The 54,525-nt window shown below is 73.7% G+C and carries 55 protein-coding genes and 1 riboswitch (1 of these 56 only partly in view); of the genes, 29 read left to right on the top strand and 26 right to left on the bottom strand.

Features of this window, described 5'->3' with window-relative positions:
- On the top strand, positions 1–144 hold the 3' portion of the coding sequence (locus ABZ716_RS18680; RefSeq protein WP_358960117.1) for a M1 family metallopeptidase. Its footprint begins 1,275 nt before the window's first position; only the last 144 of its 1,419 coding nucleotides appear in the window; its start codon lies beyond the left edge, outside the window; its stop codon occupies positions 142–144.
- Positions 145–198: 54 nt separating this feature from the next.
- On the opposite strand, the gene ABZ716_RS18675 is transcribed toward ABZ716_RS18680, so the two are convergent.
- Positions 199–774, bottom strand: a complete 576-nt coding sequence (locus ABZ716_RS18675; RefSeq protein WP_351891012.1) for a TerD family protein — start codon at positions 772–774, stop codon at positions 199–201.
- Between the two features lie 175 nt (positions 775–949).
- Here ABZ716_RS18675 and arfB point away from each other — a divergent pair, with 175 nt between their 5' ends.
- Entirely contained in the window at positions 950–1,375 is a 426-nt protein-coding gene (arfB, locus tag ABZ716_RS18670) for an alternative ribosome rescue aminoacyl-tRNA hydrolase ArfB (RefSeq protein ID WP_358813110.1), read from the top strand.
- A gap of 25 nt (positions 1,376–1,400) precedes the next feature.
- Here the strand turns inward: arfB and ABZ716_RS18665 are convergent, their stop codons facing one another.
- Positions 1,401–1,982, bottom strand: coding sequence for a flavin reductase family protein (locus tag ABZ716_RS18665; protein WP_358813111.1), 582 nt, complete (start codon positions 1,980–1,982; stop codon positions 1,401–1,403).
- Between the two features lie 303 nt (positions 1,983–2,285).
- Here ABZ716_RS18665 and cdgB point away from each other — a divergent pair, with 303 nt between their 5' ends.
- Together cdgB and ABZ716_RS18655 are read left to right on the top strand one after the other, a co-directional pair.
- Positions 2,286–4,007, top strand: a complete 1,722-nt coding sequence (cdgB, locus tag ABZ716_RS18660) for a diguanylate cyclase CdgB (protein ID WP_358960115.1) — start codon at positions 2,286–2,288, stop codon at positions 4,005–4,007.
- Positions 4,008–4,075: 68 nt separating this feature from the next.
- Positions 4,076–5,086, top strand: a complete 1,011-nt coding sequence (locus ABZ716_RS18655) for a CBM35 domain-containing protein (protein ID WP_358960113.1) — start codon at positions 4,076–4,078, stop codon at positions 5,084–5,086.
- 12 nt (positions 5,087–5,098) lie between these two features.
- On the opposite strand, the gene ABZ716_RS18650 is transcribed toward ABZ716_RS18655, so the two are convergent.
- The 3 genes from ABZ716_RS18650 to ABZ716_RS18640 all read right to left on the bottom strand — a co-directional run bounded on the left by ABZ716_RS18650 (position 5,099) and on the right by ABZ716_RS18640 (position 8,219).
- On the bottom strand, positions 5,099–6,031 hold the full coding sequence (locus tag ABZ716_RS18650) for a 1-phosphofructokinase family hexose kinase (RefSeq protein ID WP_358960111.1): 933 nt from the start codon (positions 6,029–6,031) through the stop codon (positions 5,099–5,101).
- Between the two features lie 104 nt (positions 6,032–6,135).
- On the bottom strand, positions 6,136–7,287 hold the full coding sequence (nagA, locus tag ABZ716_RS18645) for an N-acetylglucosamine-6-phosphate deacetylase (protein WP_358960108.1): 1,152 nt from the start codon (positions 7,285–7,287) through the stop codon (positions 6,136–6,138).
- Entirely contained in the window at positions 7,287–8,219 is a 933-nt protein-coding gene (locus tag ABZ716_RS18640; RefSeq protein ID WP_358960242.1) for an ROK family protein, read from the bottom strand. Before ABZ716_RS18640 ends, nagA begins: the two co-directional genes overlap by 1 nt.
- A gap of 222 nt (positions 8,220–8,441) precedes the next feature.
- Between ABZ716_RS18640 and ABZ716_RS18635 the strand changes: the two genes are divergently transcribed.
- Genes ABZ716_RS18635 through otsB form a run of 3 tightly spaced genes read left to right on the top strand, consistent with a single transcriptional unit; the run spans position 8,442 to position 11,012 of the window.
- Positions 8,442–9,746, top strand: a complete 1,305-nt coding sequence (locus ABZ716_RS18635; protein ID WP_358960106.1) for an extracellular solute-binding protein — start codon at positions 8,442–8,444, stop codon at positions 9,744–9,746.
- 47 nt (positions 9,747–9,793) lie between these two features.
- Positions 9,794–10,099 (top strand): DUF3263 domain-containing protein, encoded by a 306-nt coding sequence (locus ABZ716_RS18630; protein ID WP_358813117.1) that lies wholly within the window; start codon positions 9,794–9,796, stop codon positions 10,097–10,099.
- A gap of 58 nt (positions 10,100–10,157) precedes the next feature.
- Positions 10,158–11,012, top strand: a complete 855-nt coding sequence (gene otsB, locus ABZ716_RS18625; protein ID WP_351891032.1) for a trehalose-phosphatase — start codon at positions 10,158–10,160, stop codon at positions 11,010–11,012.
- A 625-nt stretch (positions 11,013–11,637) separates the two neighbouring features.
- Here otsB and ABZ716_RS18620 read toward each other — a convergent pair.
- Positions 11,638–12,216 (bottom strand): HD domain-containing protein, encoded by a 579-nt coding sequence (locus ABZ716_RS18620; protein ID WP_358960104.1) that lies wholly within the window; start codon positions 12,214–12,216, stop codon positions 11,638–11,640.
- A gap of 13 nt (positions 12,217–12,229) precedes the next feature.
- Positions 12,230–13,312 carry a helix-turn-helix transcriptional regulator gene (locus ABZ716_RS18615; protein ID WP_358960240.1) on the bottom strand — a complete coding sequence of 361 codons (1,083 nt, stop codon included), beginning with the start codon at positions 13,310–13,312 and terminating at the stop codon, positions 12,230–12,232.
- A 156-nt stretch (positions 13,313–13,468) separates the two neighbouring features.
- Between ABZ716_RS18615 and ABZ716_RS18610 the strand changes: the two genes are divergently transcribed.
- Together ABZ716_RS18610 and ABZ716_RS18605 are read left to right on the top strand one after the other, a co-directional pair.
- Positions 13,469–13,609 carry a hypothetical protein gene (locus tag ABZ716_RS18610; RefSeq protein WP_358813119.1) on the top strand — a complete coding sequence of 47 codons (141 nt, stop codon included), beginning with the start codon at positions 13,469–13,471 and terminating at the stop codon, positions 13,607–13,609.
- Positions 13,602–13,856 (top strand): hypothetical protein, encoded by a 255-nt coding sequence (locus tag ABZ716_RS18605; RefSeq protein WP_358813118.1) that lies wholly within the window; start codon positions 13,602–13,604, stop codon positions 13,854–13,856. Before ABZ716_RS18610 ends, ABZ716_RS18605 begins: the two co-directional genes overlap by 8 nt.
- 521 nt (positions 13,857–14,377) lie before the next feature.
- On the opposite strand, the gene ABZ716_RS18600 is transcribed toward ABZ716_RS18605, so the two are convergent.
- Positions 14,378–15,838, bottom strand: a complete 1,461-nt coding sequence (locus tag ABZ716_RS18600) for a trehalose-6-phosphate synthase (RefSeq protein WP_358960102.1) — start codon at positions 15,836–15,838, stop codon at positions 14,378–14,380.
- 61 nt (positions 15,839–15,899) lie between these two features.
- Positions 15,900–16,850: a glucosyl-3-phosphoglycerate synthase gene (locus tag ABZ716_RS18595; protein ID WP_358813123.1), complete on the bottom strand. Its 951-nt coding sequence runs from the start codon at positions 16,848–16,850 to the stop codon at positions 15,900–15,902.
- 205 nt (positions 16,851–17,055) lie between these two features.
- Positions 17,056–17,194, top strand: a riboswitch (SAM riboswitch).
- A 17-nt stretch (positions 17,195–17,211) separates the two neighbouring features.
- Between ABZ716_RS18595 and thrC the strand changes: the two genes are divergently transcribed.
- The 4 genes from thrC to groL all read left to right on the top strand — a co-directional run bounded on the left by thrC (position 17,212) and on the right by groL (position 21,397).
- The gene (gene thrC, locus ABZ716_RS18590) at positions 17,212–18,513 is read left to right on the top strand and encodes a threonine synthase (RefSeq protein ID WP_351891049.1); all 1,302 of its coding nucleotides are present in this window, start codon (positions 17,212–17,214) and stop codon (positions 18,511–18,513) included.
- A 36-nt stretch (positions 18,514–18,549) separates the two neighbouring features.
- On the top strand, positions 18,550–18,828 hold the full coding sequence (locus tag ABZ716_RS18585; protein WP_042816999.1) for a MoaD/ThiS family protein: 279 nt from the start codon (positions 18,550–18,552) through the stop codon (positions 18,826–18,828).
- A gap of 396 nt (positions 18,829–19,224) precedes the next feature.
- Complete coding sequence (locus ABZ716_RS18580) at positions 19,225–19,431, top strand: cold-shock protein (RefSeq protein WP_008743607.1); 207 nt, start codon at positions 19,225–19,227, stop codon at positions 19,429–19,431.
- A 343-nt stretch (positions 19,432–19,774) separates the two neighbouring features.
- Positions 19,775–21,397 (top strand): chaperonin GroEL, encoded by a 1,623-nt coding sequence (gene groL / locus ABZ716_RS18575; protein WP_190187179.1) that lies wholly within the window; start codon positions 19,775–19,777, stop codon positions 21,395–21,397.
- A gap of 76 nt (positions 21,398–21,473) precedes the next feature.
- Here the strand turns inward: groL and ABZ716_RS18570 are convergent, their stop codons facing one another.
- Positions 21,474–22,139: a hypothetical protein gene (locus ABZ716_RS18570; RefSeq protein ID WP_358960099.1), complete on the bottom strand. Its 666-nt coding sequence runs from the start codon at positions 22,137–22,139 to the stop codon at positions 21,474–21,476.
- Between the two features lie 125 nt (positions 22,140–22,264).
- Here ABZ716_RS18570 and ABZ716_RS18565 point away from each other — a divergent pair, with 125 nt between their 5' ends.
- Both ABZ716_RS18565 and ABZ716_RS18560 read left to right on the top strand, forming a co-directional pair.
- Positions 22,265–22,891, top strand: a complete 627-nt coding sequence (locus ABZ716_RS18565) for a phosphoribosylanthranilate isomerase (protein WP_358813125.1) — start codon at positions 22,265–22,267, stop codon at positions 22,889–22,891.
- Positions 22,892–22,933: 42 nt separating this feature from the next.
- A complete protein-coding gene (locus ABZ716_RS18560; protein WP_358960096.1) occupies positions 22,934–23,674 on the top strand; it encodes a beta-glucanase in 741 nt (246 codons plus the stop codon).
- Positions 23,675–23,770: 96 nt separating this feature from the next.
- On the opposite strand, the gene ABZ716_RS18555 is transcribed toward ABZ716_RS18560, so the two are convergent.
- Together ABZ716_RS18555 and murQ are read right to left on the bottom strand one after the other, a co-directional pair.
- On the bottom strand, positions 23,771–25,252 hold the full coding sequence (locus ABZ716_RS18555; RefSeq protein WP_358960093.1) for a PTS transporter subunit EIIC: 1,482 nt from the start codon (positions 25,250–25,252) through the stop codon (positions 23,771–23,773).
- Positions 25,253–25,281: 29 nt separating this feature from the next.
- Positions 25,282–26,205, bottom strand: coding sequence for an N-acetylmuramic acid 6-phosphate etherase (gene murQ / locus ABZ716_RS18550; protein ID WP_358960091.1), 924 nt, complete (start codon positions 26,203–26,205; stop codon positions 25,282–25,284).
- 149 nt (positions 26,206–26,354) lie between these two features.
- On the opposite strand from murQ, the gene ABZ716_RS18545 reads away from it, so the two are divergent.
- Both ABZ716_RS18545 and ABZ716_RS18540 read left to right on the top strand, forming a co-directional pair.
- Positions 26,355–26,732 (top strand): hypothetical protein, encoded by a 378-nt coding sequence (locus ABZ716_RS18545; protein WP_351891066.1) that lies wholly within the window; start codon positions 26,355–26,357, stop codon positions 26,730–26,732.
- 7 nt (positions 26,733–26,739) lie between these two features.
- A complete protein-coding gene (locus ABZ716_RS18540; protein WP_351891069.1) occupies positions 26,740–27,009 on the top strand; it encodes a DUF4031 domain-containing protein in 270 nt (89 codons plus the stop codon).
- Positions 27,010–27,026: 17 nt separating this feature from the next.
- On the opposite strand, the gene ABZ716_RS18535 is transcribed toward ABZ716_RS18540, so the two are convergent.
- Both ABZ716_RS18535 and ABZ716_RS18530 read right to left on the bottom strand, forming a co-directional pair.
- Positions 27,027–28,238: a Cmx/CmrA family chloramphenicol efflux MFS transporter gene (locus ABZ716_RS18535; RefSeq protein WP_358813145.1), complete on the bottom strand. Its 1,212-nt coding sequence runs from the start codon at positions 28,236–28,238 to the stop codon at positions 27,027–27,029.
- 88 nt (positions 28,239–28,326) lie between these two features.
- On the bottom strand, positions 28,327–29,067 hold the full coding sequence (locus tag ABZ716_RS18530) for a hypothetical protein (RefSeq protein WP_358960089.1): 741 nt from the start codon (positions 29,065–29,067) through the stop codon (positions 28,327–28,329).
- Between the two features lie 109 nt (positions 29,068–29,176).
- On the opposite strand from ABZ716_RS18530, the gene ABZ716_RS18525 reads away from it, so the two are divergent.
- Complete coding sequence (locus tag ABZ716_RS18525; protein WP_358813130.1) at positions 29,177–29,863, top strand: copper homeostasis protein CutC; 687 nt, start codon at positions 29,177–29,179, stop codon at positions 29,861–29,863.
- 407 nt (positions 29,864–30,270) lie between these two features.
- On the opposite strand, the gene ABZ716_RS18520 is transcribed toward ABZ716_RS18525, so the two are convergent.
- A complete protein-coding gene (locus ABZ716_RS18520) occupies positions 30,271–32,250 on the bottom strand; it encodes an AAA family ATPase (protein WP_358960237.1) in 1,980 nt (659 codons plus the stop codon).
- A 462-nt stretch (positions 32,251–32,712) separates the two neighbouring features.
- On the opposite strand from ABZ716_RS18520, the gene ABZ716_RS18515 reads away from it, so the two are divergent.
- A complete protein-coding gene (locus ABZ716_RS18515; protein WP_358960086.1) occupies positions 32,713–32,922 on the top strand; it encodes a hypothetical protein in 210 nt (69 codons plus the stop codon).
- A 143-nt stretch (positions 32,923–33,065) separates the two neighbouring features.
- Positions 33,066–34,058 (top strand): glycosyltransferase 87 family protein, encoded by a 993-nt coding sequence (locus ABZ716_RS18510; protein ID WP_358960083.1) that lies wholly within the window; start codon positions 33,066–33,068, stop codon positions 34,056–34,058.
- Here ABZ716_RS18510 and ABZ716_RS18505 read toward each other — a convergent pair.
- The 3 genes from ABZ716_RS18505 to ABZ716_RS18495 form a co-directional block, all read right to left on the bottom strand.
- Positions 34,016–35,659, bottom strand: a complete 1,644-nt coding sequence (locus ABZ716_RS18505; RefSeq protein WP_351891080.1) for a DNA repair helicase XPB — start codon at positions 35,657–35,659, stop codon at positions 34,016–34,018. The two genes, ABZ716_RS18510 and ABZ716_RS18505, sit on opposite strands and share 43 nt — an antisense overlap.
- 119 nt (positions 35,660–35,778) lie before the next feature.
- Positions 35,779–36,384 (bottom strand): DUF4291 domain-containing protein, encoded by a 606-nt coding sequence (locus ABZ716_RS18500; protein ID WP_358813133.1) that lies wholly within the window; start codon positions 36,382–36,384, stop codon positions 35,779–35,781.
- A gap of 42 nt (positions 36,385–36,426) precedes the next feature.
- Positions 36,427–38,919: a helicase C-terminal domain-containing protein gene (locus tag ABZ716_RS18495; RefSeq protein WP_358960081.1), complete on the bottom strand. Its 2,493-nt coding sequence runs from the start codon at positions 38,917–38,919 to the stop codon at positions 36,427–36,429.
- A 109-nt stretch (positions 38,920–39,028) separates the two neighbouring features.
- On the opposite strand from ABZ716_RS18495, the gene ABZ716_RS18490 reads away from it, so the two are divergent.
- Entirely contained in the window at positions 39,029–40,012 is a 984-nt protein-coding gene (locus tag ABZ716_RS18490; RefSeq protein WP_358960078.1) for a hypothetical protein, read from the top strand.
- A 149-nt stretch (positions 40,013–40,161) separates the two neighbouring features.
- Positions 40,162–40,800 carry an HAD family hydrolase gene (locus ABZ716_RS18485; RefSeq protein ID WP_358813136.1) on the top strand — a complete coding sequence of 213 codons (639 nt, stop codon included), beginning with the start codon at positions 40,162–40,164 and terminating at the stop codon, positions 40,798–40,800.
- A 21-nt stretch (positions 40,801–40,821) separates the two neighbouring features.
- On the opposite strand, the gene ABZ716_RS18480 is transcribed toward ABZ716_RS18485, so the two are convergent.
- Complete coding sequence (locus tag ABZ716_RS18480) at positions 40,822–41,103, bottom strand: hypothetical protein (RefSeq protein WP_358960076.1); 282 nt, start codon at positions 41,101–41,103, stop codon at positions 40,822–40,824.
- 177 nt (positions 41,104–41,280) lie between these two features.
- Here ABZ716_RS18480 and ABZ716_RS18475 point away from each other — a divergent pair, with 177 nt between their 5' ends.
- Complete coding sequence (locus tag ABZ716_RS18475; RefSeq protein ID WP_351891093.1) at positions 41,281–41,664, top strand: cold-shock protein; 384 nt, start codon at positions 41,281–41,283, stop codon at positions 41,662–41,664.
- 84 nt (positions 41,665–41,748) lie between these two features.
- On the opposite strand, the gene ABZ716_RS18470 is transcribed toward ABZ716_RS18475, so the two are convergent.
- From ABZ716_RS18470 to ABZ716_RS18455, 4 genes are all read right to left on the bottom strand, one after another.
- Complete coding sequence (locus ABZ716_RS18470; protein WP_358813138.1) at positions 41,749–42,624, bottom strand: 1,4-dihydroxy-6-naphthoate synthase; 876 nt, start codon at positions 42,622–42,624, stop codon at positions 41,749–41,751.
- Entirely contained in the window at positions 42,608–43,336 is a 729-nt protein-coding gene (locus ABZ716_RS18465; protein ID WP_358813139.1) for a futalosine hydrolase, read from the bottom strand. Before ABZ716_RS18465 ends, ABZ716_RS18470 begins: the two co-directional genes overlap by 17 nt.
- Positions 43,337–43,352: 16 nt before the next feature.
- Complete coding sequence (locus ABZ716_RS18460) at positions 43,353–43,856, bottom strand: DUF2771 domain-containing protein (protein WP_351891099.1); 504 nt, start codon at positions 43,854–43,856, stop codon at positions 43,353–43,355.
- A 149-nt stretch (positions 43,857–44,005) separates the two neighbouring features.
- A complete protein-coding gene (locus ABZ716_RS18455; RefSeq protein ID WP_358960073.1) occupies positions 44,006–45,364 on the bottom strand; it encodes an MFS transporter in 1,359 nt (452 codons plus the stop codon).
- Positions 45,365–45,729: 365 nt separating this feature from the next.
- On the opposite strand from ABZ716_RS18455, the gene ABZ716_RS18450 reads away from it, so the two are divergent.
- The 3 genes from ABZ716_RS18450 to ABZ716_RS18440 all read left to right on the top strand — a co-directional run bounded on the left by ABZ716_RS18450 (position 45,730) and on the right by ABZ716_RS18440 (position 48,559).
- Positions 45,730–46,656, top strand: a complete 927-nt coding sequence (locus tag ABZ716_RS18450; protein ID WP_358813141.1) for a DUF3027 domain-containing protein — start codon at positions 45,730–45,732, stop codon at positions 46,654–46,656.
- Positions 46,657–46,699: 43 nt separating this feature from the next.
- On the top strand, positions 46,700–46,912 hold the full coding sequence (locus tag ABZ716_RS18445; RefSeq protein WP_351891106.1) for a hypothetical protein: 213 nt from the start codon (positions 46,700–46,702) through the stop codon (positions 46,910–46,912).
- Between the two features lie 120 nt (positions 46,913–47,032).
- Positions 47,033–48,559, top strand: a complete 1,527-nt coding sequence (locus ABZ716_RS18440; protein WP_358960070.1) for an SPFH domain-containing protein — start codon at positions 47,033–47,035, stop codon at positions 48,557–48,559.
- A 208-nt stretch (positions 48,560–48,767) separates the two neighbouring features.
- Here the strand turns inward: ABZ716_RS18440 and ABZ716_RS18435 are convergent, their stop codons facing one another.
- Positions 48,768–49,805 (bottom strand): WD40 repeat domain-containing protein, encoded by a 1,038-nt coding sequence (locus ABZ716_RS18435; protein WP_358814796.1) that lies wholly within the window; start codon positions 49,803–49,805, stop codon positions 48,768–48,770.
- Between the two features lie 107 nt (positions 49,806–49,912).
- On the opposite strand from ABZ716_RS18435, the gene ABZ716_RS18430 reads away from it, so the two are divergent.
- From ABZ716_RS18430 to ABZ716_RS18420, 3 genes are all read left to right on the top strand, one after another.
- On the top strand, positions 49,913–50,620 hold the full coding sequence (locus ABZ716_RS18430; RefSeq protein ID WP_351892517.1) for a GDSL-type esterase/lipase family protein: 708 nt from the start codon (positions 49,913–49,915) through the stop codon (positions 50,618–50,620).
- Between the two features lie 59 nt (positions 50,621–50,679).
- Positions 50,680–51,678, top strand: a complete 999-nt coding sequence (locus tag ABZ716_RS18425) for an aldo/keto reductase (protein ID WP_358814798.1) — start codon at positions 50,680–50,682, stop codon at positions 51,676–51,678.
- 190 nt (positions 51,679–51,868) lie between these two features.
- Positions 51,869–52,840: an MmcQ/YjbR family DNA-binding protein gene (locus tag ABZ716_RS18420; protein ID WP_358960067.1), complete on the top strand. Its 972-nt coding sequence runs from the start codon at positions 51,869–51,871 to the stop codon at positions 52,838–52,840.
- Positions 52,841–52,862: 22 nt separating this feature from the next.
- On the opposite strand, the gene ABZ716_RS18415 is transcribed toward ABZ716_RS18420, so the two are convergent.
- Together ABZ716_RS18415 and thpR are read right to left on the bottom strand one after the other, a co-directional pair.
- On the bottom strand, positions 52,863–53,633 hold the full coding sequence (locus ABZ716_RS18415) for a hypothetical protein (protein WP_358960065.1): 771 nt from the start codon (positions 53,631–53,633) through the stop codon (positions 52,863–52,865).
- 179 nt (positions 53,634–53,812) lie between these two features.
- Positions 53,813–54,382 carry an RNA 2',3'-cyclic phosphodiesterase gene (gene thpR / locus ABZ716_RS18410; protein ID WP_358960063.1) on the bottom strand — a complete coding sequence of 190 codons (570 nt, stop codon included), beginning with the start codon at positions 54,380–54,382 and terminating at the stop codon, positions 53,813–53,815.
- Positions 54,383–54,525 lie beyond the last annotated feature (143 nt).

Here is a 54,525-nt window from a genome sequence, read left to right as displayed (position 1 = left end):
CTGCGGGGCTGGGCCGCCGACCACCGGTACGGGAACGCGAGCACCGCGGAGTTCACGGCGTACGCGCAGCGGCGTACGGGCGCGGACCTGAAGAACGTGTGGGACGTGTGGCTGTACGGGCAGGGCCGCCCGAAGGCGGGGTAGCCGGGGCGGCCCCTTCCCCGGGGTGCCGGGGAGGGGCCTGGCCGCGGGCGGGGCTCAGACGTTGACGCCGAAGTCCTGGGCGATGCCGGTGAGGCCGGAGGCGTAGCCCTGGCCGACGGCGCGGAACTTCCACTCGGCGCCGTTGCGGTAGAGCTCGCCGAAGACCATCGCGGTCTCGGTGGCGGCGTCCTCGGAGAGGTCGTAGCGGGCGATCTCGGCGCCGCCGGCCTGGTTGACGACGCGGATGTACGCGTTGCGGACCTGGCCGAAGTTCTGGCTGCGAGAGTCGGCGTCGTAGATGGAGACCGGGAAGACGATCTTGTCCACGCTGGCGGGCAGACCGGCCAGGTTCACCTTGATGGACTCGTCGTCGCCGGAGCCCTCGCCGGTGCGGTTGTCGCCGGTGTGGACGATGGTCTGGTCCGGGGTGGACTTGTTGTTGAAGAAGACGAAGTGGCCCTCGGAGACGACCTTGCCCGTCGCGTCGACCGCGATGGCCGAGGCGTCGAGGTCGAAGTCGACACCGGTCGTCGTACGGACGTCCCAGCCGAGGCCGACCGTGACGGCGCTGAGGCCGGGGGCCTCCTTCGAGAGCGAGATGTTTCCGCCCTTGGACAGGCTTACTGCCATGTGACTGGTGTCCTTCCTCGACATTCCGGGTGCCATGACCCCCGATACGGGGTCAAGCTACCGCTGCCCTTCATAACGCGGCGAGGGGGCGCGGAGGTTCCAGGGAGGTTCCGCGAAGGAGCCCGGGCGGGAAATGAGGGTGACGGGGGCGGCGCGCGGGCGGATCATAGGGGGCATGCCTGGTCCCTATGTCATCCGCGGTGCGGTCGTGCTCCCCGAGGCGGAGCTCGCCTGGCGGTTCTCGCGTTCCTCCGGGCCGGGCGGGCAGCACGTCAACACCTCGGACTCGCGGGTGGAGCTGCTGTTCGACGTCGCCGCGACGAAGGCGCTGCCGGAGGTGTGGAAGGAGCGGGCGCTGGAGCGGCTCGCCGGGCGGCTGGTGGACGGGGTGCTGACCGTGCGGGCGTCCGAGCACCGGTCGCAGTACCGCAACCGGGAGATGGCGCTGGTCCGGATGGCCTCGGTGCTGGCGGAGGCGACGGCGGCCCCGCCGAAGACCCGCAGGCCGACGAGGATCCCGCGCGGGATCAACGAGCGGCGGCTGCGGGAGAAGAAGGCGCGGGGCGAGACGAAGCGGGGGCGCAGCGCGCGGGACTGGTAGGTCCCCGTGGCCGCGTCCACGGCCCTTACGGCAGCAGGTGGCGGTAGCGGCCGCGGAAGTACGTCAGGGGCTGGGCGTCGGGGGAGGGGAACGCGGTCGTCAGGACCTCTCCGATCACCAGCGTGTGGTCGCCCGCCGCCACCCGGTCCCGGGTGCGGCACTCCAGGGTGGCCAGGGCCCCCGAGAGCAGCGGGGCCCCCGAGGCGGCGCCCCGCTCGTAGGCGAGGTCGGCGAAGAGGAGCCGGTCGCTGATGCGGCCCTTCATCGAGAAGCGGCCCGCCACCTGGAGCTGGTTCTCCGCGAGCAGGGACACCGCCCACAGCGGCTGCTCCGCCAGCAGGTCGTCCATCCGGGACCCCTCGCGGACGCTGACCAGCACCAGCGGCGGGTCCAGGGAGACCGACATGAAGGCGGTGGCCGTCATGCCCACGTCCTCCCCGCGCGGCCCGTCGGCGGTCAGGGGCGGCTCGTGGGCGGTGATCAGGCACACGCCCGCCGCCAGCCGGGACATGGCGGCGCGGAACTCCTCGTTGCTCACCCCCTCAGGATGGGGGGAGAGGGGGGCGTCGGGGGCGTAGGGCTGGGCTACGGGGGTCGTCTTCGGCACGTACCGCACGCTAGTACGGTCGCCGTGCGCCGCACATCGGGCGCTGGTCCGAGCCGCGTCCCCGCCGCAGGGACTAGGGCCGGGCGTATCGTTTGCGCGTGGGAAGGCGGGGGAGGGCCCCTCGTCCTCAACGGGCCCATGGCGTAGCGCTCTTCATCTCATGTGACTTGAGTCACAGAGGGCAAGATTTGTTGACCCTGTGTACCTGCCGCACAGCTCACTGTGATTCAGTGGACGGGACACCGCAACGAAACGCCGATGACAAACCTGGAGTTGCTGTCGAGGTCTCGGGGAGAGCGAGCAATGGAGACCGAGTCGGAGCCGTACGTCCGTCTTGCGACCCTGCGGCAGCTGCACCAGGTGGTGGCCGAGCTCAACACGGCCCGGAGCCTGGCGGACACTCTGCAGACCGTCGTGGACGGCATCGTGCGCGGCCTCGGCTACGAACTCGCCTGCGTCAACCTCGTACGCCCTGACGGGGACCTCGTCGTCGCCGCTTTCGCAGGTGACCCGGCCGCCGAAGCCCTCATCACCGGCCGCGTCGGCTCCCGCGCCGCCTGGGAGCGCCGCCTCACCATGGGCGAGGAGTGGGACGGTCTGCGGTTCATCCCGCACACCGAGGGCTGGGTCCTGCTGGAGGACGACGTACCCCAGTGGCACACCGACGGGCCCGATCCGCGCTTCGAGGACGAGTGGCACCCCGAGGACCGGCTCTACGCCCCGATGTATGCGACGGGCGGGGAACTCCTGGGTGTCATCTCGGTGGACAGACCGCGCAACGGCCGCCGCCCCGGCGCCTGGGGGCGCGAGGCCCTCCAGATGTACGCCTTCCAGGCGGCCATTGCGATCAGCAACGCGCGCCTGCGCGCGAACATGCAGCGCGCCCTGGTGCGGCTGGAGCGCGAGCAGCAGGCGCTGCGGGCCAGCGAGGAGTCCTTCCGGCAGGCGTTCGAGTACGCGCCGAGCGGCATGGCCATCGCCGAGATGGGCGGCGACCAGCACGGCCGGCTGCTGCGGACCAACGACGCCCTGTGCCGGCTGCTCGGCCGGCCCGCCTCCGTGCTGCGCCGGTACTCCTTCTCCGACCTCGTCCACCCCGAGGACATCGGGACGCTGCTGCGCACCTCCGCCGAGGGCGGCCGGGCCGAGCTGCGGCTGGGGCGGCGGGACGGGACGTACGTCTGGGTGAGCCTGCGCAACTCCGTCGTCGCGGACGCCGCCGACGGGCCGCGGTTCCTGCTCACGCACGTCGAGGACATCGAGGAGCGCAAGCGGCACGAGCTCCAGCTGGCGCACCGGGCCAGCCACGACTCCCTCACCGGCCTGCCCAACAGCGCCGAGCTGCGCGCCCGGCTCGGGGCGCGGCTGTGCCGGCGGCCGCAGTCGGTGCGGGCGGGCGCGGTGGAGGCGCTGGACGCGGCCTACGAGGGCCGGCCGGAGGGGAGCGTGCAGGGCGCCGCCGGGGAGCACGGCTACGACAGCGGGTACGCCGCCGCCGGTGCGGGGCAGGCGGGAGACGGGTTCGACTTCCCCGGAGAGTTCCCCGCCGGCTTCCCGGGGCAGCCCGAGGGGCCGTACGACCACCACGTGCACACGGTGGCGCCCGACTCCGACCTCGACGACGGCACCAAGGGCCTCGCGGTGCTCTTCTGCGACCTCGACGGCTTCAAGTCGATCAACGACCGGTTCGGGCACCACACCGGCGACGCCGTCCTCATCGAGGTGGCCCGGCGGCTGACGACCGGCGTCCGCGACGGGGACACGGTGGCCCGGCTCGGCGGTGACGAGTTCGTCGTCCTCGCCGACGGCCTCGGCGCGGCCGACGCCGCCGATCTGGCCGTACGGCTGCGCAACGCGATCATCCCGCCGATCCGGGTGGACGGGCGGGCCGTGCGGGTCGGCGCCAGTTTCGGCATCGGCTGGGCCAGCTGCGGGATGTCGGCGGACGAGGTGCTGCGCTCGGCCGACCAGCGGATGTACATCGAGAAGCGGTCCCGCTCCAAGGCCCACCGCCGGGCCGGCTGAGCGGAACGGCAGCCCGTGGGCGCACATGTTCGGGGTAGGCTCCCGTGGGTCGAAAGGAGTGACCTGCGATGACGACGCCCGCGAACAACGGCCCGCACGGTGGGGCGAACCAGCCCGAGGACGACGATCCGTTCGGCTACCTCTACGCGGACGGCCAGGCCGCCGGAGCCACCCCGCCCGGTCAGGGCGGCGGATACGGCTACCCCGGCCCCGCGGTCGGAGGGCAGCCCGGCGCGCAGCCCGGGGTCCCCCGCACCTCGTACAACCAGGTGCGCACGGTCGGCGAGCGGACGTACGGCGGCCAGCGCGGCGCCGTCCCCCAGCAGCCCCCGCAGGGCTACCAGGCCCAGTACCAGGCCCCCGAGGCCCTCCAGGCCAGCGGCTACGGCGTCCCGCAGCAGCCGTCCCCGCCCACCCAGCCGATAGCCCGCCCCGCCGGCGGCCGCGGCCGCGGCGGCGGCTCCAGCCGCAAGGGCCTGATCATCGCGGCGGCCGCGGTGGTGGCGGCGGTCGGGATCGGCATCGGCGCGGCGGTGGTCTTCGGCAAGGACGACGACAAGAACAAGAACCAGGCCACGGGCCCCTCGGCCTCGGCGCTGCCGCAGAAGAGCTCCGCCGAACCGGAGCCGAGCCGCTCTCCGGAGCCCGCGAAGACCCCGCTGCCCAAGGGCGAGGCGGCCGGGGCCGGTATGGCCCTCACCGGCGGGGCGGTCCTGCAGACGACCGTGCCCGGGGCCAAGAGCGCGGGCGGCCAGTACGTCGGCAACTTCAACCAGCCCGGCGCGGCGCTGACCTGGACGCTGGACGTGCCCAAGGCGGGGACCTACCGCTTCTACGTGCGCTTCGGCATCCCGGGCGAGGACGCCAACGCCACCCTGGCGGTCAACGGCAAGCCCAACAGCACGCCGCTGAACATGCGCAACTTCGCCAACTCCCCCAAGGGCGACTGGGAGAACGGCTGGCAGACCACCTGGGGTCAGGTCTCCCTCAACAAGGGGACGAACACGATAAAGATGTCGTGCGAGGCCGGCAACAAGTGCAACGTCAACATCGACCAGCTCTGGCTCGACCAGGGCTGATCGACGGCTCCCTCACCGTCCGTCCGCCGCGACGGCCGTGACCTTCACCGACCCCCGTACCTCCGCGTAGGTGCGGGGGTCGAATTCGCCCGCCACCGGGGCGTGGACCGTGGCCGCCGAGAGGGCTGTCGCGCGGGTGAGGCGGTCCGGCCAGGGGAGGTCTTCCGCCAGGGCCGACAGGAGGCCCGCCACCGCCGAGTCGCCCGCGCCCGTCGGGTTGCCGCGCAGGGGGCGGGGCGGGGTGGCCTGCCAGGTGCCGTCGGGGGTGGCGGCCAGGAGGCCGGCGGGGCCCAGGGAGGTCACCACCGCGTGGGCGCCCCGGCGGCGGGCGGCGCGGGTGGCCGGGAGCGGGTCGCGCGAGCCCGTCAGCTCGGCGAGTTCCGCCGCGTTCGGCTTGATGATCTCCGGTCGGGCGGCGACCCCGCGCCGCAGGGCCTCGCCGCTGGTGTCGAGCAGGACGGGGGCTCCGGCCGCGCGGGCCGCCCGTACCAGGACCGCGTACGCCCCCACCGGCACGCCCGGCGGCAGGCTCCCGCACAGGGCCACCGCCCGGGCACCGGAGGCGAGTTCGGCGTACCGGTCGAGGAAGGCCGACCATTCGGCGGCGGTGATCTGCGGGCCCGGCTCGTTGAACTGGGTGGTGTCGCCCGAGCTTTCGTCGACGACGGCCAGCGTGCGGCGGGTGGGGCCGGTGCAGGGGACGAGGGCGTCCACCACGCCGGGGGAGCCGGCGAGCAGCTCCCGTACGACGACGCCCGCCGGGCCGCCCGCGAAGCCCGTCGCCGTCACCTCGTGGCCGAGCGCGGCGAGCACGCGGGCCACGTTCAGCCCCTTGCCGCCGGCGCGTTCGGTGACGTCGGTGACCCGGTGGGAGGTGTGCGGCAGCAGTCGCGGCACCCGGTGGGTGACGTCGAGCGCGGTGTTGAGCGTCACGGTGAGGATCATGGCCAGTCCCGGTCTTGGTGTGTGCCGGGATCATGCCAAATGGAGGGCGGCCAGCCCAGTCCTGCGGGGCCGCCGCCCCGCTCCGGTAGGGCGGAAGGGCCGGTTCAGCCCAGCGGGCTGACGATCCATTCGCCCCGCCGCATGACGCCCTTGACGTCGAATTCCGCGTCCAGGACCACCAGGTCGGCGTACTTGCCCGGCTCCAGCGAGCCCACCTCGTCGTAGAGGCCGAGCAGCTTGGCCGGGTTCGCGGAGATCGCCTGCACCACGGACTCCACCGGCAGCCGGTCCACCGTCACCGACCGCTTGAAGGCCGTGTCGAGGGTGAGGGTGGAACCCGCGATGGAACCGCCCTCGACGAGCCGGGCGACCCCGTCCCGGACCTCCACCTCCAGCGGCCCCAGGTGGTAGGTGCCGTCGCCGAAGCCGGCCGCGTCCATCGCGTCGGTGATCAGCGCGACGCGGTGGGCGCCGGCGTGGTGGAAGGCCAGCTCCAGCATCGCCGGGTGCAGGTGGGTGCCGTCGTTGATCAGCTCGACGGTGACCCGCTCGTCCTCCAGCAGCGCCGCGATCGGGCCGGGGGCGCGGTGCTCCAGGCCGGGCATCGCGTTGTAGAGGTGGGTGGCGACGGTCGCGCCCGCGTCGATGGCCTGGCGCGTCTGCTCGTACGTGGAGTCCGTGTGGCCGACCGCCGCGATGACCCCGTGCTCCGCGAGCAGGCGTACGGAGTCCAGCCCGCCCGGGAGCTCGGTGGCGAGGGTGACCATGCGGGCGGCGCCGTGCGCGGCGTCGATCAGCTTGCGGACCTCGGCCGGGTCGGGGTCGCGCAGCAGGTCCTCCTTGTGCGCGCCCTTGCGGCAGGGGTTGATGAAGGGCCCCTCGAAGTGGACGCCGGCGATCTCGCCCTGCTGGGTGAGCTCGGCGAGGAGCGCGGCGCGGCGGGCCAGCTCGTCGAGGCCGCCGGTGACGGTGGAGGCGACGAGGGTGGTGGTGCCGTGCTCGCGGTGGGTCCGTACGCCGCTGAGGACCTCCTCGGCGGTCCCGGAGGTGAAGGAGGCACCGCCGCCGCCGTGGTTGTGCATGTCCACGAAGCCGGGGACGATCCAGTGCCCCGACAGGTCGAGGACGCCGGAGTCCTCGTGGGCGCTGCCCGCGATGCGGGAGCCCTCGACGATGACGCGGCCACCCGCCACGATCCCGGTGGGCAGCACCACCCTGGCGCCGGAGAGAACGGTGCTCTGTGCGCGTCCGGACATCAGGCAGGTACCTCCGTGGCGAGTAGGTCCCAGGCGAGCAGCCCTGCGCCCAGGCATCCGGCGGTGTCCCCGAGGGCGGCCGGAACGATCTCGGGCAGCCGCTGGAACGTCACGCGTTCCCCGACGGCGGTCCGCAGTGGTGTGAACAAGGTTTCCCCCGCCTCGGCCAGCCCGCCACCGATGATCAGCGTGCCGGGGTCCAGCAGGGTGATCGCGGTGACGAGCCCGTCGGCGAGCGCGCCGATGGCGGCGAGCCAGACCTCCTCGGCGCGTACGTCGCCCGACTCCACGGCCTTGGCGCAGTCGGCGGCGTCCGCCCCGGGGTCGCCCGAGGCGGCCGCCCAGGCGCGGGAGACGGCGGAGGCGGAGGCCAGGGTCTCCAGGCAGCCGTGCTGTCCGCAGCCGCAGGCGGGGCCGCCGGGGCGGACCACGATGTGACCGATCTCCCCGGCGTAGCCGTGGGCCCCGGCCTCGATACGGCCCGCGATGCCGATGGCGCCGGCGATGCCGGTGCCCAGCGGCACGAACAGGAAGCGGCTGGCGCCCCGGCCGGCGCCGATGCGGCCCTCGGCGAGCCCGCCCGTGCGGACGTCGTGGCCCAGCGCCACCGGGATCCCGCCGAGGCGCGCGCTGAGCAGCTCGCGCAGCGGGACCTCGCGCCAGCCCAGGTTCGCCGCGTACACGGCGATGCCGTGCTCGGCGTCGACGATGCCGGGGACGGCGACCCCGGCGGCCGAGGCGGCCGCGCCGAAGCGGTCCCGGCCGAGGGCGAGGAGCTCGTCGGCGAAGTCCAGGATCGTCTCGACGACGGCGCCGGCGCCCCGCTCGCGGCCGGTGGCGCGGCGCGCCTGGTGCAGCAGGGTGCCGTCGGCGGCGATGAGGGCGGCCTTCATCCCGGTGCCGCCCACATCGAGGGCGATGACGTGTTTCACGGGTTTCACAGCAGACAGTCTCGCGTGCTCGAAGGGGAAAGGTCTAGTCCATTGGGCGGGATTGTTGACCGGCCATACAAATCCGGAAGCCGTGCGCCCGCATGTCCGGACACGGTCCGGACACAGTCAGCGGGGGAGGCCGCTTCCGGTTGGGGAGAGACCGCCAAAGTGGTGTAGACCTTACGTGGGATCGTACGTACAACCAGGGGTGGATCGAGAACTGTGAAGGGCCGTTACCTGAGGCTGGCCGCGTCCGGAGCCGCACTGTGGCTGACCGGCGTGACGCTCACGGGCTGTGGGGCCATGCCGGGCCTCTCCGGGGACAACGAGGTGACCCTCCGGGTCGTGGCGGCCGACTACGGCGACAATCCGCAGAACTCCTCCGCCGGCTACTGGAAGAACCTCGCCACCGCCTTCGAGAAGGACAACCCCGGCGTCAAGGTCGAGGTCAGCGTCTACTCCTGGTCGGAGGTCGACGCCAAGGTCGCCGACATGGTCAAGGCCGGCAAGGCCCCCGACATCGCCCAGATCGGCGCCTACGCCGACTACGCCGAGGCCGGCAAGCTCTACACCGCCGACGAGCTGCTCTCCGTCAAGACCGAGGCCGACTTCCTCGCCCCGCTCGCCGACGCCGGCAAGGTGCGCCGCGTCCAGTACGGCCTGCCGTTCGTGGCCAGCACGCGGCTGCTCTTCTACAACACCAAGCTCCTCGGCGACGCCGGCATCATCCCCAAGGACGGCTCCGCCCCCTGGCAGCCCAAGAGCTGGGCGGACGTCGAGGCGGCCGCCCGGAAGCTGAAGGCGGCGGGCGTCCCCACCCCCTTCGCGCTGCCCCTGGGCCGCGAGGAGGCCCAGGCCGAGACGATGATGTGGATGCTCTCCGGCGGTGGCGGCTACACCGACAACGAGGAGGCGTACGCGATCGACTCCCCGGAGAACGTCAAGACCTTCGAGTTCCTGCGCGACCGCATGGTCGGCCAGGGCCTCACCGGTCCCGTCGAACCCGGCAAGCTCGACCGCCAGGCCGCCTTCGACGCCTTCACCCGGGGCGAGGTCGGCATGCTCAACGGCCACCCCACGCTGCTGAAGCAGGCGGCCGGGAAGGGCGTGAAGTTCGGCATGGTCGCCATGCCGACCGCCGACGGCGCCGACCACTCCACGATGGGCGTCGCCGACTGGGTCATGGCGTTCAAGAACGGCCACAAGAAGGAGGCCGGCAAGTTCCTCGACCAGCTGTACACGGCGAAGAACGTGACCGCCTTCACCAGCCAGTACGACCTCCTGCCCGTCACCACCAGCGGCTACCGGGCGATGGAGTCCGCGAACGGCGGGCCGGCCGGCCAGCTGCGCACCTTCCTCACCGCACTGCCGAGCGCCCGTCTGTACCCGGTGGGCAAGAAGTCCTGGGCGCAGGTCAGTGAGGACGTCAAGCAGAACATCGGCAAGGCGGTCCAGCCGGGGGGCCAGCCGGCGAAGATCCTCGAACAGATCGCGACCTCGGCCCGCAAGGCGGACGGGGAGAGGTAGGCCCGGCGGCCCGGGAGGGTGTCGGTGGGCGGCGTTAATCTGGCCGTATGACGGACGACGGGCGACGCGACGGGCAGCCGGGCGGTGAGACGGGCGGGGAGGCGGGCGTGGTGACGGGGGCTGCGAGCTCCCGGCTGACCGACGCCGAGGCCGCCGTGCTCGCGTACGAGGGGCGCAGCTGGCCCGGGCCCGGGGCCAAGGAGCGCGCGATACGCGAGGGGCTCGGGCTGAGCCCCGTCCGCTACTACCAGCTGCTCAACACCCTCATGGACGACCCCCGCGCCCTCGCCCACGCCCCCACCACCGTCAACCGCCTCCGCCGCCTGCGCGAGGCCCAGCGGGCCCGCCGGTAGGACGGGGGCAGGGGAGGGGGCTGGGCGGGGTCCCGGCCGCGCCGGTAGGGTCATCATCATGGGGAGCCATCCGCACCAGCCGCCGATGCCCGTGCCCGCCACTGCCGCCGGACGGGAGGGACTGCAAGCCCTCCTGCGCACACCGCGCAGAGCCGTCGTCGCCCTCGACTTCGACGGAACCCTCGCCGACATCGTCCCCGACCCCGACCAGGCCCGCGCCCACCCCGACGCCGTCCCCGCGCTCTCGGCGCTGGCCCCCGAGGTGGCCGCCGTGGCCGTGGTCACCGGCCGGCCGGCCGGGGTCGCCGTCCGCCACGGCGGCTTCGCCGGGGTGCCCGGACTGGAGCACCTGGTCGTCCTCGGGCACTACGGCGCCGAGCGCTGGGACGCCGTCAGCGGCGTCGTGCACGCCCCCGCCGAACACCCCGGCGTGGCGTCGGTACGGGCTGAGCTGCCCGGCTTCCTCGACGCCATCGGCGCCTGGCGCGGGACCTGGATCGAGGAGAAGGGCCGGGCACTGGCCGTCCACACCCGGCGCGCCGCCGACCCCGAGGCGGCGTTCGAGGCCCTGCGCGAACCCCTCGCGGAACTGGCCGCCCGCCACGGGCTGATCGTCGAGCCGGGGCGCGCCGTACTGGAACTGCGCCCGCCGGGCATGGACAAGGGCGTCGCACTGACCGAGTTCCTCCGCGAGCGGGACGCGGGCCCGGTCCTGTACGCGGGGGACGACCTGGGCGACCTCGCGGCGTACTCGGCGGTGGAGAAGCGCCGCGCGGAGGGCCTCCCGGGCCTCCTGGTGTGCAGCGGCTCGGCGGAAGTCCCGGAACTCGCCGCCCGAGCCGACCTGGTCCTCCCGGGCCCAGGCGCGGTAGCGGCCTTCCTGGCCCAGCTGGCGGCGGCGATCCGGGGGTAGCCCCGGGGCCGTCCCGGCGCGGGCCCGCCATCTCCCCCGCGAGGGGTAGGGGCGGGCCGGTGGCTGCCCACCCGCCTCCCGGGGTGCGGGCCGGTGGTCCGGGGGGCGGTACCCCGCCGGGCGGGAGTGGACAGCCGCCCGGGGCCTGGGGGACCGGGGCCTCACTCAGCGGTCTCAGGGATGCTTTGGGGCTTGCCCGTCCGTCTCATCGTCCTTCCGCGTCGGGCCGCCCTGTCAAGGGCGCTCCTTCGTCGCGTCGCTGCGCGATGGCCTCCGGCCACCCTTGACAGACCGTCCCGCCACGGAAAAACGAAGACTCCCGGGAAACCCCCAGAAGAACGGGCCGGTTCAGAGATGAACATGCGGCCCTGTCACAGACCCGAGGCAGGGCCGGGAGCCGGCAGACCGGGCATCCGGCCCCCTCGCCATGCCCCTCGGCGTCCCGGTACGCATCAGATCGCTACGCGCTTCTCCCGTCTCAGCGTCCGCCGCCCGTCTGGGGCTGGTACCCGCACCAAACGCCAACCAGAGCAGCATCCGGCGCCGGGGGGCGCATCAGATCGCTACGCGCTTCTCATTTCTCGGCGGCCGACGGCCGTCTGGGGCCGGTGGTGGGCCCTGGGGGTCAGGGCTGCTCGGCCATGGCAGCACGGAGCCAGGTGAGGGGATCCTGGCCAAGGAGTTCATCGGCGAGGCGCTGGGCGGTTTCCGTGGTCAGCCGGCTGCGGCTGTTGTCGATCCACCTCTGTGCGCTGGTGTGGCCCTGCGCCTTGTATTCGATTCCCTGCAGCATGCACTCCAGTTTGTCCGCGTCACGGGCACAAACCGACTCGGGTGTCTCCTTGGCCTCGTACTCAGCCACCAGGTCCTGGAGGGCCGTGGCAAGCAGTTCGGGCATCCCCGCCGTCTGGTCGGCCGTGACCGCCACGGGGTCGGCGGCGGTGGAGTACTTCTTGCCGAGGTGGTTCACGTCTCCGGTGCGGGTTTCCTGGGTGTCGTGCCACACCGCGAGGAAGGCGGCGCGTGCGGGGTCCGCTCCCTCCAGCTTTGCGATGACGGAGGCGATCAGGGCTGTGCGCCAGGAGTGCTCGGCCACGCTCTCGGGGTTGTTGACACCGGCCATCCACCAGCCCGTACGGCGCGCGTTCTTGAGCGTGCCGGCCTCGTAGAGGAAGTTGGCCACCGCGGACAGGTCGTCAGCCACGTCTGTCTCCTTCTCACGCCTCTGCGAGGCGGATCGCGTACCGAATGCCTTCGAGCTCGCGACGCGCACGGGTCGAGGGCCCGGTGCCATCCAACAGCACAGGCATCCGGGCTCGCAGGTTCTGGCCGGCGGAAGAAGGGGTCCGCAGAAGGGTGGGGCGGATGGCAAGGAGAGCCCAGAGCGTGTGGACGTTCAGGTCGAAGAAGCCTTGCTGCGGAGCAAGCCCCTTCACCAGGTGCTGGAACAACTTGTGACCCTGCCAGGACGCGGTGGTGGCTCCGACGATGAAATCGTCGGACAGTTGGGGGTGCGTGCCCTCGCCGATCCAGTAGGCCCAGTAGTTCAGATTGGCGGACTCGCCGACGTCGTCGTCCTCAAGCGTGCTGGAAATGAAGTGCCGCATGCGGTCCAAGTCTCCGTGGCGCGCCGTAACGGCGGCCATGGAGCGGGCGCTGAGCCAGTGGGTGAGCCAGTCATCGGGTTTTTCGGCCTTCTGCTGCTGTTCCAGCCAGCCCACGGTATCCACTGCCTGGTCGTAGCCCGCGAGGTACAAGGCTTGCCGACGTAACAGGAACTGATCCCCGCCACGGGCCTCCTCGGCCGTCTTGCGCACGTGCTGGAAGAACCGAGTACGTTCTTCGGAACCCAGTTCGGGGCCACTCGGCACCGGGCCGCGACGGGAACGGCTCGAAGGCGGCAGCGCACACATCGACTCGGGGGCCACGCCGTTGAGCGGCCATGCCAGGACTTCGACCAAGTCGCGTTGCATGACCCACGCGCCGAGCGGGCTGCTGTTCCCGTCAAGGGCGCTGGAGATCAGGACGTCCGCCTCCATCGCCCTCTCCAGGGCGATGAGCAAAGCTGCCGGAGCCCCCATGCGCATGAGTCTGTGGCGGTGCACGAGCGTCTGCCCGATGGAGAGGGACGTGAGCGGCCGTCTACCGGATTCCCATCCGGCGATGGCATCGGCCGAGATGTTGAATACCTCGGCCAAGCTGTCCTGAGTGTGGCCGAGCTGTTCCCGGATGACCCGGAAGACGTACCCGGCAACGGTTCCGGGACGGCCGGGCCGTCGACTACCCGCACCAGCGGTCAGGGTGGAGCGCCCTTTGCCGACCACGGCACCTCTCTACCTTCGCGTTCGTCGCCGACTACTCGTACCGGCGGTCACTTCGACCGGCTCGGCCACGTACCTACGCTCGTGTGTGGCAGTGACAGTCGGACCACTCAGCGTAGCGACAAGGAGGCTGGTTTGGACGCGGCAGAGAACACCGCAGCTGACACAGAACGCCCGCTCAATGAAAGGCCCGCCATCAGTCAAGAGCTTCTGGAACGTGCAAGCCTGGGCTGGGAGCGCTTCCTCGACTCCATGGAAGAGGCGTCCCATGAGTGAGCAGTACGAGTACGTGCCCCATCGCCTCCTCCGCCGCCGCGTCCGCGACATCGCTTCCGGCACCGAAGGCGTGCTGATGGCCGTGATCAACGAGAACGTCTCGGACACCGGATCCGAGTACTGGATGGAACTGGCCTACATCCGCGCCGCCTCCGGCCGTGAGTTCACCACTGCCGTCGCCAACGTCCAGCCCGCTTATGACCAGCCCCAGACGGGCGGCGGACGCCGAGAAATGAGAAGCGCGTAGCGATGTGATGCGCCCCCCGGCCCCGAACACTGCTCTGGTTGGCGTTTGGTGCGGGTACCAGCCCCAGACGGGTGGCGGACGCTGAGACGGGAGAAGCGCGTAGCGATCTGATGCGTACGGGGGTCCCGAGGGGCATGGCGAGGGGGCCGGATGCCCGGTCTGCCGGCCCCCGGCCCTGCCTCGGGTCTGTGACAGGGCCGCATGTCCATCTCTGAACCGGCCCGTTCTTTTGGGGGTTTCCCGGGAGTCTTCGTTTTTCCGTGGCGGGACGGTCTGTCAAGGGTGGCCGGAGGCCATCGCGCAGCGACGCGACGAAGGAGCGCCCTTGACAGGGCGGCCCGACGCGGAAGGACGATGAGACGGACGGGAAAGCCCCAAAGCATCCCTGAGACCGCCGAGTGAGGCCCCGATCGCCGTGGGGCCGATCAGCTGTTCACTCCCGCCCGGCGGGCTGCCGCCCCCGGACCACCGGCCCGCCCCTACCCCTCGCGGGGGAGATGGCGGGCCCGCGCCGTGAGGTGTCAGCCTCCCAGGGACTCCAGCTGGGCGCGGAACCATGCCGCCGGGGGGAGGGCTGTGGCGGCTGCCGCGAGGCGTTTGGTGCGGGCTGCGCGTTCCTCGGCCGGCATGGACAGGGCCGTGTGGAGGGCTTCGGCCGTCGCCGTGACGTCGTACGGGTTGACCGTCAGGGCGTCCTGGTGGAGTTCCTCGTACGCTCCCGCCCCCGTCGACAGGACCAGGGCGCAGCCCGCCTCCGAGACCACCGGGATCTCCTTGGCGACCAGGTTCATGCCGTCCCGTACCGGGTTGACCAGGGCCACGTCCGCCATCCGGTACGCCGCCAGGGAGCGGGCGAAGTCGTCCTCCACCGAGACGTGCACCGGCTGCCAGTCCGCCGTCCCGAACTCCGCGTTGATCTCCGCCGCCAGTTCCCGCACCGCCGCCGTGTACCGGCGGTAGACCTCCAGGTCCTGGCGGGAGGGGTAGGCCGAGGCCAGGTGGACGACGCGGCCGAGCCACTCGGGGTGGCGGGTCAGGAGCTCGCGGTAGGCCAGCAGGCCGCGCAGGATGTTCTTCGACAGTTCCGTCCGGTCCACGCGGACGATCGTCCTGCGCCCGGCGACCTCCGCGCGCAGGCCGGCCAGCTTCTCGTCGACCTCCGGCCGGTGGGCGAGGGCCTTCAGGTCGTCGCCGTCCACGCCGAGCGGGTACTGCCCGACGCCGGTGAAGCGCACCTCCCCGTACCCGCCGTCCCGCTCCGGCCCGCGGTGGTGGACGCCGCCCTGGTGGTCCTCGCGGGGGACGAAGCCCTCCGCGACGCCGTGGACGTCGTCCATGGTGGCGCCGCTGATGAAGGCGGCGGCCCATCCCGCGGTGTGGAAGCCCAGCTGGTCCGCGCCGAGCATCCCCCACACCAGCCGGCTGCGGATGTCGTCGGGGAGCATGTGCAGGAAGTCCGTCGAGGCCCACGGGGTGTGCGTGAAGTGCGCGATCCGCAGGTCCGGCCGCAGCTCCCGCAGGGCGCCGGGGACCAGGGCCAGGTGGTAGTCCTGGACGAGGACGCGGGCGCCCTGCGCGGCCTCCTCGGCCAGGGCTTCGGCGAACGCCTGGTTGTAGGCGGTGTACGAGTCCCAGCGCCGCCGGAACTCCGCGTCGAAGACGGGTTCGCGGGGGACGTCGTACAGGTGGTGGTGGGTGAACCAGAGCACCGAGTTGGCGATGCCGTTGTACGCGTCGTCGTACACCGCGGGATCGATGTCCAGCATCCGTACCCCGGGCTCGGAGACCCCCTGCCGGACCGCCTCGCGGTCGGCGTCGGAGAGGGCCGCGCAGATCCACAGGGCCTCCGGCTGGGCGGCGAGGGCCGCCGAGAGGCCGGAGACCAGACCGCCCCCGCCGCGCCGGGCACTGAGAGTGCCGTCGGCGGCGAGGGCGTACGAGAGGGGGCCGCGGTTGGCGGCGACGAGTACCTGAGAAGCCATGCCGCGAACCTAGCCCGGGGTCCGCTCGCTCAAACGTCCGGGAAACAACCGGTTCGCCACCTCAGGCCACGCGGCGGACGGCGTACTCCTCTATCTCCAGCATGGGCGGCCGTTCCTCCGTGTCCACGGGGTAGGTGCGCGGAACGAACCCGTCCGGCCCCCTCTCGAACTGGGTGAGCTCCGGCCGGGTGAGGTGCCCGCGCGAGAGCCGCAGCTGCGCGGTGCGGTAGATGGACGCGGCCATCCGGCCCAGGGCCTGCCCGTCCTGGTGGCGGTGCAGCCGGACCCCCACGTCGACCTGGGCGAGGGCGTCCAGCCCGACGGTGTGGAGGGCGTCCACGAGCAGCCCGAGCTCGACCCCGTAGCCGACGGGGAAGGGCAGGCGTTCCAGCAGGGAGCGGCGTACGGCGTACTCGCCGCCGAGCGGCTGGACGAAGCCGGCCAGCTGGGGCCAGTGGAGGTTGAGCAGGGGCCGCGCCACCAGTTCCGTGACCCGTCCGCCCTGGCCGGGGGCGTCCCCCAGCGGGCGGTCGTACATGGCCTTGACGAACTGCACCTGCGGGTCGGTGAGCAGCGGGCCGACGATGCCGGAGACGAAGGCGGAGGTGAAGTCCCGCAGGTCGGCGTCGACGAAGCAGACGATCTCCCCGGTGGTGGCCAGCAGCGAGCGCCACAGCACCTCGCCCTTGCCGCGGACGGCCGGGACGCGCGGCAGGATCTCGTCGCGGTGCACCACCCGGGCGCCGGCCTTCGCCGCGATCTCGGCCGTGCGGTCGGCGGACCCGGAGTCGATCACCACGAGCTCGTCGACCAGGGGGACCGGCAGCCCCTCGATCAGGTCGCGCCGGATCACCTCCACGATCTGTCCGACCGTGGCCTCCTCGTCGAGGGCGGGCAGTACCACGCTCACGGTGGTCCCGGCCGCCCGTTTCCGGTCGAGCAGCTGGTCGAGCGGTCGGTCGGCGGCGGACCAGGAGCGGTCGGCCAGCCAGCGCTCCACCTCATCCAGCACTCTCAGCACTCCCTGATCATCCGGCGGCGGCATCGGACCCGGCTGTTTTCGGCCGGTTCGTGATCCATCTCGCGCTTCGGACAGCCGTCTCAACGCGCCGTCCCTTTCGGTTACAGTCTTGAACAACGCGAAGGCCCGCCACATGCCGGGGGTCCTCGCCACAAACGCACCGGCGCGCCATCGAGCGCGTGTGCCGGTGCCATACCGCTCATCCAGAGGGGCAGAGGGACACGGCCCGTTGAAGCCCCGGCAACCCTCCAGTCGGTTCTCGCTCGCGCGGGGCCCCGGCTAGGGAAGGTGCCAATTCCGTCTCATGGCGAAGTGCGCCATGGGGAAGATGAGGAGAAAGGGCCTCGCCATCATGGCTGCACAGACCGCCGCTATCCCTGCCCCGTCGGAGTCCACCGCCGCCGGATCCGTCGATCTCGGTCCCGCCACCGGCCTTTCCTGTCGTGAGTGCGGTACCCGTTTCGAGCTCGGCCCCATCTTCGCCTGCGTCGAGTGCTTCGGTCCGCTGGAGGTCGCCTACGAGCTGCCCGCCGGCGACCCTGAGGCGCTGCGCGCGGCGATCGAGGCCGGCCCCAACAACATCTGGCGCTACGCCCCGCTGCTGCCCGTCCCCGCGGACGTGGCGTCCAAGCCGAGCCTGAACCCGGGGTTCACCAAGCTCGTGGACGCGCGGAACCTGGCCAAGGAGCTGGGCGTCACCGGCAAGCTGTACGTCAAGGACGACTCCGGCAACCCGACGCACTCCTTCAAGGACCGCGTCGTGGCCATCGCCGTCGAGGCGGCCCGCGCGTTCGGCTTCACCACCCTCTCCTGCTCCTCCACGGGCAACCTGGCCGGCGCCGTCGGCGCGGCGGCGGCCCGCGCGGGCTTCCGCTCCTGCGTGTTCATCCCGCACGACCTGGAGCAGGGCAAGGTCGTCATGGCCGGTGTCTACGGTGGCGAGCTGGTCGGCATCGAGGGCAACTACGACGACGTCAACCGCTTCTGCTCCGAGCTCATCGGTGACCCGCTGGGCGAGGGCTGGGGCTTCGTCAACGTCAACCTGCGCCCCTACTACGGGGAGGGTTCCAAGACCCTCGCCTACGAGATCTGTGAGCAGCTCGGCTGGCAGCTTCCCGACCAGATCGTCATCCCGATCGCGTCCGGATCGCAGCTGACCAAGATCGACAAGGGTCTCCAGGAGCTGATCAAGCTCGGTCTGGTCGAGGACAAGCCGTACCGGATCTTCGGCGCCCAGGCCGAGGGCTGCTCCCCGGTGTCCACCGCCTTCAAGGCCGGGCACGACGTGGTCCGCCCGCAGAAGCCGGACACGATCGCCAAGTCCCTGGCCATCGGCAACCCTGCGGACGGCCCGTACGTGCTCGACATCGCCCGCCGCACCGGCGGCTTCGTCGAGGACGTCAACGACGAGCAGGTCGTCGAGGCGATCCGGATCCTGGCTCAGACCGAGGGCATCTTCGCCGAGACCGCGGGCGGTGTGACCGTCGGCGTGACGAAGAAGCTCATCGAGAACGGGCTCCTGGACCCCTCGCTGACCACCGTGGTCCTGAACACCGGTGACGGCCTCAAGACCCTGGAGGCGGTGGCCGGCACCGGCCAGACCGCCACCATCCGCCCGAGCCTGGACGCGTTCCGCGCCGCCGGCCTGGCCTGACCCTTCCCTCGCACTACACGGAAAGGCGGTAGCGCCATGAGCGTCAACGTCCGCATCCCCACCATCCTGCGCACCTACACCGGCGGCGCCGCCGAGGTCCCGGCCGAGGGCGCGACCCTGGCCGAGGTCATCGACTCCCTGGAGGCGAACCACCCGGGCATCGCCGCGCGCGTCCTGGACGACCAGGGCAAGCTGCGCCGCTTCGTGAACGTCTACGTCAACGACGACGACGTGCGCTTCGAGGGCGGCCTGCAGGCGGCGACGCCGGACGGCGCGGGCGTTTCGATCATTCCCGCCGTGGCGGGCGGCTGCTGACGCGCGAAGAGCGTCGCGCCGCATTCTGAATTGCCCCCTCCGCTAAAAGCGGAGGGGGCAATTCTGCTTGATTGGGCGCGGTAGAGTTGGGGAAGTCCCCTCCGTCGTTCTTGCCCGCCGCATATGAACGGGCAGGAAGAGGGTTGACATTGAGTCAACATGCACGTGTCTTTTGGGGCATTGGTGCGGCTTGTCTGGCCCGACTTGCCCAGGAATAGGCCAAATTTTCAGCCCATTTCCACATGCGTTCGTGTCCAGATTTCTCGTCGGAATGACCTGTTGCAGACAGCAGCGGTGCAGATACATTCAGCCCCGGTCGAGGCGTTCCGGCGCAAGTTCTGACCCGGGTCCGCGAAGTGCGGACCTGCGCAAGGGCCAGTAATAGGGGAGTTAGGCATGGCTCAGGGCACCGTCAAGTGGTTCAACGCGGAGAAGGGCTACGGCTTCATCGCGGTCGACGGTGGTGCGGATGTGTTCGTCCACTACAGCGCCATCCAGATGGACGGGTACCGCACCCTTGAAGAGGGTCAGCGGGTCGAGTTCGAGATCTCGCAGGGTCAGAAGGGTCCGCAGGCTGACATGGTCAAGCTGGCGGCCGGCTGAGTCGAAGCGCGATCGGCCACCGACGCACGCACCAACACGTGAGGGGCCCACATCCTGTCCAGGATGCGGGCCCCTCACGTGTGTCCGGTGCGCCGACCCGCCCGGCATGGCTCGAAGCCGCTTGCACTCGGAGGGGCCGAGTGCTAATCATTGGCGTTAGCACTCTCCGGGTGAGAGTGCTACAAGACGAGGACCGGGCCGGTGAGGCCCGCAGGGTCCGGCGGGAAGGAACCGCCGGATCGGCAGGCCGTCCGTCGCGGGCGCGGGCGCGGTCCGGAGCAATCCACCCTCCCCTGACGTCTGGCGGCGTAGGGGGAACCCCAGTCCTGGAGGACCACTTCAGATGGCCAAGATCATTTCGTTCAACGAGGAGGCCCGGCGCGGTCTCGAGCGTGGCATGAACCAGCTCGCCGACGCCGTCAAGGTCACCCTTGGCCCCAAGGGTCGCAACGTCGTCCTTGAGAAGAAGTGGGGTGCGCCCACGATCACCAACGACGGCGTCTCCATCGCCAAGGAGATCGAGCTCGAGGACCCGTACGAGAAGATCGGCGCCGAGCTGGTCAAGGAAGTCGCCAAGAAGACGGACGATGTCGCCGGCGACGGTACGACCACCGCCACGGTCCTCGCCCAGGCGCTCGTCCGCGAGGGTCTGCGCAACGTGGCCGCCGGTGCCAACCCGATGGCCCTCAAGCGTGGTATCGAGAAGGCCGTCGAGGCCGTCTCCGCCGCCCTGCTCGCCCAGGCCAAGGATGTCGAGACCAAGGAGCAGATCGCTTCCACGGCCTCCATCTCCGCCGCCGACACCCAGATCGGCGAGCTCATCGCCGAGGCCATGGACAAGGTCGGCAAGGAAGGCGTCATCACCGTCGAGGAGTCCCAGACCTTCGGTCTGGAGCTGGAGCTCACCGAGGGTATGCGCTTCGACAAGGGCTACATCTCGGCGTACTTCGCCACCGACATGGAGCGTATGGAGGCGTCCCTCGACGACCCGTACATCCTGATCGTCAACTCCAAGATCGGCTCGGTCAAGGACCTGCTGCCGCTCCTGGAGAAGGTCATGCAGTCCGGCAAGCCGCTGCTGATCATCGCCGAGGATGTCGAGGGCGAGGCCCTGTCGACCCTGGTCGTCAACAAGATCCGCGGCACCTTCAAGTCCGTCGCCGTCAAGGCCCCGGGCTTCGGCGACCGCCGCAAGGCCATGCTCGGCGACATCGCCATCCTCACCGGTGGCACGGTCATCTCCGAGGAGGTCGGCCTCAAGCTGGAGAACGCCGGTCTCGACCTGCTCGGCCGCGCCCGCAAGGTCGTCATCACCAAGGACGAGACGACCATCGTCGACGGTGCCGGTGACAGCGACCAGGTCCAGGGCCGCGTCAACCAGATCCGCGCCGAGATCGAGAACTCCGACTCGGACTACGACCGCGAGAAGCTCCAGGAGCGCCTCGCGAAGCTGGCCGGCGGCGTGGCCGTCATCAAGGCCGGTGCCGCGACCGAGGTCGAGCTCAAGGAGCGCAAGCACCGCATCGAGGACGCCGTCCGCAACGCGAAGGCGGCCGTCGAAGAGGGCATCGTCGCCGGTGGTGGCGTGGCCCTGCTCCAGGCGTCCTCGGTCTTCGAGAAGCTGGAGCTCACCGGTGACGAGGCGACCGGCGCCAACGCCGTGAAGCTCGCGCTGGAGGCCCCGCTGAAGCAGATCGCCGTCAACGGTGGTCTCGAGGGCGGCGTCGTCGTGGAGAAGGTGCGCAACCTCCCGATCGGCCACGGTCTGAACGCCGCGACCGGCGAGTACGTCGACATGATCGCCGAGGGCATCATCGACCCGGCGAAGGTCACGCGTTCCGCGCTGCAGAACGCCGCGTCCATCGCCGCGCTGTTCCTGACCACCGAGGCCGTCATCGCCGACAAGCCCGAGAAGGCCGGCGCCGGTGCGCCGGGCGGCATGCCGGGCGGTGACATGGACTTCTGATCGGCCTCGGCTGATCGGCTGTTCTCGACCGAGGGCGGCGCTCCTTCCACGCGAAGGGGTGCCGCCCTCGGGCGTTTCACCCCCGCCTCGCGCCGCGCGGCCGGCGCCCGCGCTTCTGGTACGCCTCGTGGACCGCGCCGGCCAGCCCCAGCAGGACGGCCGCCCCGACCGTGACCCCCGCCGCGACGCGCATGCCCCCGCCGTGGACGTGCCTGGCGGCCAGCGGGGCGACCCTGCCCTGCGGGTCGTACACCACCGCCAGTGCCTGGCCCTCCTTCGCCAGCCGCGCGAAGGCGTCCAACTCGGTCGGGCCGCCCGCGGGACAGCGCAGCAGATGGCCGTACGAGGTGCGGCTCGTGGTGGTCCAGTGGCCGTCGGCGTCCATGGAGGAGTCCGTCTCGGTGCGCTGGGTGACCTTCAGGACGACGCAGCTGATCTCCACGCCCCGGTCTTCCAGCACGCTGTGCCCCACCGACACCAGCGCCAGCATGGCCCCGAGACCCGCCGGGAGGGCGGACGCGGCGATGACCCCGGCCTCGCGCCGCGCGGCGAGCGCGGCGTGGCCCCCGAGCAGGAGCAGGGGCAGCAGCACCCCGCCGAGGAGGTACCCCCAGCCGCCGAGCCGCCCGTACGCCGACTCCCAGGCGGCGCCGAAAGCCAGGGCGGCGGCCAGCAGCGGCGCGGCCACCGCCACCGCCGTGCGCCCGATCCCCCTGGCCCATCCCCCGTCCCACCCCGCCATGGCCGCCTCCCCCGGGGGTTCGTCCCCGCCCTTCCAGGGAAGCGCGAAGGCCGCGCCCGGTAAAGGGGGCCGACGCCTGCTGGGACGCGGCGGCACCGGACGGCCGGGTTTGGTTGACTGGCGGTATGAGCGAGGGCGAGAGCGTGTTCATCAAGATCTGCGGGCTGAAGACGCCCGAGGACGTCGACGTGGCCGTGGCCGCCGGGGCCGGCGCCGTCGGGTTCGTGCTCGCGCCGGGCAGCCCCCGTACGGTCACCGCGGCTCTGGCGCGGGAGCTCGGCGCGCGGGTCCCGGAGGGGGTGCTCACCGTCGGGGTGTTCCGGGGGCAGCCCCTGGAGGAGGTGCGCCGGCTCACCGAGGAGAGCGGCGTGCGCGGGGTGCAGCTGCACGGCGACGAAGGCCCCGGGTTCTACGAGGAACTCCGTGCCCCGGGCCGGACCCTGCTGCGGGCCACCGCCGAGCATGTCGCGCGCTGCGGGGAGTACGGCGAGGACCTGCTGCTGATCGACGCCCCCGACCCTGGCTCCGGCACCCCCTGGAATTGGGGATCCGCCCAGTTCAGGGCGCCGCAGGGCCGCTGGCTGCTGGCCGGCGGGCTCAGCCCGGCCAACGTCCGCGAGGCCGTCCGGGCCACCGGCGCCTGGGGCGTGGACGTCTCCAGCGGGGTCGAGCGGGAGCGCGGAGTGAAGTCCCCCGAGCTGATCCGGGCCTTCATCGATGCCGCCACGCAATCATGTGATTACTCTGTGTGAGAACATGGGGGTGTCGGCCTGGCCGGCGGGCAGAACACCTTCATGGAATCGGACCACTCCGGATGGCTGCGGCGCCTGACCCGCCGCCTCCTCCCCGCAGCCGGCGGCGGGGGCCTGCCGGTGCTCACGCCGGGCCGCACCCCCGTCCTCACCGCCGACTTCACCTCGACCGCCCAGTGGGTGGCCGGCCGCTCCTGGGCCTATCCCGACGGCGGCCCGGTCAACCCGGGCGACAACAAACTCGACCACCTCGTCTCCGACCCCGCCTACAGCCGCAGCGGCACCTTCCGGGCCACCCGCCGCCCCGACGGCAACTGGGACACCGGGCTGCTCACCACCGAGGGCAGCGACCAGGAGTTCATGGTCCGCACCGGCGACGTCCTGGAGGCCCGCGTCAGACTGCCCGCCGAGACGGGGGCCTGGCCCGCGATCTGGACCTGGCGGGACGGCGGCCAGGAGATCGACGTCTTCGAGTACCACCCCGACAACCCCGACCTCCTCGAACTCTCCAACCACGTCCGCGAGGCCCACCGTTACTACCGCGACCCCTCCGTCCGTCCCGGCGCGTGGATCGACCTCAGGACCGAGTTCGGCAGGCGGTCCGTCGTCTGGTGGGTCAACGGCGTCCGGGCCTTCTCCGACGGCCGGGGCGTGGGCCGCGGCTGGCGGGCGTACCTCATCGTCAACCTGTCCGTCAGCGCCGGCCGCTACCACCCGGCGCCGGCACCGGAGCAGACGGAGATGTCGTACGAGGTGTCGGAACTGCGCGTCTACCGGGCGTAGGCCGCCGGGCCCGGTCGGGCGCCGCTCCGGCCGCGCGCTCCCCGGGCCTCAGGCCGTCGCGTCCCGGCCGGGCAGGAGCGGTGGGAGCGGTGCGGCTCAGGCCAGGGCCGGTTGTTCCGTGGGCCGGCCGGGGGTGGTGGGGTCCGCTGGGTCCGGGCCGGTGTTGAGGTCGTCGAGCATGCGGGGGGTGAAGCCGAAGAAGTACGTCGCCGCGAAGCCCGTCACGTAGCCCGTGAGCAGGCCGCCCGCGTAGACGCCCAGGGCCGCGGCTCTCCCCGGGGTGCCCTCCAGCAGCGGGAACAGCGCCCAGCCGGAGGGGCCGATCGCGGTCGAGCCGAAGGCCACGCCCAGCTGGTGGAACAGCCCGACGAACGCTCCGCCCGCCGCGCCGCCGACGCAGGCGGTGACGAAGGGGCGGCCCAGCGGCAGCGAGACCCCGTAGATCAGCGGCTCTCCGACGCCGAGCAGCCCGGCCGGGAGCGCGGACCTGATGGTGGCGCGCAGCGACGGGTTGTGCGGCAGGCGGACGTAGACGGCGAGGGCGGCGCCGACCTGGCCCGCGCCCGCCATCGCGAGGACCGGCAGCAGGACGGTGTAGCCGGACTCCTCGATGAGGGTGGTGTGGATCGGGATCAGGGCCTGGTGCAGGCCGAGCATCACCAGCGGGAGGAAGAGGCCGCCCAGGACCGTCCCGGCGGCGGCGCCGCCCGTGGCGAGGAGCCGCTCGGCGAAGACGCCGATGGCGTGGGAGACCGTACCGGCGACGGCCATCAGCCCGAAGAGGGTGACCAGGCCGGGGACGAGCACCGTGAGGGTGGGGGTGACCAGCACGTCCAGGGACTCGGGGACGTGGCGCCGGCACCACCGTTCGACGCGGACGGCCAGCAGGGCGGCGGCCAGCGCGCCGAGGACCCCGCCCTGGCCGGGTGAGAGGTGCTGCCCGAACGCCTCGACCTTGGCGACGCCGGGGAAGACGATGACGGCCGCCACCGCCCCGCCGAGGACGGGGGTGCCGCCGAACTCCTTGGCGGTGTTGTGGCCGACGAACACGGCGATCAGCGCCATGAACCCCGAGCCCATCGCCGTCAGCGCCGGGACCAGGGCCGGGACCCAGCCGAGGCTGGCGAGCAGCCCGCCCAGGCCCGCGATGATCCCGCAGCCGATGAGAGCGGGGATCAGCGGGACGAACACGGCCGCGATCCGGCGCAGGAACAGCTTCAACGGGGTGGCGTTGCGGGCGGTGCGGGCCTGCTTGAGGGCCGCGCCCCGGGCGGCGAGGCCCTCCGCGGTGACGGGGCGCGCGGGTGTCGCCGTACGCCCCTCGGCGACCAGTTCCTCGAAGGCGGGGGTGACGCGGGCGACCGTGCCGGGGCCGAGCACGATCTGGTAGGTGTCGTCGGCTTCGACGACGCCCAGGACGCCGGGGACGGCTCTGAGGGCGGCCTCGTCGACGAGGGTGCGGTCGTGCAGGCCGATCCGCAGCCGGGTCATGCAGTGGGCGATCGAGCCGATGTTGGCGGCGCCGCCGACCAGGGGCAGGATCGCGGCGGCGGTGGCGCGGTGGGTGTCAGGGGACATGCGGTCGCCTTGGTGTGGGAGGGCGGACGTCAGCGGGTGGCGGCGAGCGCCTCGCGCAGGTGGCCCCGCGCGGCGGTGAGGAGGGCGGCGGCGGTGGGGGCGTCCACCCCGGCGAGGAGGACGAGGACCGCGTTCTTGACCTCGCCGCCGGTGGCGGTGAGCGCGGCCTCGATCTCCGCGTCGGGTGCGCCGGTGGCCAGGGCGACGATGCGGCGGGAGCGGGCGCGCAGCTTCTCGTTGGTGGCGCGTACGTCGACCATGAGGTTCCCGTACGTCTTGCCGAGGCGGATCATCGTCACCGTCGAGATCAGGTTCAGGACGAGTTTCTGCGCGGTGCCCGCCTTCAACCGGGTTGATCCGGTGAGGAGTTCGGGCCCGGTGACCACCTCGATGCCGTGCTCGGCGGCCGCGGCGAGGGCGGATCCGGCGTTGCAGGACAGTCCGACGGTCAGCGCGCCGCGCGTACGGGCGAACGCGACGGCGCCGATCGCGTACGGGGTGCGGCCGGAGGCGGAGACGCCGACGACGGTGTCCTCGCGGGTCAGGGCGAGGGCGGTGAGGTCCTCGGCGGCCAGTTCCGGGGAGTCCTCGGCGCCTTCGACGGCTGTGACCATGGCGCCGGGGCCGCCCGCGATCAGGCCGACGACCTGCGCCGGGTCGGTGTCGAAGGTGGGCGGGCACTCGCTGGCGTCCAGGACGCCGAGCCGGCCGGCGGTGCCCGCGCCCGCGTAGATCAGCCGGCCGCCGCGGGCCATCCGTTCGGCGATCGCGTCGACGGCGGCGGCGATGGGTTCCAGCTGCGCGGCGACGGCGGCCGGGACGGTGGCGTCCTCGGCGTTCATCAGCCGGACGACCTCCAGCGTCGGGAGCCGGTCGATCTCGGCCAGCTCGGGGCGGAACGCCTCGGTGGTGAGGGTGTCGAGCTGGGCGCGGAGGTCGGCGGACGCGGTCATGGCGGGCTCCTGCGGGCGGTGGCTCGGGCGGCCGGGGCTTTCCGGTGGGAGCCATGGTGGCACCGGCGGGTGCCGGGGGCCGGTGCGCCGGGCCGGGCGGGGGCGGCTTGCCCTCCCCTTTTGCGGGGGTGAGGGGTCAGAATGAGCCCATGGACCACGCGACCCCCCTCGAACAGGCGCTGCACGTCGCCCGCGCTCTGGTTCTCGCCGATCTCGCCGCCGGCGAGGTCGCCGACGCCGATGTCGTTTCCCTCGTCGAGGACTCGGTCACGCACCGCCGGTGGTGGGTGGAGCAGTGGCCGGAAGGGATCGGCTATCTCTCCGGACTCGTCGCGCAGGACGTGAAGGACGCCCTGCTGGAGAAGTACGGGCGCTGGCCGTTGTGCCCGGTGTGCGAGCACGGGGAGCCCCATGCCCTGGACGTGGAGCCGGAGCTGGGGCCCGATCCGCACTGGGTGTGCTCGGAGGCCGGGGTGAGGGTGGCGGCGGTGGGCGGTCTCGGCCCCGTCCTCCACCCGGGCCGGTGAGCCGCCCGTGACGGTGTACATCGACCCGCCGGACTGGCCGGGGCACGGGCGTCTGTGGTCGCACCTGGTCAGTGACGTCTCGTACGAGGAGCTGCACGCCTTCGCGGCGGCGATCGGCTGCCCGCCGCGGGCCTTCGAGCGGGACCACTACGACGTGCCCTCGACCCGGTACGCGGACGCGGTGGGGGCGGGGGCGGTGGAGATCGGCAGCAAGGAACTGGTCCGCCGCCTGACGGCCGCGGGCCTGCGCAGGCCGAAGGGCCGGCCGGCCGCTTAGGGGCTGGGGGCTGGGGACTAGCGGGAGGCGGGTTCCGCCGCCGGGGCGGCGGAGCGGGAGACGACCCGGGTGGCGCCCGCCCCCGTACGCCGTTCGATGCGCAGGGCCCACAGGGTCAGGGCGATCGCGGTGACGGTCATGGCGGCGCCCGCCCAGGCGGTGGCGGCGAAACCCTGGCCCGCGTCGATGACGGCGCCGCCCAGCCAGGGGCCGCCGGTGTTGCCGAGGTTGAACGCGGCGGTGGTGGTCGCCCCGGCGAGGGTGGGGGCGGCTCCGGCGACGTTGAACATGCGGGCGTTCAGCGCCGGGGCGGTGAAGAACGCCGAGACGCCGAGCAGGAACGACAGGGCGACGGCCGCCACCTGGACCGAGGCCAGCAGGGCCAGGGCCGTGAGGAAGGCGGTGGAGGCGGTGATGCCCCAGATCATCACGCCGAAGAGGCGCCCGTCGGCGATGCGCCCGCCCACGGTGGTGCCGGCCAGGGCGCCGACGCCGAACAGGGCGAGGACCCACGGCACCGCTGCCGGACCCAGCCCGGCCACGTCCGTGAGCAGCGGGGACAGGTAGCTGAAGGCGCAGAAGACCCCGCCCGCGGCGAGGGCGGTGACCGCCACGGCCAGCCACACCTGGCGGTCCGCGTAGATACGGAGCTCGCTGCGCAGGCGGGGCTTCTCGGCGGGCAGCGGGATCTTCGGGATGAGCGCCAGGATGCCGGCGAGGGCGACGGCGGAGGCGGCGCCGACCGACCAGAAGGCGGAGCGCCAGCCGAACTGCTCGCCGAGGAAGGCGCCGGCGGGCACGCCGAGGACGTTGGCGATGGAGAGCCCGCCGATCATGACGGACATGGCGCGGGCGCGCTGGTCCTTGCCGACCATGGCGATGGCGACGGCCGCGCCGACGGCCCAGAACCCGGCGCAGGCGAAGGCCGAGACCACGCGGGAGGCGAAGAGGAGCCCGTACGAGGGGGCGAGGGCCCCCGCCACCTGGCCGAGGCCGAAGAGGCTGATGAGGCTGATGAGGGTGGTGCGGCGCGGCAGGCGCAGGGTGGCGACGGCCAGCAGGGGTGCCCCGACGACCATGCCGATGGCGAAGGCGGAGATCAGCAGGCCCGCCCGGGGTATGGAGACGCCCATGTCCTCGGCGATGGGCGGCAGGAGCCCGGAGAGCATGAACTCGCTGGTGCCGAGGGCGAAGACGGACAGGCCGAGGACGTAGACGGCGACGGGCATGCGGGAGCGGGCGTTCGCTGAGGTGGGGGGCACGTCTGTGTCGAACCGGAATGGGGCGGGCCGCATTCCCGGGGGACGGGGGCGTATGTCAGGTCGGGGTCCCGGGATGGGTGAGTCCGGTGAGCTCGGCGAGCTCGGTGGCCAGGTGGTGGCGGGCGGGGGCCTCCCAGTGGGCGGCGCCGTAAGGGGTGCGGAAGAGGCGGGGCAGGGCGAGGAGCCGGCGCAGGACGGCGGCGCGGCCGGTGCGGAACGCCTCGTCGGGGACGAACCCGTACTCCGCGCGGACGGCGGCGGCGTAGGCGGCGTACGCGGCGTAGGAGGTGGGGTTCGCGGGGTCGGCGGGGTTCGCGGGGTCTGAGGGGTCGCCCCCGAGGACGGCCAGGTCGGCGTCGCAGAGGGCCTCGCCGTTGGTGTCGCCGGGGGCCGGGTCGTGGGTGACGGTCAGCCGGACCAGGCGGGCGACCTCGGCGGTGCGGGCGGGGTCCACGCCGAGCTCGGGGAGGGCGCGCTCGGCGAGGGCGGCGCTGCGCTCCTCGTTCTCGGAGCGGTCGGGGCGGTAGACGGCGTCGTGGAACCAGGCGGCGAGCTCGACGGCGGTGGGGTCGGCGGCGTGCGGGGCGAGCCGGTCGAGGCGGGCGAGGACGTCGGCCAGGTGGGCGGTGGTGTGGTAGCGGCGGTGGGGCTCGGCCCAGGCGGCCAGGAGCCGGTCGGCGTAGGGGGCCGGGTCGCGGTCCGCCCCGGCGGCGGCGGTGGTGGCGTCCCAGCGGCGGCGGAGGGCCGCTTCGGTGTCGGGGCCCTTGTGCGTGTCCGGGTCTGTGTCCGTGTCCATGCCGACATTGTGCGGCGTGGCGTGATGGCTGCTGGTGGGGGTGGGCCGGGGCCCGTACCCTGATATTGGACTAGACCTATTTTCCCTATGTTCCGAAGGATGGGATCACATGAGCAACCGTGCGCTCCTGGAGGTGATCGCCCTCGACGTGGAGGACGCGGTCGCCGCCCAGGCGGGTGGGGCGGACCGACTCGAACTGGTCACCGACATCGCCGCCGACGGGCTCACCCCCTCGCGCGAGACCTTCGCGGCGATCCGGTCCTCGGTCGGTATCCCGCTGCGCGTGATGCTCCGCGGAACGGACGGGTTCGCCGCCGGTGACCTGGACGGTCTGACCAGGGCGGCGCGGGAGCTGCGGGCGGAGGGGGCGGAGGAGTTCGTCCTCGGGTTCCTGCACCCGGACGGCAGCCCGGACCTGGCCGCCGTCGAGGCGGTCCTGGCGGAGCTGGACGGCTGCCGCTGGACGTTCCACCGCGCCATCGACCGCGCGGCGGACCGGGACGGGCTGCGCAAGGCGCTGGCCGAGCTGCCGGGGCTCGACACGTACCTGACGGCCGGCTCGGCGGCCGGGGTCCCTGAGGGGATCCCCGTCCTGCGGGCGGAGGCCGCGCGGGCGGGCGAGCCGGGGTACGGGGCGCGGCTGCTCGTCGGCGGCGGGCTGACGCTGGAGCACGTGCCGGTGCTTCGGGAGGCGGGGATCGACGCCTTCCACATCGGCGGCGCCGCCCGTCCCTCCGGGTGGGGCGGCCCCGTCTCCGCCGCGGCGGTCGCGCGGTGGCGGACGGTGCTGGGGTAGCCGGCCCCGCGCGGGGCGGGGGCGGACCGCCGCGCGGGGCAGGCTCCCGCCCCACCCTTCCCCCGTTCCCCGGGGCTCCGCCCGGGGCCCCTTCGGGGCTCCGCCCCGGACGCCGTACGCGCGCTGCGCGCCTGTGCGCTCGGATGTCGCGCGGGCTTGGAATGCCGCGAAGCGGCGCCCGGTCCCAGGGGCTGCCGCCCCGGGTTCTCCTGGGGGCTGCGTCCGTGGCCCGGTACGTGCGCTGCGCGCCTGTGCGCTCGAATGCCGCGCGGGCTTGGAATGCCGCGAAGCGGCGCCCGGTCCCAGGGGCTCCGGCCCCCGCGCGGGCTGGGATGCCGCGCGGGTTTGGAATGGCGCTCAGCCGCGCCCGTTCCCAGGGCTCCGCCCCGGGCCCGGTGTGGGCTGCGCTACGTCAGGGCCGCCGGCAGGGGGGCTGCGTGGAGGACCGTGAGGCCCGAGACGGCTCGGGTGAGGGAGACGTAGAGGCGGCGGAGGCCCGTTCGGTCGTCCGGTTCGGCGGAGACGATCGCCGCCGGTTCGTCCAGGACCACGTAGTCGTACTCCAGGCCCTTCGCCAGCGACGCCGGGACCAGGGTGAGGCGGGACTCGGCCGTCGTCTCCTCGCCGGGGGAGAGGTAGGGGAGGCCCGCCGCCGTCAGGGCCGCCGCGAGGGCGGGGATGCGGGCGTCGGCGGCGATCAGGCCGGTCGATCCCTCGTGGGCGAGGGAGGAGCGGCAGGCGGCGATCACGTCCGGGATCAGGTCGTCCGGGGCGGACTCGGTCACCGTCAGGGACCCCGGGGTCTCGCGGACCGAGGAGACCGCCGTCAGACCCGGCGCGATCGCCGGCAGCAGCCGCGACGCGTACGCGATCACCTCGCGCGGCACGCGGAAACCGGCCGTCAGCTCCTCCAGCACCGCCTCCGGCTTCCCCAGGTGCCCCAGCGCCTCCTCCCAGCTGCGGGTGGCCCAGGGGGTGGTGCCCTGCGCGAGGTCGCCCAATACCGTCGCCGAACCCGTCGTGCAGCGCCGGCCCACCGCCCGGTACTGCATGGGCGAGAGGTCCTGCGCCTCGTCGACGACGACGTGGCCGAGCGAGTGCGTCCGCTCCACCAGGTCCGCGGCCTCGTCGATGAGGACCAGGTCCGCCGCCGACCACTTCGCCGAGCGCACGCTGCGGAACGGCTTCGGCCACAGCAGCAGCTTCTGCTCCTCCTCCGTGAGGACCCCCTCGGCGTGCTCCGCGAGGAACTCCGGGTCCGAGAGCAGCCGCAGCACCAGCTTCGCCGGCTCGACCAGCGGCCAGACCGCCTTGACCGCGGCCTTCACCGCCGCGTTGCGGGCCACCGCGTCCTGCACCCGGTCGTCCGGGGCCTCGCCCGCCTGCTCCATGCGGACGAGAACGGCGTGCGCGATCCGCCGGGGCAGCGCCTCGCGGGCGGCGCCGTAGCGGATGTCCCGGTTCTGGAGCTCGGTGACGATCTCCTCCAGCTCGTACGCCGGAACCCGCCACCGGCGCGACCCGCGGACCACCATCAGCGGCTCGACGGGCGCGGTGACATGCGAGCGGACCGCCCGGCGCAGCACCTCCGCCATCCGGGCGTCGCCCTTGACCACGGCCGTCTCGGCGGGGTCGCTTCCGCGTACCTCCAGGCCCTCGCGGGCGACGAGGTCGTCCACCGTGGCCTGCTGCACCTCCAGCTCACCCAGGGCCGGCAGGACCTGCTCGATGTAGTGCAGGAAGGAACGGTTCGGCCCGATGACGAGCGTGCCGGTGCGGGCCAGCCGCTCGCGGTGCGCGTACAGCAGGTACGCGACCCGGTGCAGGCCGACGGCCGTCTTGCCGGTGCCGGGACCGCCCTGCACGCACACCGAACCGGACAGTCCGGAGCGGACGATCTCGTCCTGCTCGGGCTGGATCGTCGCGACGATGTCCCGCATGGGGCCGACGCGCGGGCGCTCGATCTCCTGCTGGAGCAGCTTGCTGACGCCGGCCGCCTCCGCCGGGTCGGAGAGGTGCTCGTCCTCGTACGCGGTGATCTCGCCGCCGGTGTAGCCGAAGCGGCGGCGCAGGGCGATGTCCTGCGGGTCGGCCTTGGAAGCGCGGTAGAACGGCTGGGAGACGGGCGCGCGCCAGTCGATGACCATCGGATCGCCGTCGGCGTCGTGGACATGGCGGCGGCCGATGTAGAACTGCTCGCCGCCCGCCCCCTCGGCGAGGTCGGCGCCGGGGGCGTGGAGGTAGTCGAGGCGGCCGAAGAACAGGGGGGTGTGGGTGAGGTCGGCCAGGGCCTTGATGCGGTCGTCGATCTGCGCCTGGAGGACGACGGCGTTGACCCAGTTGGCGGTGACGTCGCGGATGTCGAGCGCCTCGACGTCCTCGCGCATCGCGCGCAGGGCGGCCCGGGAGGCGGCCAGGTGGGCGCGCTCACGGCCGAGGAGGCCGGCGGTGTCGGACGGGGCGGCGGTGTCGGACGGGGCGGCGGCCGGGCCGGGCGCGGTGTCTTCGGGGGTGGTGTCGGGGGCGTGCGCGGGCACGGAACTGCCTCCAGCGGGTGGGGTGCGGAACAGAAACCCACCGGTTTCCGTGCGGTGGGCGGCTCTCCCCGGTACGGCGTCGGGAGGCGGCAAGAGCGGCGATTGTAGTCAGGGGGGCGGAGCGGCGCGAACGGATTTACCGGGACCCGGGTCCGGGGCGGCCGGTACCCCCGTACGGGTGTCATACCGGAGGGTGTCAGACCTTCGGCAGAGCCCTAGGGGAAACGATGGGACGTGAGGAGGAGCCGGGGGCCCGCGAGGTTGGCTCTCCAGACCGATGTGCGCGGCGGGCGGACCACGGACCATGGATCCATGAGCACCGCAACCCTCACGACTCCGGTCCAGGGCGGCCGCCCTCGCGGCGCCACCGCCACCGCCGCCACCGCATCCGCTTCCGCCTCCGACCGACCGCGCCACCTTGTCGGCGGGGTCCTGCGCGCCGTGAAGGTCTTCGCGGCCGCCGCCGTCAGCGTCGCCGTCCTCGGCGAGTACTCCGCCGACGCGGGCGTCATACGCCGCTGACCGGCCGCCTGGCCGCCGGGCCGGCCGGACGCCGCGACGCCCGGACTTCCCGACGGCCGGGGACGTGGGCCCGTCGAGCGGGGAGCCCGTTGCGTGTCCTGATTCCGGCGGGGTCCGCACCTTGATCCACTAAGGTCACGCGCGTGACCCGCAGCCCCGCTCCCGAACGCCCTCCGCCACCCCTCGCCGGCCTGCTGGTCACAGGGGCGCTGCTCGCCCTCGGCGTCCTGTGCGTGGCGCTGCGGGTGCCGGCCGCCGACGCCGTCCTCGACGGCTTCTGCGCCGCCGACTGGCATCCGCCCGCCGGATATCCCCCGTTCGCCGCGATCCTGTTCACGCCCGCCGCCTGGCTGCCGGCCGGTGTGCTCAAGGCCGTCCTCGTCCTCGGCAGCGGCGGCCTGCTCGCCCTGCTGGTCCTGCTCTCCTGCCGCCTCGCGGGGGTACGGGCCCGGCCGGGCCCCGTCCTGGCCGCCACCATCGCCGGGCTGTGGCTGGAGCCGCTGTTCCAGAGCCCGCTGCCCGGCCAGATCGACCTGGCCCTGGCCTGCCTGGCCCTGTGGGACCTCGGCCGGCCTCGCGCCGCCCTCGGCAAGGGCTTCGCGCTGGGCACCGCCGCCGGGATCACCCTCACCCCGGCGGTGTTCGTCCCGTACCTGCTGGTCACCGGCCGGGTCCGGGCCGGCCTGACCGCCCTGGCCGGCTTCACCGGCACCGCCCTGCTCGGCGCGCTGGTGCTGCCCGAAGCCTCCGCCGCCTTCTGGGCCGACCCGCCGCCGGCGGCCGGCGGGGTCCCGCTGCTGCACTGGCAGCACCTGTGGGTGTGGGCCGTCCCGCCGCTCACCGCCCTCACGGCGAGGTCGGCGGCCGCCCTCCGGCGCCACCGCCACCGCCGTCACCGCGACGCGACGGCGACCACGGCGGCGGCCCGGCTCCCCGCACCCGGGGGCGCCCCCGGGGTCGCGCCGACGGCCGCCCCCGAGAGCGCTGCCGAGGTCGCCGCCGAGGACGCGCCGACGGCCGCCTCCGAAAGCGCGGCCGAGACCGTCCCCGCGGTCACCCCCGGGGCGGGCGGGTCCGTCGGCCGCCGGGCGGGTCAGTCGCCGGCCAGCAGTTCGTCGGCGTCCATGATCCGGTAGGCGTAGCCCTGCTCCGCCAGGAAGCGCTGGCGGTGGGCGGCGAAGTCCTGGTCGATCGTGTCGCGCGCCACGACCGAGTAGAACCGCGCCTCGTGCCCGTCCGCCTTCGGCCGCAGCACCCGGCCCAGCCGCTGCGCCTCCTCCTGCCGGGATCCGAAGGTGCCCGACACCTGGATGGCGACGGTGGCCTCGGGCAGGTCGATGGAGAAGTTCGCCACCTTCGACACCACCAGCACGCTGATCTCGCCCTCGCGGAAGGCGTCGAAGAGCTTCTCGCGCTGCGCGTTGGAGGTCTCGCCCTTGATGACGGGCGCGTCCAGGTGCTCGCCCAGCTCGTCCAACTGGTCGATGTACTGACCGATGACCAGCGTCTGCTCGCCCTGGTGCTTGCGCACCAGCGCCTCGGTGACCTTCCGCTTCGTCGCGGTCGTCGCGCAGAACCGGTACTTCTCCTCGGTCTCGGCGGTTGCGTACGCCAGCCGCTCCGACTCGGTGAGGTTGACCCGTACCTCGACGCAGTCGGCGGGCGCGATATAGCCCTGCGCCTCGATCTCCTTCCACGGGGCGTCGAACCGCTTCGGCCCGATCAGGGAGAACACGTCCGACTCACGCCCGTCCTCGCGTACCAGCGTCGCCGTCAGCCCGAGGCGGCGGCGGGCCTGGAGGTCGGCGGTGAACTTGAACACGGGCGCCGGCAGCAGGTGCACCTCGTCGTAGAGGATCAGCCCCCAGTCCCGGGAGTCGAACAGCTCCAGGTGCGGGTAGACGCCCTTCCGCTTGGTGGTGAGGACCTGGTAGGTGGCGATCGTGACGGGCCGGATCTCCTTGCGCGTCCCCGAGTACTCGCCGATCTCCTCCTCCGTCAGCGAGGTCCGCTTCACCAGCTCGTGCTTCCACTGCCGCGCCGAGACCGTGTTCGTCACCAGGATCAGCGTGGTCGCCTTGGCCTTGGCCATCGCCCCGGCCCCGACCAGCGTCTTCCCGGCCCCGCAGGGCAGTACGACCACGCCCGACCCGCCGTGCCAGAACCCCTCGACGGCCTGCGCCTGGTACGGCCGCAGCGCCCAGCCGTTCTCCTCCAGCTCGATCGCGTGCGCCTCGCCGTCCACGTACCCGGCGAGGTCCTCGGCGGGCCACCCCAGCTTGAGCAGCGTCTGCTTGATCTGCCCGCGCTCCGACGGGTGCACCGCGACCGTGTCGGCGTCGATCCGCGCCCCGACCAGCGGGGTGATCCGCTTCGACCGCAGGATCTCCTCCAGCACGGGCCGGTCCGTGCTGGTCAGCACCAGCCCGTGCACGGGGTGCTTGGACAGGGTCAGCCGCCCGTAGCGGGCCATCGTCTCCGCCACGTCGACGAGCAGCGCGTGCGGGACGGGATAGCGGGAGAACTCCACGAGCGCGTCGACGACCTGCTCGGCGTCGTGCCCGGCGGCCCGGGCGTTCCACAGCCCCAGCGGGGTGATCCGGTAGGTGTGGATGTGCTCCGGTGCCCGCTCCAGCTCGGCGAAGGGTGCGATGGCCCGGCGCGCGGCGCCGGCGAGCTCGTGGTCGACCTCCAGGAGGAGGGTTTTGTCGCTCTGGACGATGAGAGGCCCGTTCACGCCTGTCCCTTTCCGGCGGGGTGACGGCCGCCCGGGCGCGGGCGGCCAAACCTCCAGTCTGCCGTATCCCGCCGGGGCGGTGGGGGTCCGCGCGGCCGTTCCCGGGGGGGACGGCCGCGCTACGCGCCGAGGTGGGGCAGCGGGCCCGAGGGGTAGGGCGGCTCCACCGGGAGCAGGGCGCGGGCCGCGTCGGTGTCGCCGGTGCGGAGCAGGCCGTGGATCTCGCGGGCCAGCGGGGTGACGTCGCGGATGGAGACCGTCCACTCGTCGGCGTAGGCGCGTGACGCCGGGCCCGACAGGCCCAGTTGCAGGGACCGGTGGGGCAGCGGGTTCAGGTGCGGGTCGCGCTCGGGGTCCCACTGGACGCGCACCGGCGAGCGCGACAGCGTCCGCTTCCAGTCCGCGCGGTCGGCGTGCACACCCGGGGCGTAGTGGGACAGGCAGGCCCGCGCCAGCGCCCCGTCGAAGCCCTCGCGGCTGATCTCGACGGCCAGCACGGTCTCCTGTCCGGCCTTGGTGGCCCAGCCGCAGCGGTACATCATCCACAGGAACGACGGCTTGATCCAGGTCATCCGCTCCCGGTTCCAGGCGGGCGGGAAGCGGCCGTCGCGGGCCGCCGGCAGGCCGAGGGCGGGGGAGTACGCCTGGTACACCGTCACGGTGCCGGCGGTGTGGGCGGCGCGGATCTGGCGGGTGGGGACGGGCGGCGCGGCGGTTTCCTGCATGGGGTCAGGGTGCGGTGGGCGTACCGTCTCCCGCCAGCGGTTTTACACCTGGTCCTCCGCCAGTTCCGCCACCCCGGTGATCCGGTGCAGGGGGTAGGTGCGGACCTCGTCGGCCGTGTGGTCGTAGCCGGTGACGAAGCCGCCCTCCACCCGGACCGGGGCGATGACCCGCTGGCTCGCCGCCCCCTCGGCGTTGACGTACCCGATCCACACCGCCGACCCCGTCAGCGCCGCCGCCTGCACCGTCGCCAGGGTCTCGGCGGGGCTGGTGCGCGGCAGCTCCCCCGGCGCGGGCACGGGCGCGGCCGGTGTCCCGGCCGGCTCCTTGCGGACCGCCGTCGCCGCCATGTCGCCGGCGCGGATGGCCCGTACCGCCGCGCCCAGCAGCGTCGCGTCCGGTACCGGCGGTCCCTCCGGCACCGGGACCGGCGCCGTGCGCTCCGGGGTGCGGTACGCGGAGGCCCGCGCCACCAGTACGTCACCCGTACGGGATTCCGCCGCCGGGGCGTAGCCCATCGCGCGCAGCCCGTCGAGGAGGGCGCCCGGCTCGGCCTGCGCCGCCAGCACGGTCGGCGCGATGCGGCGCAGCCCCAGGGCCGCCGAGCGCTTGTCGGCCAGGATCTCGCCCAGCATGGCGTCGTCGTCGCAGCGCACGTACGAGGAGGCCGCCCCGACGCGCAGGTGGCCGTGGCGCCGGGCCACGTCGTCGATCAGGTAGGCCAGCGGCTGCGGTACCGGCGTGCGGCTGTGCTCGGCGAGGAAGGCGTGCAGGTCGGAGGCGGTCTGCCCGGAGTCCAGGGCCCGGCGTACGGAGCCCGGGGTGAACCGGTACACCGTCGCCCCGCCCTTGGACTCCACGTCCGCCAGCACCGCCAGCACATCGCCCAGCGGCCGGCGCAGCGGCCCGGGCGCCACCGCCGTCAGGTCGGCCTGGAGCAGGACGTGGTCCACCGGCTCCGGCAGCAGCGGCGCCAGCAGCGGCTGCGGGTCGCGGCCCTCCAGCAGGGCGCGGCCGAAGACGCTGAGCGCGCCCCGGCCGGTGACGCCGAGGACCTCCGCGTCGTGCAGGGTCCACCGCGCGAGGCGGGCGCGCAGGCCGCTCGTACCGCGCTCGGGGCGTTCCCAGGCGAGCCGCTCCAGCACGGCGTCCGGGTCGGGGGAGCCGCCCTCGGGCAGGGTGGCGAGGAGTTCCAGGACCCGGCGGCGCACCTCGGGTGCGGGTGAGCGGTCGAGGTCGGGGCCGAGCGCCGCCAGGGTGCGGCCCTTGGCCTCCTGTTCGCCGACCAGCCCGGGGGTGCGGGTGGCGGCCAGCCAGGCGGAGGCCAGCACCGGCCAGCGTCCGGCGGGCGGCAGTTCCGCCCAGTCGTCGAAGGCCGGGGTGGGCGCGTAGCGTTCGTCGGTCTCGCCGTCGCTGGCCAGCAGCCCGGCGGCGTAGGCGAGTTCGATCCAGAACGCGGCCGCCTGCTCGGTGGTGTCCAGGGCGGACGCCGTCCGCTTGAGGTCGCGTACGGAGAGCCCGCCCGCCCGCAGCACCAGCGGTCCGGTGTGCTCCCAGGACTTCACCAGTTCCTCGACCGTGCCCAGCGCGGCCAGGGCCTGCCCGGCGGCGTTGGCGTCCACAAGCTGTGGACGGTGCTCGCGCTGCGCGCCGACCGGCGGCGCGACCGGCGCGGTCCGCCGGTGCGCGAGCCCGCCGCGCAGGTGCAGGGCCACCTCGCGGGGCAGGACGACCGTCCGGGCCGTCGCGGGCAGCAGCAGCCCCCGGTCGCGCAGCCAGCGCACCGGCGGCGTCGGGTTCGGGGTCACCTCCCCGTAGGGCGGCCCCCACACGAGCCGTCCGAGCACCTGGTGCGCCTCCGCCGGGGCCTCGTCCAGCAGCGCCGACATCCGCTCGGGGTCGGTGAACAGGCCGGTCAGGGCGGCCACCGCCGAGACGGGGTCATGGGTGGCGGGCAGCCCGGCGGCGGCGACGATCTCCTGGATCCGGGTCGGCGACATCCCCGCCGTGGCCTCGGCGACGGTCGGCCCGAGCCCGGTCGGCGAGGGCCGCTGAGGGGAGGGGGCGAGGAGTTCCCGGGCGGTGCGGACCAGGCGCAGCCGGTCGTCGTCCCCCCACACCAGGGCCTGGTCGCGCAGGGTTCCCAGGGCCCGGGGGAGGGCGTCGCGGGCCGCCCGGGCGGTGCTGTCCTCCGCGTCCTCGGTGCGGGCGCCGGTGCCGGTGAGCAGGGTCTCCAGCACCGGGTACGGGCAGGGGTCGGGGGCCACCGCGAGGGCTTCGGCCGTCTGGAGCGCGAACCGGTCGAGGCGGTCCAGGGCGCGCACCACCGAGGCCCGGGTGCCGGCGCGGGTGGCCAGCTGCGTGACGTCGCCGGGCACCGGGTTCAGCAGGTCGGGGCGGGCGTGCAGCAGCGCGGCGAGCGCGGCGTCGTCACGGGTGCGGAGCGCCTCGGCGAGGGAGCGAGGGGGGTTCGCGCCTTCTCGCGCGCTTCGCTGCGTACTTGCCGTGGCGCTTCCCTGCGGACTTCCCTCGGGCACGGTGTCGCCTCCTGGTCACGTCGGCCGGTCGTCGGCCGGTCCCCATCCGGGCAACGGTATCCGCTGCGCCGAGGGCCGCTCCACGCCCGCACGCGCTACCTTCGGGGGCGTGGGGATCGAGAGCGACCATCTGGTCTACGCGTATCTGAGCCGTGTCGGGGACCTGGCGCAGCAGCGGCAGCTGCCGTCGGGGGAGCGGATGCGTCTGGTGGCGGGGCTGCGCGACGAGATCGACCGCCGGCGCGCCCGCTTCGAGCCGGAGACGCCGGAGGCGGTACGGGCCGTGCTGGACCGGCTCGGCACGCCGGAGGAGGTGCTGGACGCGGTGGGCCGCACGGCGGGGCCGGAGGCCGCCGCGGCCCCCGGTCCGGCGCCCGTCTCCGTGCCGGAGCAGCGCGGCAGCCGGCGCTGGCGGGCGGGCTCGCGGCCCGATCCGGCTCCGCCGCCGCAGCCGCAGAACGTGCCGCCGCACCTGGCCGGGCTGGACGAGCTCGGCCCGTCCTCCTCGGACCACGGCGAGCCCGACTGGTGGCGGATGCCGGCCGCCGGGCGCGGGCCGCAGGTGGAGGGGTTCGCGGGCGGTATCGAGATCCCGGAGCTGTTCGGCCCGCCCGACGAGGAGGAGGAACCCCCGGCCGCCGCACCGCCCCCGGCTCCCCCGGGCGGCCTGCTGCGCCACCTCAGGCAGCGGCGGAAGCGGCGCAAGGAGGAGGCGGCGGCAGGCGACCCCGCGCAGGGGCAGCCCGTGCGCGCGGCACGGCCCCGCCCGCACGGGCTGCTCGTCCTGGCGGCGCTCCTGCTCGCCGCGGGGGCGCTGACGGGGTACTGGCCGCTGCTGGGGGCGGGCGCCCTGGCGGCGTACGTGTCCCGGGCGCTGGGGCCGAGGGAGCGCAAGTGGGTGGTGCTCGGGGTGCCCGCCGCGGTGTTCACGGCGGCGGTGCTGTGGCTGTGGGGCCGCAGCACGGGCCGCTGGGGCGAGCCCCTGCCGGCCGAGCAGGTGGGGCCGGCCTTCCAGTCGATGTGGCCCGCGCTGGCCCGTACGGCGGGCGGGGTGCTGGCGGTGTGTCTGGCGTGGCGCAGCCGGCGGCCGTAGAAACCCGGGGGCTCGTGTAGGTCCGGGCAAAAGGCATACGGGTAGCGCAAAATGGGGCAACAGCTGACATCTCGCCAAATACCGTTATCCGATAAGCCAACCTCCGCTTAGCTTCCCGCAGTCCGCTGGAGTCTCGGCACAATGGCGCTATGACCTCCCACATCGCTCCTCAGCTCACCGTCGGCTTCGACCTCGACATGACGCTCATCGACTCCCGCCCCGGCATCAAGGCGGCGTGGCAGGCGGTCTCCGCCAAGACCGGGGCGTTCATCGACGCCGACCTGGCGATCACGCGCCTCGGCCCGCCGCTGGAGCAGGAACTCGCCCACTGGTTCCCCGAGGAGGAGATCCCCGCGATGCGGGACCTCTACCGCGAGCTGTACCCCGCCCACGCCATCGAGCGGACGCCGGCGATGGCCGGTGCCCGTGAGGCGGTCAAGGCGGTCCAGGCGCTCGGCGGCCGGGCCATCGTGGTCACGGCGAAGAACGAGCCCAACGCCCGCCAGCACCTCGACCACCTCGGGATAGAGGCCGACGCCGTCATCGGCTGGCTCTGGGCCGAGGGCAAGGCGGAGGCGCTGCGCGAGTACGGCGCGCAGGTGTACGTCGGCGACCACGTCGGCGATGTGCGCGGCGCCCGGAAGGCGGGCGCCCTGTCCGTGGCGGTGGCCACCGGCCCGTGCGCGGCGCCCGAACTGCGCGAGGCCGGCGCGGACGTGGTGCTGGACGACCTCACGGCGCTGCCGCAGTGGCTCGCGGAGTTCGTCCGCACCCTCGGCGCGGCCTGAGCCCCGCCGGGGTCTTCGGCGTCAGGCGGCCGGGGCCTGGGCCTGGTGGGCCTGGGCCTGGGAAGCCCGGGCCGCCCGGCGCTGGGCCGCCGCCGAGCGGACCACGCCCGCCGCCGAGATCGCGAAGCCGACGCCCATGAGCATGCACACCGCCCACGCGTAGGACGGGAACGGGTCGGTGCCCAGGAACAGCGGGGCCATCGTCACGAGCGTCGCCACGGCGCCGACGATGAACACGATGCCGCCGGCCTTGACCAGCCCGTCGCCGGGCCGTGCGTCGTCGGGGTGAGGAGTAACAGTCACCCCACCAGGGTAGTTCCCTGGCCGAAGCGGCCGAGCGGGAAGGACCGGGGAACGTCTTGCCACCCGTATCAGGACCATTAGCCTGGAGGAGGCGGGTCGCTGGACCCGCTGTACTGCTATCCGGAGCCGTTCACCTCGGCAAACCGGACCCGACGAGCACAAGGACAGAGGACGGACGTGCCTACCGGCAAGGTCAAGTGGTTCAACAGCGAGAAGGGCTTCGGCTTTCTCTCCCGTGACGACGGCGGAGACGTCTTCGTGCACTCGTCGGTGCTCCCCGATGGGGTCGACGCCCTCAAGCCCGGGCAGCGCGTCGAGTTCGGCGTTGTCGCGGGACAGCGCGGTGACCAGGCACTTTCGGTGGTCGTCCTGGAGCCGACGCCCTCGGTGGCGGCCGCACAGCGGCGCAAGCCCGATGAGCTCGCCTCGATCGTGCAGGACCTGACGACCCTGCTGGAGAACATCACCCCGATGCTGGAGCGCGGCCGCTACCCCGACCGGGCGCACGGCGCGAAGATCGCCGGCCTGCTGCGCGCGGTGGCCGACCAGCTCGACGTCTGACCGTTCGCTCTCGCGTACACCGGTGCCCCGTCGCCCTTCCGGGCGGCGGGGCACCGGTGCGTGCGGCCAGGCGTCGGCCACGCCTTACGGGAAGCTCAGCGCGTCCGGGCCGATGGCCGGAACCAGCCCTTCGGCCGCCGCCCGGGTCAGCAGCCCGCGCACGGCCGCGTAGCCGGCTTCGCCCAGGTCGGCGGTGAACTCGTTGACGTACAGCCCGATGTGCTGGTCCGCCACCTTCGGGTCCAGCTCCTGCGCGTGCGCCCGTACGTAGGGCCGGGACGCCTCGGGGTCCTCCCAGGCCATCCGCACCGACGTACGCGCCGCCTGCGCCAGCGCCCGCAGCGTCTGCGCGCCCAGCGAGCGCTTGGCGATGATCGCGCCGAGCGGGATGGGCAGGCCGGTGGTGGACTCCCAGTGCTCGCCCATGTCGGCCAGACAGTGCAGCCCGTACTCCTGATAGGTGAACCGGGCCTCGTGGATGACCAGCCCCGCGTCCACCCGGCCGTCCCGCACCGCCGGCATGATCTCGTGGAACGGCAGGACGACGACCTCACCGACCCCCGAGGGCAGCACGTCCGCCGCCCACAGCCGGAACAGCAGGTAGGCCGTGGAGCGCTCGCTCGGCACCGCGACCGTCTTCCCGGCCAGGTCCAGGCCCGGCTCCCGGGTCAGCACCAGCGGGCCGCAGCCGCGCCCCAGCGCGCCGCCGCAGGGCAGCAGCGCGTACTCCTCCAGCACCCACGGCAGCACGGCGTAGGAGACCTTCAGCACGTCCAGTTCGCCCCGCTCGGCCATGCCGTTGGTGACGTCGATGTCGGCGAAGGTCACCCGGAGGGCGGGCGCGTCCGGGACGCGGCCGTGCGCCCACGCGTCGAAGACGAAGGTGTCGTTCGGGCAGGGCGAGTAGGCGATGTCCAGGGTGCGCAGGGGGGTGGGCGTCCGGTCAGCGGTCGCGGTCATGGCGTTCTCCCCAGGTGACGAGTACGGGTCCCAGCGCGCGGAACCCTTCGGTGAGGGCGGCCAGCGCCTCCCCGATCCTCCAGGCGGCCCGGTCGCGCGGCCCGACGGCGTTGGACACGGCGCGGATCTCCAGCACCGGCAGCCCGTGCGCGGCGGCCGCCTCCGCCACCCCGAAGCCCTCCATCGCCTCGGCCCCGGCGAGCGGGTGGCGGGCGGTGAGCTCGGCGGCGCGGGCGGCGCTGCCGGTGACGGTGGAGACGGTGAGGACGGGCGCCAGCAGCGCCCCGGTGGCCTCCGCGGCCAGCGCGGCCAGGTCGGCGGGCGGCAGGTGCACGCTGCGGCCGAAGCCGAGCTCCTGCACGGGCAGGAAGCCCTCGGGGGTCTCGGCCCCCAGGTCGGCGGCGACGAGGGCGTCGGCGACCACGAGCGAGCCGGGCGGGGCGGCGGGGGCGAACCCGCCGCCGATGCCGGCGGAGACGACGAGCGCGTAGTCGGCCAGTGCGAGCGCGGTGGCCGTGGCGGCCGCGGCGGACGCCGGGCCGACACCGCCGACGAGCACGTCGGCGGCGAGACCGGGCAGGTCCCGGCGGGTGATGAGGTACCCCCCGGGCAGGGTGCGCGGCTCAGGCGTGACCGGGTCCGGATGAGGGGTGAGCCCGGCGGCCGCGGAGTCGGCCTCCGCGGCCACCGCGGTCACGATCAGCGCGCGCACGCTGCGCCGCCGCCGCTTACTTCTTGAGCTTGAGCTTGAACGACCAGACGGCGAGGGGCTTGCCGTCCTCACCGACCTGGACGAAGCTCAGCATCTTCGACTGGGGCGCCTCGCCCTGGCCGCCGGTCGCGAAGACGTCGGCGCCCGCGAAGCTGCGGTAGGTGTTCGCGGAGGGCTCGGTGATCGGCTGCCCGTCGAGGACCGCCTGCCACTTCTTGCCGTCCTCGACGACCTTCGGCTCGACACCGAGGCGCAGCGTGTCACCACGGCCGTACTCGATGGTCTTGGCGTCCTTGCGGCCGGTGAGGCACTCCTGGACCTTGTCCATGGAGAGCTCCTTGCCGTTGTCGCCGTTGTCGGCGCGGCACTCGGACTCGGCGGACACCGACGAGCTGCCGACGGTCACGGTCGCGAGCGGCGTCGGCTTGTCGCAGGCGGACAGGAGGAGGAGGCCGGCGGACACGGCTCCGAGGGCCGCGACGCTGCGGCGGGCCCTACCCGGGAAAAGCGGTGCGGTCATGAGCCGAAGGCTATCGGGCCGCCGGGCCGCGCCGCCGCACGGGGGTGCCACGGCGGCGCGCCCCCGCGTCCGGCGGGTGCGCGGGACGTGCGGGAAGGGGACGGGAAAGGGGCGGAGGAGGGGCGGAGAAGGGACTGAGGAGGGGCCCGTCACGCCACCCGGGGGCGGGCGGAGCCGCGGTGGTGGCGGGTGGTGAGCAGGCCCCGCACGGCGGCGGCCGTGCCCAGGGCGACGACGGCGGAGGCCACCGCCATGCCGAGCGCGCCGTTCAGCGGAAGGGCGATGCCGATGCCGCCGCCCACGACCCACGCCATCTGGAGGAGGGTCTCCGAACGGGCGAAGGCCGAGGTGCGGACGGCCTCCGGGACGTCGCGCTGGATCATCGCGTCCAGGGACAGCTTCGCCAGCGCCTGGCAGAAACCGGCCGTGCCGGCCAGGACGGCCGTGAACGGGCCGCTGAACAGCAGCGCCGACAGGATCGTCACCCCCAGGGTGACGGACAGCACCGAGGCCACGATGGCCTCCGGGGCGCGGTCGCGCAGCCACGCCCCCACCGCCGTCCCGCACGCGTTGCCCACGCCCGCCGAAGCGCCCACGATGCCCAGGGACACCGCCGCGCTCTGGCCGCCCAGCGGGTGCTCGCGCAGCAGGAACGCCAGGAAGAAGATCAGGAACCCGGACAGCACCCGCATCGCCGCGTTCGCCAGCAGCCCGCACAGCACCGGACGGCTCACCGTCCGCAGCCCGGGCCTTTTCGAGTGCGCCTCGTGGGTGGACAGGCGTGCCCGGCGCTCGCCCTTGGCCTCGTCCACCTTGTGCGGGAGCTGGAACGCCGCGAACGTTCCCCACACGAAGATCGCGCAGGCCCCGTACAGCGGCCAGGGCGGCCCCAGCAGGTGCAGTGCGGCCCCCACCGGCGCCGCCGCCCCCGTCGCGAGCAGGCCCGCCAGCGTGACCCGGGAGTTCGCCTTGACGAGGGAGAAGCCCGGCGGCAGGAGGCGCGGGACCACCGCGCTGCGGACGACTCCGTACGCCTTGGAGGCGACCAGGACGCCCAGGGCCGCCGGGTACAGCTCCAGTCCACCCGTCGCCACCGCGCCCGACATCAGCACCGCGAGCAGCGCCCGCGTCAGCATGGCGCCCGCCATCGCCGCCCGCCGCCCGTGCGGCAGCCGGTCCAGCAGGGGGCCGATCACGGGGGCCAGCAGGGTGAAGGGGGCCATGGTGATGGCCAGGTACAGGGCCACCCGTCCGCGTGCCTCGTCCGTGGGAACGGAGAAGAAGACGGTGGAGGCCAGCGCGACCGTGATCATGACATCGCCCGCGCCGTTGATCGCGTGCAGTTCGATCAGCCGGCCCAGCCCCGATTCGCCGGCCCCGTGGGCGTGCGTGACGCGCCGGATGCCGCGCGCCGTACCGGTGAACGGGAGGTGCAGGGCACGCCCGACAGCCCGGCCGGCCCGCCTGGCCGGTCCCGAGCCGTCTGCGGACGACCGTGCGGGAGCCACCCGGCCATAGTGCCCCAGACCGTCCGCCGGGACCGCCCCCGGCGCGGCACGGGGCCGTCCGGGAGCCGTCCGGGTGTGCGCCCGGGGGTCGCCGATGTCCGCGAATCGGACCTCGCATGTGGGACGGAGCGCTCGGAGGAGGTAGCGTGCGTAGCGCGCCACCGGCGGTTGCTCTTGGCCGCGCGCCTCTTCGCGATCCCGCAGAATGGATCTCATGGGGTGCGCCCGAGGCCGATCGGGCGCGGACGTCGACGCGGCCCACTGGTCCGCTCCGCCCGCGCTACGTACGGACGAGACCGACGGGTCGTTGTGGACGACAGGACGGACGGCGCACTCGTGAGACGGCGTAGGAGAGAACGAGACCTGTGAGTGCTGCGACGACGCGAAGCCGTACCCCGCGTACACCCGCCCCCGACCGCCTGTGCGCCGAGGCCGTGGAGCTCGCCCGCGCGGCGGCCGAGGAGGCCGCCTACCCCGGCATGGTGGGCGAGCACGTCTCCGTCGTAGCGGAGGGCGACCGGGTTGTCACGCATCTCTTCGAGTGCAAGGAAGCGGGCTACCGGGGCTGGCGCTGGGCCGTCACCGTCACCCGCGCCGCCCGCGCCAAGAACGTCACCCTCGACGAAACGGTGCTGCTGCCGGGCGACGACGCGCTGCTCGCGCCGGAGTGGGTGCCGTGGAGCGAGCGGCTGCGTCCGGGGGACATGGGTCCGGGCGACCTGCTCCCCACGGACGCGGAGGACCTGCGGCTGGAGCCCGGGTACACCGGCGAGGACGCGCCGCCGCCGAACTCGCTGGTGTCGGCGGAGATGGCCGAGCTGGTGGAGGCCGAGGACGCCGACGTCACCGACCGGGTGGTCGTCCCCGAGCGCGGGTCGATCACCTCCGTGGCGGAAGAGCTCGGGATGCGCCGGGCCCGGGTGCTGTCCCGGTACGGGCTGCACACGGCCGCCGACCGCTGGGACGAGGCGTTCGGGGCGAAGACCCCGATGGCGCAGGCGGCGCCGGCCTCCTGCGTGTCCTGCGGCTTCCTGGTGGCGATCGGCGGCTCGCTGGGGCAGGCGTTCGGTGTGTGCGCGAACGAGTTCGGGCCGGCCGACGGGCACCTGGTGTCGCTGTCGTACGGCTGCGGCGGGCACTCCGAGGCGGCGGTGATGCCGAAGCCGCCGAGGCCGGCGGAGCCGGTGCTGGACTCCATGGCCATCGACGAGTTCCCCCTGCGGCCCGCCGCCGGCGCCGCCGGCCCGGTCCCGTCGCGGGACCTGCCGCCGGAGGACCTCGGCCACTCCTGACGGCCGCCCGCCCCGGGCGGCCACGCCGCCGTACGCTCGGGGCATGGACATGGTGGGGATGACCGGGCGCGTGACGGGGACCGTGGGGCCGGGGCTCGTCGGGGAGGTCATCGTGCGCATCCGCGGCGGCGCGGAGCACTTCCTCGCCCACCCCGCGCCCGGTGAGAGCGCCCGGATCGGCGTCGGGGCGGTGGTCACCGTCGTGGAGTACCAGCCGCCGCGGACCGTCTACGTGATGGCCGTCTACGAGGGCTGAGGGCCGCCCGCGTATCAAGATGGCGACAAGAACGTTCCGGCCACTTCTCCACCGGCCCCGCGCAGGCGCACACTCACCCCCGTCGGTGCCGAACGGCACCGCGCTAAGGGGGCGTTGTAAATGGCTGTCGGCGTCGTGGCGGGAGTCGTTCTCGCCGCCATCGCGGCCTTGATCGGCCTGTTCAAGCTCATGTGGCGGGTGGCCGAACCGAACGAGGCGCTCGTCATCTCCGGCTCCACGCACAAGACCGAGGGCATCGGCGAGGGCATGGGCTTCCGGATCGTCACCGGCCGCGGCACGCTCGTCGTGCCCGGTGTGCAGGCGGTGCGCAAGCTGTCGCTGGACCTCAACGAGACGCAGCTGAACGTGGACTGCGTGACCCACCAGGGCATTCCGCTCCGGGTCAAGGGCGTGGTCATCTTCAAGATCGGCGACGACTACGTGTCCATCGCCAATGCCGCGCGCCGCTTCCTCGACCAGCAGAAGATGATGCCCGAACGCGTGCACATCGTCTTCGCCGGCCATCTGCGGTCCATCGTCGGCGGGCTGACGGTCGAGGACATGATCCGCGACCGGGAGAAGCTGACGGGCCAGACCCGGGCGGCCTGCGGAACCGAGATGGAGAAGCTCGGGCTGATCGTGGACTCCCTGCAGATCCACGAGATCGAGGACCCGACCGGGTACATCAAGAACCTCGCCATGCCGCACGCGGCCGCCGTCCAGCGCGACGCCCGTATCGCGCAGGCGGAGGCCAACCGGCTGGCGACCGAGGCGGAGCAGACGGCCCTCGCCCGGATGGCCGAGGCCACCCGCGACAGCGAGATCCTCCAGGCCGGCTACCAGGCCGAACGGGACAAGGCCGCGGCCACCGCCCGGCAGGCCGGCCCGCTCTCGGAGGCGGCCGCCCGCCAGGAGGTCGTCGTCCAGGAGACCCGGGTCGCGGAACTGGAGGCGCACCGCCGCGAGCAGCAGCTGCAGGCGGACGTGCGCAAGCCCGCGGACGCGGCGGCGTACCAGACGAGGACCCTCGCCGAGGCGGAGCGCGACGCCCGTATCTCGGCAGCCCAGGCCAAGGCGCGGGAGACCGAGCTGGCGGCGGCCGCCGAGGCGACCCGGGTCAAGGCGGCCGCGGCCGCCGAGGCCCAGGCCACCGAGGCGCGCGGGCACGCGGCGGCCACCGCCACCCGGGTCAGCGGCGAGGCGGAGGCGGCGGCCACCCAGGCCAAGGGCCTCGCGGCGGCCGAGTCGGCGCGGGCGAACGGCCTCGCGCAGGCGGAGGCGGCCAAGGCGAAGGGGCTGGCCGAGGCCGAGGCGATCAAGGCGCGGGCCGCGGCGCTCGCCGAGAACCAGGAGGCGGTCGTCGCCCAGCAGCTCGCCGAGAACTGGCCGGCGATCGTCCAGGCGGGCGCGGGGGCCTTCGGCAACGTGGAGCACATGGTTCTGCTCAACGGGGCCGAGGGGATGTCGGAGATGTTCGCCAAGGCCCTGACGATGGGCGGTACGGGGCTGGGCGTGGCCCGGCAGCTGCTCGCGTCGATGGGCGCCCAGCCGAAGGGTGCGGGGCAGGACCCGGCCCCGGCCGGCCCCCCGCTGAACGGCCGGGACCCCGCCCCGAAGCGGATCCCGGTCGACGCGGACGGATCCTGACCGACGCCGGCAGCGGTGGGCGCGGGGGCCCTCACCCCCGCGCGCACCGCGCGGCTTCGCAGGTGCGGCGCCGCTCCGCCTGGGCGGCGGGGCTTCGCGTGTGCCGGGTGGTTTCACGTGCGGGGTGCCGCTTCGCGTGTGCCGAGCGGCTTCGGCGGGTGGGGCGCGGCGTCGCGCGTGCGGCGCCGCTTCGCCTGGGCGGCGGGGGTCAGTTCTTGGGGCGGCGGCGGAAGAGGCGTTTTGCCGCGAAGGCCAGCGCCGTGGCGCCCGCGAGGACCAGGGCGCCCTTGGTGAAACTGCCGCCCCCCGCCCCCGCCGGGTCGCCCTCCGCCCCGGCCGCCGGGGGCCGCTGCGCACCGGCCGTGCCGGAGGGGGCCGGGGTGGTGGCCGGGGCCACCGGGACGGCCACCACGCGGCTGGCCGCGCCCTCCGCGCCGAACAGCAGCGTCCGCCCGTCCGGGGAGTACGTCACCGACTCCGCCTGCCCCTGCCAGGGCGCGTCCACCCGCTCGCCCTCCCCCTGCGGCCGCCCGTCCTTCCACGGGTACGTCCGCGCCGTGAAGTAGCCGCGCAGCGTCAGCCGGGTGCCGTCGGGGGAGAACGCCCCGTCCGTCACCCACGGCACCTCCGCGACCCGCCGGAAGACGTTGCGGCCGTCCGCCGACAGCTTCTCCGGGCCCTCGTACAGGCCGCCGCCCTTCTCGTTCTTGCTCGCGATGTACACCCGGCCGGTCACCGGATGCACCATCAGCGACTCCGCGTTGCGCGGCCCGTCCTCGTAGACCACCGTGAACTGCTCGGCCGTGACGGTGGCGTCGCGCAGCTCCTTCGGTTCGGGGAAGCGGTAGATCCACACGTGGTCCCAGGTGCCGTCCCGGTTGTCGCCGATGTCCCCGACGTAGAGGTTCCCGTCCGGGCCCAGCGAGATCGCCTCCGCGTCGCGCGGGGTGCCGACGCCCGCCAGGGTGATCCGGGCGACCGTCTTCCCCGTCGCCGAGTCCACCGCGTAGACGTACGGGCCGTCGTCGCTGTCGTTGTGCGTCCAGTACACGCCCGGGTGGATCCGGCTCGCGGCCAGCCCGCTGGACTCCGTGATCCGCGGGTCGCTGATCGTGAACCCGGGCGCGGTCGCGGCCGGACCGCTGGGGGCCGGGGCGGCGCCGTTGGCCGCGGCGGCGCCCGGCAGCAGCAGACCCAGGGCGAGAGCGGCGGGAACGGCGGTCATCGGCACGGTCGGCAGGCGCATCCCCCCAGCCTGCCAGGACCGGGCCGGTCAGGCGCCGCGCCCCGTCCGGGCCACGGCGTGTCCGGCATCACAGGGGCTCGCGCCGCATGATCCGCGATGATGACCGGATGCGTTTCATGTTCGTCGGCGACTCCATGACCATCGGACGCGCCGGCGACTTCACCTGGCGCTACCGGATGTGGCAGCACCTCGCCGCCACCCTGGGCGAGGGCTCCTTCGAGATCACCGGCCCGCGCACCGCGCTCTACGACAGTGCCGCCGACGCCCCCGTCAGCCACGCCTACGCCGACCCCCGCTTCCCGGAGCCCGCCCGCCGCCACCTGGCCGGCTGGGGCGAGGGCTGGCAGCACATGGCCCCGCTCATCGGGCCCGCCGTCCGCGAGGCCCGGGCCGACGTGCTGCTCGTCTCCCTCGGCCTGATCGACCTCGGCTTCTACACCGACGCCGGGCAGACCGCCGCCAACGCCCGCGCCTTCGTCGCGGCCGCCCGCGCGGCCCGCCCCGGGATCCGGATGGTGCTGCTGCCCGTCATACCCAACGTCCGGGCCGAGGGGGACGCCCCGTTCGCGGCGGAGGTCGTCCGCTTCAACGAGCTGCTCGCGAAGGCCGTCGCCGACCTCGCCGACGCCGCCTCGCCGATCCTGCTGGCCGCGCGCCCGGAGGCGTACGACATCCACCGCGACACCTACGACGGCACCCACCCCAACGCCTCCGGCGAACACCGCCTGGCCGGCGAGTTCGCGGCCGTCCTCCACCAGGCGTGGGGCATCGGCGGCCCCTACCGTCCGGCGGCGGCCCGGCTTCTCGACGCGTAACGCCACACGCGCGCGGGGGACTTGCTTCGAGCGCACTCCAGGCAGTTGGCTTGGGCCCCATGAAGTACACGCAGCTCGGACGCACCGGACTCAAGGTCAGCCGACTCGTACTCGGCACGATGAACTTCGGTCCGCAGACCGACGAACCCACCAGTCACGCCATCATGGACGCCGCGCTCGACGCCGGCATCAACTTCTTCGACACCGCCAACGTCTACGGCTGGGGCGAGAACAAGGGCCGCACCGAGGAGATCATCGGCACCTGGTTCGCCCAGGGCGGCGGCCGCCGCGACAAGACCGTCCTCGCCACCAAGCTCTACGCCTCCATGGCCCCCGAGGGCGAGCCCTGGCCCAACTACGACCGCCTCTCCGCCCTCAACATCCGCCGCGCCGTCGACGCCAGCCTCAAGCGGCTCCAGACCGACCACATCGACGTCTACCAGTTCCACCACGTCGACCGGCAGACCCCCTTCGAGGAGATCTGGCAGGCCATCGAGGTCCTCGTCCAGCAGGGCAAGATCCTCTACGCCGGCTCCTCCAACTTCCCCGGCTGGAAGATCGCCCAGGCAAACGAGACCGCCGCGCGCACCGGCCGGCTCGGGCTGGTCAGCGAGCAGTGCCTCTACAACCTGGCCGAACGGCGCGCCGAGATGGAGGTCATCCCGGCCGCCCAGGAGTACGGGCTCGGCGTCATCCCCTGGTCCCCGCTGCACGGGGGCCTGCTCGGCGGGGCCCTGCGCAAGCAGGCCGCCGGCGGGGGCACGGGCCGCAGCTCCTCCGGCCGCACCGCCGACGCGCTGGCCAACAGCACGGTACGGGCGCAGGTGCAGGCGTACGAGGACCTGCTGGACAAGCACGGCCTGGAACCCGGTGAGACGGCCCTGGCCTGGCTGTTGACCCGCCCCGGGGTCACCGGCCCGATCGTCGGCCCCCGCACCCGCGAGCAGCTGGACTCCGCGCTGCGGGCGGTGGAGCTGGAGCTGTCGGACGAGGTGCTGGCCGGCCTGGACGAGGTCTTCCCCGGCCCGGGCCCGTCGCCGGAGGCTTTCGCCTGGTAGAGGCGGGGCGGATGCGGCGCCGGTGGGCGGCCGCGGTGGGGCTACTGGCCGACCGCGGCCGCCACGGCGACGACGACGAACATCAGCACGAGCACACCGGCCATGACACGGTTTCTGGTCTTCGGATCCACCCGTCGAGACTAACGCGACGGCCACCGGCCCCCGTGCCAGGGGCTGCGAGACTTCCGTCATGGTCACAGTCGACGACGTACGGCGCCTCGCGCTCGCGCTGCCGCGCACCGAGGAACACCTCATCCGCGACCGGGTGAAATTCCGGATAGGCCGGATCGTCTACCTCGCCCTCTCCCGGGACGAGACCGAGCTCGGCTTCGCCTTCCCCAAGGAGGAGCGGGCCGCGCTCGTCGCCGCCGCGCCGGAGAAGTTCTTCCTGCCGGGCGCCGGCGACATGCGCTACCACTGGGCGGAGGCGCGGATGGCCGCCCTCGGCCCGGCGGAGCTGGAGGAACTGGTCACCGACGCCTGGCGGATGTGCGTCCCGGCGAAGGTGGCCCGCGCGCACCTGGAGGGCGGTGTGCCGCCCGCGCCCGGGCTGGCCCGGCTGCGGGCCGCCGCCGAGGTGTTCGGGGCCTTCCCCGGCGTGGACCGCAGCTGGCTCGCGCTGCGCGCGGACACCGCGCCGGGGCTGGACCTGTCGGGTGCGGCGCACCGGGCCGCCCTGCACCGCTGGCTCAACGCCTGGGGCTGCCGCATCCGCTACCCGCGGGAGGGGGAGCCCGACCTTTTCGGGGAGGGGCTGGCCCGCTGGTGGTCCCGGCACGGGGACCTGCCGGCGGCGCGGCTGGCGGCCCTGGGCGACCGGGAGATCGCCCGGCTGGCCGCCGCGTACGGGGAGCTGGCCGCGCTGCCCGTCGGCCGCCGGAGCCTCGGCCCGACGGCCGCCGCCAAGGCGCTGTTCGCCCTGCGTCCGGAGACGGTGATGCCCTGGGACGCGGCCATCGCCCAGCACCTGTGGGGCGCCCGGGACGAGGCGGCCTTCGCCCGGCACCTGACCACCGGCCGCTCATGGGCGCGGGCCGCGCTCGCGGAGAGCGGCGGCCTGGACGAGGCCGAGCTCGCCGCCGAGCTGGGCCGGCCGGGGCTGCCGCTGGCCAAGCTGCTGGACGAGTACCTCTACGTGACGATCACCCATCAGGGGTCCTGAGGGCGGCCGGCGGCCGGTGTGGTCAGGAGGACTTGCCCTTCAGGTTGCCCACCAGCTGGGTCGTCAGCCTGGTGGCGCCCGCCGCGCCCTTGTCGGTGCTGCTGCTGACCAGCACGGTCACCACCGCGCTGCCCACGCGGGCGGCCACCAGGGTGGTGCCGCCCTGCCAGGCGGGGCTGGTCTCGGTGATGGCCCAGGCGCCGTCGCCGACACCGGGCAGGGGCTTCTCGGTGACGGTCACCTTGCCGTGGGTCTGGTCGTCGGTGAAGGCCGGGCAGACCTTGGAGAGCATGCCGAGCGCGCCGAGCACGGTGGTGGAGGTGGCGCCCTGGTAGACGTCGATCTCCTGGGCGTACTCCTCGGAGGTGTTCTTGTTGACGTAGTCGTCCTGCGCGAACGAGACGCCGGTGATGCCGGTGATGTTCGTCCAGGACGTGCCGCCGAGCAGGGTGCAGTCGGGGGTGGGCGTCTCGACGACCTCCTGCTTGCGGTAGCCGGGGCCGGAGGTGCGCTCGCCCTCGACCTCGACGGCGTAGCCGGCCGGGAAGAAGGAGGCGGGCGCGAGGGCCGGCCCCAGGCCCGTACCGGTCAGGAGGCCCTTGTTGGGGCCGTCGGTGGCGGGCGCCCCGGCGGCGGCACTGGTGAGCGCCCCGGGGGTGGCGGCCGTCGCGGCGGTCGGGGCGGACTTCGGGGCGGCCTTGGGGGCGGCCTCCGGGGTGGCGGAGCAGGTGGTCAGCGCCAGCGGGAGGACCGCGACGGCGAGGAGGGCTGCGGCGGGGGATATCTGACGCACGGTGTGGTTCGACCTCGGTGTGGGAGGGGAGCTGATCCCGGCTCAGCGGCAGCCCCCGGCCGTCCACCGGCCCGCGCGGGGGAGCGCGGTGGTCCGGTTCAGCGACAGGACTCGCGCATCACACCGGTCCGCCGCCGGTCCGGCAAGGGTTCGGCGGATTCTTTGCGTCCGGTTGTGAATTATTTTCCCTCATGGCCGGTCAGGGGCCATTCCCCGACGACCTCGTAGCGCGGCTGCTCCCCGGGCACACCCGAGACGGGCAGGGTGCTGCGGACGAGGCTGAGCGTGCCGGCCTCCCAGGGCGTGCCCTCGAAGCCGGAGAGGGCGTCGAGCCAGGGCCGCAGGTCCACGCCCTCACCGCGGGCGCGGGCCACGGTGAGGTGCGGGGTGTAGCGGCGGTGCTGCTCCATGGGCACCCCGGCCCGGCGGGCGGCGGCGTCGGCCCGCTCGGCGAGCAGCCGCAGCGCGTCGATCCCGCCGGCGGCCCCGATCCACAGGGCGCGGCGGCCGAAGTGGCCGCAGCCGTGCAGGCGGAGGGAGAACGGGGCCGTGTGCGCGGCCGCGCGAGCGAGGCGGGCCCGCACCTCGGGGACGCGGTCGTCCTCGACCTCGCCCATGAAGGCGAGCGTGAAGTGCCACCCGGCTTCGCCGGTCCAGCGCAGCCCCTGGCCGGGGGGCGCCCCCTCGAGGGCCTCCCGCAACTCGCCGACGGCATCGGCCCCGGGCAGCACGGCGGCGAACAACCTCATCCCCCGAGGCTATCCACTGCGCGCCTCCCTGCACGGCGCTACCGCGCCCGCGCCTCAATCGCCGGCGGGGCTGCTCGTCATCCTCGGCCTCATCGCCGGCTCCTACGCCGCCCTGATGGCCCGCTACCGGAAGGCCGGGCTGT

Source organism: Streptomyces sp. NPDC006687 (assembly GCF_040636215.1).
In the GTDB taxonomy this organism is placed as follows: domain Bacteria; phylum Actinomycetota; class Actinomycetes; order Streptomycetales; family Streptomycetaceae; genus Streptomyces.
Note: the sequence above shows the minus strand (reverse complement) of the source record. Positions and strands in the feature narration are given on the sequence as shown.

Bases quoted from the DNA above. Each gene is read 5' to 3' on its own strand.
- otsB (WP_351891032.1), top strand. From the start codon at position 10,158: ATGGGGAGCCATCCGCACCAGCCGCCGATGCCCGTGCCCGCCACTGCC.
- ABZ716_RS18585 (WP_042816999.1), top strand. From the start codon at position 18,550: ATGAGCGTCAACGTCCGCATCCCCACCATCCTGCGCACCTACACCGGC.
- ABZ716_RS18605 (WP_358813118.1), top strand. From the start codon at position 13,602: ATGAGTGAGCAGTACGAGTACGTGCCCCATCGCCTCCTCCGCCGCCGC.
- cdgB (WP_358960115.1), top strand. From the start codon at position 2,286: ATGGAGACCGAGTCGGAGCCGTACGTCCGTCTTGCGACCCTGCGGCAG.
- ABZ716_RS18580 (WP_008743607.1), top strand. From the start codon at position 19,225: ATGGCTCAGGGCACCGTCAAGTGGTTCAACGCGGAGAAGGGCTACGGC.
- ABZ716_RS18555 (WP_358960093.1), bottom strand. From the start codon at position 25,252: ATGTCCCCTGACACCCACCGCGCCACCGCCGCCGCGATCCTGCCCCTG.
- ABZ716_RS18445 (WP_351891106.1), top strand. From the start codon at position 46,700: ATGGACATGGTGGGGATGACCGGGCGCGTGACGGGGACCGTGGGGCCG.
- ABZ716_RS18535 (WP_358813145.1), bottom strand. From the start codon at position 28,238: ATGCCCGTCGCCGTCTACGTCCTCGGCCTGTCCGTCTTCGCCCTCGGC.
- ABZ716_RS18570 (WP_358960099.1), bottom strand. From the start codon at position 22,139: ATGGCGGGGTGGGACGGGGGATGGGCCAGGGGGATCGGGCGCACGGCG.
- ABZ716_RS18430 (WP_351892517.1), top strand. From the start codon at position 49,913: ATGCGTTTCATGTTCGTCGGCGACTCCATGACCATCGGACGCGCCGGC.
- thrC (WP_351891049.1), top strand. From the start codon at position 17,212: ATGGCTGCACAGACCGCCGCTATCCCTGCCCCGTCGGAGTCCACCGCC.
- ABZ716_RS18675 (WP_351891012.1), bottom strand. From the start codon at position 774: ATGGCAGTAAGCCTGTCCAAGGGCGGAAACATCTCGCTCTCGAAGGAG.
- ABZ716_RS18425 (WP_358814798.1), top strand. From the start codon at position 50,680: ATGAAGTACACGCAGCTCGGACGCACCGGACTCAAGGTCAGCCGACTC.
- ABZ716_RS18515 (WP_358960086.1), top strand. From the start codon at position 32,713: ATGAGCACCGCAACCCTCACGACTCCGGTCCAGGGCGGCCGCCCTCGC.
- ABZ716_RS18655 (WP_358960113.1), top strand. From the start codon at position 4,076: ATGACGACGCCCGCGAACAACGGCCCGCACGGTGGGGCGAACCAGCCC.
- thpR (WP_358960063.1), bottom strand. From the start codon at position 54,382: ATGAGGTTGTTCGCCGCCGTGCTGCCCGGGGCCGATGCCGTCGGCGAG.
- ABZ716_RS18565 (WP_358813125.1), top strand. From the start codon at position 22,265: ATGAGCGAGGGCGAGAGCGTGTTCATCAAGATCTGCGGGCTGAAGACG.
- groL (WP_190187179.1), top strand. From the start codon at position 19,775: ATGGCCAAGATCATTTCGTTCAACGAGGAGGCCCGGCGCGGTCTCGAG.
- ABZ716_RS18600 (WP_358960102.1), bottom strand. From the start codon at position 15,838: ATGGCTTCTCAGGTACTCGTCGCCGCCAACCGCGGCCCCCTCTCGTAC.
- murQ (WP_358960091.1), bottom strand. From the start codon at position 26,205: ATGACCGCGTCCGCCGACCTCCGCGCCCAGCTCGACACCCTCACCACC.
- ABZ716_RS18630 (WP_358813117.1), top strand. From the start codon at position 9,794: ATGACGGACGACGGGCGACGCGACGGGCAGCCGGGCGGTGAGACGGGC.
- ABZ716_RS18650 (WP_358960111.1), bottom strand. From the start codon at position 6,031: ATGATCCTCACCGTGACGCTCAACACCGCGCTCGACGTCACCCACCGG.
- nagA (WP_358960108.1), bottom strand. From the start codon at position 7,287: ATGTCCGGACGCGCACAGAGCACCGTTCTCTCCGGCGCCAGGGTGGTG.
- ABZ716_RS18435 (WP_358814796.1), bottom strand. From the start codon at position 49,805: ATGCGCCTGCCGACCGTGCCGATGACCGCCGTTCCCGCCGCTCTCGCC.
- ABZ716_RS18525 (WP_358813130.1), top strand. From the start codon at position 29,177: ATGAGCAACCGTGCGCTCCTGGAGGTGATCGCCCTCGACGTGGAGGAC.
- ABZ716_RS18500 (WP_358813133.1), bottom strand. From the start codon at position 36,384: ATGCAGGAAACCGCCGCGCCGCCCGTCCCCACCCGCCAGATCCGCGCC.
- ABZ716_RS18460 (WP_351891099.1), bottom strand. From the start codon at position 43,856: ATGACCGCACCGCTTTTCCCGGGTAGGGCCCGCCGCAGCGTCGCGGCC.
- arfB (WP_358813110.1), top strand. From the start codon at position 950: ATGCCTGGTCCCTATGTCATCCGCGGTGCGGTCGTGCTCCCCGAGGCG.
- ABZ716_RS18560 (WP_358960096.1), top strand. From the start codon at position 22,934: ATGGAATCGGACCACTCCGGATGGCTGCGGCGCCTGACCCGCCGCCTC.
- ABZ716_RS18470 (WP_358813138.1), bottom strand. From the start codon at position 42,624: ATGACCGCGACCGCTGACCGGACGCCCACCCCCCTGCGCACCCTGGAC.
- ABZ716_RS18440 (WP_358960070.1), top strand. From the start codon at position 47,033: ATGGCTGTCGGCGTCGTGGCGGGAGTCGTTCTCGCCGCCATCGCGGCC.
- ABZ716_RS18520 (WP_358960237.1), bottom strand. From the start codon at position 32,250: ATGCGCGAGGACGTCGAGGCGCTCGACATCCGCGACGTCACCGCCAAC.
- ABZ716_RS18545 (WP_351891066.1), top strand. From the start codon at position 26,355: ATGGACCACGCGACCCCCCTCGAACAGGCGCTGCACGTCGCCCGCGCT.
- ABZ716_RS18530 (WP_358960089.1), bottom strand. From the start codon at position 29,067: ATGGACACGGACACAGACCCGGACACGCACAAGGGCCCCGACACCGAA.
- ABZ716_RS18485 (WP_358813136.1), top strand. From the start codon at position 40,162: ATGACCTCCCACATCGCTCCTCAGCTCACCGTCGGCTTCGACCTCGAC.
- ABZ716_RS18420 (WP_358960067.1), top strand. From the start codon at position 51,869: ATGGTCACAGTCGACGACGTACGGCGCCTCGCGCTCGCGCTGCCGCGC.